At 39.5% G+C, this 57,671-nt stretch carries 54 protein-coding genes, 2 pseudogenes and 1 riboswitch (1 of these 57 running past the window's edge); of the genes and pseudogenes, 39 read left to right on the forward strand and 17 right to left on the reverse strand.

The genetic code is table 11. The annotated features are described in order from the left end of the window. The first annotated feature begins 57 nt into the window (after window positions 1-57). Together G6554_RS13130 and G6554_RS13135 are read left to right on the forward strand one after the other, a co-directional pair. The gene (locus G6554_RS13130; protein WP_166242558.1) at window positions 58-1,047 is read left to right on the forward strand and encodes a ribose-phosphate diphosphokinase; all 990 of its coding nucleotides are present in this window, start codon (window positions 58-60) and stop codon (window positions 1,045-1,047) included. A gap of 93 nt (window positions 1,048-1,140) precedes the next feature. Continuing rightward, the gene (locus G6554_RS13135; RefSeq protein ID WP_166242560.1) at window positions 1,141-1,587 is read left to right on the forward strand and encodes a Gmad2 immunoglobulin-like domain-containing protein; all 447 of its coding nucleotides are present in this window, start codon (window positions 1,141-1,143) and stop codon (window positions 1,585-1,587) included. A 75-nt stretch (window positions 1,588-1,662) separates the two neighbouring features. On the opposite strand, the gene G6554_RS13140 is transcribed toward G6554_RS13135, so the two are convergent. Together G6554_RS13140 and G6554_RS13145 are read right to left on the reverse strand one after the other, a co-directional pair. Continuing rightward, window positions 1,663-1,947 (reverse strand): YheC/YheD family protein, encoded by a 285-nt coding sequence (locus G6554_RS13140; RefSeq protein ID WP_166242561.1) that lies wholly within the window; start codon window positions 1,945-1,947, stop codon window positions 1,663-1,665. An 8-nt stretch (window positions 1,948-1,955) separates the two neighbouring features. Then, entirely contained in the window at window positions 1,956-2,420 is a 465-nt protein-coding gene (locus G6554_RS13145; RefSeq protein ID WP_166242562.1) for a YheC/YheD family protein, read from the reverse strand. 210 nt (window positions 2,421-2,630) lie between these two features. On the opposite strand from G6554_RS13145, the pseudogene G6554_RS25765 reads away from it, so the two are divergent. The 6 genes and pseudogenes from G6554_RS25765 to G6554_RS13175 all read left to right on the forward strand — a co-directional run. Beyond that, window positions 2,631-3,623 (forward strand): annotated as a pseudogene (locus G6554_RS25765) (glycosyltransferase family 4 protein); the annotation flags it as partial. 15 nt (window positions 3,624-3,638) lie between these two features. Next, a pseudogene (locus G6554_RS25770) lies at window positions 3,639-4,126 on the forward strand (NAD-dependent epimerase/dehydratase family protein); the annotation flags it as partial. A gap of 171 nt (window positions 4,127-4,297) precedes the next feature. Further along, window positions 4,298-4,942: a VC0807 family protein gene (locus G6554_RS13160; RefSeq protein ID WP_166242563.1), complete on the forward strand. Its 645-nt coding sequence runs from the start codon at window positions 4,298-4,300 to the stop codon at window positions 4,940-4,942. Window positions 4,943-4,976: 34 nt separating this feature from the next. Beyond that, the gene (locus G6554_RS13165) at window positions 4,977-5,576 is read left to right on the forward strand and encodes a TetR/AcrR family transcriptional regulator (RefSeq protein ID WP_166242564.1); all 600 of its coding nucleotides are present in this window, start codon (window positions 4,977-4,979) and stop codon (window positions 5,574-5,576) included. Between the two features lie 64 nt (window positions 5,577-5,640). Then, window positions 5,641-6,165, forward strand: a complete 525-nt coding sequence (locus tag G6554_RS13170; RefSeq protein ID WP_166242565.1) for a GNAT family N-acetyltransferase — start codon at window positions 5,641-5,643, stop codon at window positions 6,163-6,165. Beyond that, complete coding sequence (locus G6554_RS13175; RefSeq protein WP_166242566.1) at window positions 6,155-6,820, forward strand: DUF2306 domain-containing protein; 666 nt, start codon at window positions 6,155-6,157, stop codon at window positions 6,818-6,820. Before G6554_RS13170 ends, G6554_RS13175 begins: the two co-directional genes overlap by 11 nt. A 112-nt stretch (window positions 6,821-6,932) precedes the next feature. Here the strand turns inward: G6554_RS13175 and G6554_RS13180 are convergent, their stop codons facing one another. Beyond that, on the reverse strand, window positions 6,933-7,757 hold the full coding sequence (locus G6554_RS13180; protein WP_166242567.1) for a GNAT family N-acetyltransferase: 825 nt from the start codon (window positions 7,755-7,757) through the stop codon (window positions 6,933-6,935). Window positions 7,758-7,990: 233 nt separating this feature from the next. Here G6554_RS13180 and G6554_RS13185 point away from each other — a divergent pair, with 233 nt between their 5' ends. After that, complete coding sequence (locus tag G6554_RS13185; RefSeq protein ID WP_166242568.1) at window positions 7,991-9,466, forward strand: protein adenylyltransferase SelO; 1,476 nt, start codon at window positions 7,991-7,993, stop codon at window positions 9,464-9,466. 94 nt (window positions 9,467-9,560) lie between these two features. On the opposite strand, the gene kynA is transcribed toward G6554_RS13185, so the two are convergent. Beyond that, window positions 9,561-10,418, reverse strand: coding sequence for a tryptophan 2,3-dioxygenase (gene kynA / locus G6554_RS13190; protein WP_166242569.1), 858 nt, complete (start codon window positions 10,416-10,418; stop codon window positions 9,561-9,563). Between the two features lie 135 nt (window positions 10,419-10,553). On the opposite strand from kynA, the gene G6554_RS13195 reads away from it, so the two are divergent. The 8 genes from G6554_RS13195 (at window position 10,554) to G6554_RS13230 (ending at window position 16,705) form a co-directional block, all read left to right on the forward strand. Then, entirely contained in the window at window positions 10,554-11,114 is a 561-nt protein-coding gene (locus G6554_RS13195; RefSeq protein WP_166242570.1) for a class I SAM-dependent methyltransferase, read from the forward strand. Window positions 11,115-11,192: 78 nt separating this feature from the next. Next, complete coding sequence (locus G6554_RS13200; RefSeq protein ID WP_166242571.1) at window positions 11,193-11,816, forward strand: hypothetical protein; 624 nt, start codon at window positions 11,193-11,195, stop codon at window positions 11,814-11,816. A gap of 282 nt (window positions 11,817-12,098) precedes the next feature. Then, window positions 12,099-12,821, forward strand: a complete 723-nt coding sequence (locus G6554_RS13205; RefSeq protein ID WP_166242572.1) for an amino acid ABC transporter ATP-binding protein — start codon at window positions 12,099-12,101, stop codon at window positions 12,819-12,821. Between the two features lie 17 nt (window positions 12,822-12,838). Beyond that, the gene (locus tag G6554_RS13210) at window positions 12,839-13,618 is read left to right on the forward strand and encodes an ABC transporter substrate-binding protein (protein ID WP_166242573.1); all 780 of its coding nucleotides are present in this window, start codon (window positions 12,839-12,841) and stop codon (window positions 13,616-13,618) included. 46 nt (window positions 13,619-13,664) lie between these two features. Then, window positions 13,665-14,339, forward strand: coding sequence for an amino acid ABC transporter permease (locus tag G6554_RS13215; protein WP_207627617.1), 675 nt, complete (start codon window positions 13,665-13,667; stop codon window positions 14,337-14,339). A gap of 179 nt (window positions 14,340-14,518) precedes the next feature. Further along, entirely contained in the window at window positions 14,519-15,763 is a 1,245-nt protein-coding gene (locus tag G6554_RS13220) for an aminopeptidase P family protein (RefSeq protein ID WP_166242574.1), read from the forward strand. 179 nt (window positions 15,764-15,942) lie between these two features. Then, window positions 15,943-16,440, forward strand: a complete 498-nt coding sequence (locus G6554_RS13225) for a hypothetical protein (RefSeq protein WP_166242575.1) — start codon at window positions 15,943-15,945, stop codon at window positions 16,438-16,440. Window positions 16,441-16,531: 91 nt separating this feature from the next. Then, the gene (locus G6554_RS13230) at window positions 16,532-16,705 is read left to right on the forward strand and encodes a hypothetical protein (RefSeq protein ID WP_166242576.1); all 174 of its coding nucleotides are present in this window, start codon (window positions 16,532-16,534) and stop codon (window positions 16,703-16,705) included. A gap of 50 nt (window positions 16,706-16,755) precedes the next feature. On the opposite strand, the gene G6554_RS13235 is transcribed toward G6554_RS13230, so the two are convergent. Further along, window positions 16,756-16,950 (reverse strand): alpha/beta-type small acid-soluble spore protein, encoded by a 195-nt coding sequence (locus tag G6554_RS13235; protein ID WP_007085538.1) that lies wholly within the window; start codon window positions 16,948-16,950, stop codon window positions 16,756-16,758. 267 nt (window positions 16,951-17,217) lie between these two features. On the opposite strand from G6554_RS13235, the gene G6554_RS13240 reads away from it, so the two are divergent. After that, window positions 17,218-17,598 carry a hypothetical protein gene (locus G6554_RS13240; protein WP_166242577.1) on the forward strand — a complete coding sequence of 127 codons (381 nt, stop codon included), beginning with the start codon at window positions 17,218-17,220 and terminating at the stop codon, window positions 17,596-17,598. Then, the gene (locus G6554_RS13245) at window positions 17,588-18,076 is read left to right on the forward strand and encodes an aminodeoxychorismate lyase (protein WP_207343131.1); all 489 of its coding nucleotides are present in this window, start codon (window positions 17,588-17,590) and stop codon (window positions 18,074-18,076) included. The genes G6554_RS13240 and G6554_RS13245 overlap by 11 nt, the downstream gene beginning before the upstream one ends. Window positions 18,077-18,117: 41 nt before the next feature. Here the strand turns inward: G6554_RS13245 and pabB are convergent, their stop codons facing one another. Beyond that, window positions 18,118-19,863, reverse strand: a complete 1,746-nt coding sequence (gene pabB, locus G6554_RS13250; RefSeq protein ID WP_242637950.1) for an aminodeoxychorismate synthase component I — start codon at window positions 19,861-19,863, stop codon at window positions 18,118-18,120. 389 nt (window positions 19,864-20,252) lie between these two features. On the opposite strand from pabB, the gene G6554_RS13255 reads away from it, so the two are divergent. Then, window positions 20,253-20,480, forward strand: a complete 228-nt coding sequence (locus G6554_RS13255; protein ID WP_166242581.1) for a hypothetical protein — start codon at window positions 20,253-20,255, stop codon at window positions 20,478-20,480. A gap of 140 nt (window positions 20,481-20,620) precedes the next feature. Further along, on the forward strand, window positions 20,621-23,215 hold the full coding sequence (adhE, locus tag G6554_RS13260; protein WP_166242583.1) for a bifunctional acetaldehyde-CoA/alcohol dehydrogenase: 2,595 nt from the start codon (window positions 20,621-20,623) through the stop codon (window positions 23,213-23,215). A gap of 59 nt (window positions 23,216-23,274) precedes the next feature. Here the strand turns inward: adhE and dapA are convergent, their stop codons facing one another. From dapA to G6554_RS13275, 3 genes are all read right to left on the reverse strand, one after another. Next, window positions 23,275-24,156, reverse strand: a complete 882-nt coding sequence (gene dapA, locus G6554_RS13265) for a 4-hydroxy-tetrahydrodipicolinate synthase (RefSeq protein WP_166242670.1) — start codon at window positions 24,154-24,156, stop codon at window positions 23,275-23,277. A gap of 126 nt (window positions 24,157-24,282) precedes the next feature. Continuing rightward, a riboswitch (Lysine riboswitch) is annotated at window positions 24,283-24,463 on the reverse strand. 222 nt (window positions 24,464-24,685) lie between these two features. Next, window positions 24,686-26,029, reverse strand: a complete 1,344-nt coding sequence (locus G6554_RS13270) for a TldD/PmbA family protein (RefSeq protein WP_166242585.1) — start codon at window positions 26,027-26,029, stop codon at window positions 24,686-24,688. A 4-nt stretch (window positions 26,030-26,033) separates the two neighbouring features. Beyond that, complete coding sequence (locus tag G6554_RS13275) at window positions 26,034-27,422, reverse strand: TldD/PmbA family protein (protein ID WP_166242587.1); 1,389 nt, start codon at window positions 27,420-27,422, stop codon at window positions 26,034-26,036. Window positions 27,423-27,648: 226 nt separating this feature from the next. On the opposite strand from G6554_RS13275, the gene G6554_RS13280 reads away from it, so the two are divergent. Next, window positions 27,649-28,332: an NUDIX hydrolase gene (locus G6554_RS13280; RefSeq protein WP_166242589.1), complete on the forward strand. Its 684-nt coding sequence runs from the start codon at window positions 27,649-27,651 to the stop codon at window positions 28,330-28,332. Here G6554_RS13280 and G6554_RS13285 read toward each other — a convergent pair. The 3 genes from G6554_RS13285 to G6554_RS13295 form a co-directional block, all read right to left on the reverse strand. Further along, window positions 28,317-29,147 (reverse strand): MBL fold metallo-hydrolase, encoded by an 831-nt coding sequence (locus tag G6554_RS13285; RefSeq protein WP_166242590.1) that lies wholly within the window; start codon window positions 29,145-29,147, stop codon window positions 28,317-28,319. The genes G6554_RS13280 and G6554_RS13285 overlap by 16 nt on opposite strands. 118 nt (window positions 29,148-29,265) lie before the next feature. Beyond that, entirely contained in the window at window positions 29,266-30,102 is an 837-nt protein-coding gene (locus G6554_RS13290; protein WP_166242591.1) for an SDR family oxidoreductase, read from the reverse strand. A gap of 22 nt (window positions 30,103-30,124) precedes the next feature. Beyond that, complete coding sequence (locus G6554_RS13295; protein WP_166242592.1) at window positions 30,125-31,102, reverse strand: 2-hydroxyacid dehydrogenase; 978 nt, start codon at window positions 31,100-31,102, stop codon at window positions 30,125-30,127. A gap of 146 nt (window positions 31,103-31,248) precedes the next feature. Between G6554_RS13295 and G6554_RS13300 the strand changes: the two genes are divergently transcribed. Both G6554_RS13300 and ftsZ read left to right on the forward strand, forming a co-directional pair. Next, window positions 31,249-31,761, forward strand: coding sequence for a hypothetical protein (locus tag G6554_RS13300; RefSeq protein WP_347564305.1), 513 nt, complete (start codon window positions 31,249-31,251; stop codon window positions 31,759-31,761). Between the two features lie 253 nt (window positions 31,762-32,014). Then, complete coding sequence (gene ftsZ / locus G6554_RS13305; protein WP_166242593.1) at window positions 32,015-33,187, forward strand: cell division protein FtsZ; 1,173 nt, start codon at window positions 32,015-32,017, stop codon at window positions 33,185-33,187. Window positions 33,188-33,221: 34 nt separating this feature from the next. Here ftsZ and G6554_RS13310 read toward each other — a convergent pair whose 3' ends face one another. Then, complete coding sequence (locus tag G6554_RS13310) at window positions 33,222-34,124, reverse strand: TetR/AcrR family transcriptional regulator (protein WP_166242594.1); 903 nt, start codon at window positions 34,122-34,124, stop codon at window positions 33,222-33,224. A gap of 188 nt (window positions 34,125-34,312) precedes the next feature. Here G6554_RS13310 and G6554_RS13315 point away from each other — a divergent pair, with 188 nt between their 5' ends. Both G6554_RS13315 and G6554_RS13320 read left to right on the forward strand, forming a co-directional pair. Next, window positions 34,313-35,857 carry a DHA2 family efflux MFS transporter permease subunit gene (locus G6554_RS13315; RefSeq protein WP_166242595.1) on the forward strand — a complete coding sequence of 515 codons (1,545 nt, stop codon included), beginning with the start codon at window positions 34,313-34,315 and terminating at the stop codon, window positions 35,855-35,857. A gap of 242 nt (window positions 35,858-36,099) precedes the next feature. Then, window positions 36,100-37,089, forward strand: a complete 990-nt coding sequence (locus G6554_RS13320; protein ID WP_166242596.1) for a proline dehydrogenase family protein — start codon at window positions 36,100-36,102, stop codon at window positions 37,087-37,089. Between the two features lie 101 nt (window positions 37,090-37,190). On the opposite strand, the gene G6554_RS13325 is transcribed toward G6554_RS13320, so the two are convergent. Further along, the gene (locus G6554_RS13325) at window positions 37,191-37,616 is read right to left on the reverse strand and encodes a hypothetical protein (RefSeq protein WP_166242598.1); all 426 of its coding nucleotides are present in this window, start codon (window positions 37,614-37,616) and stop codon (window positions 37,191-37,193) included. 340 nt (window positions 37,617-37,956) lie between these two features. Between G6554_RS13325 and G6554_RS13330 the strand changes: the two genes are divergently transcribed. After that, on the forward strand, window positions 37,957-38,775 hold the full coding sequence (locus G6554_RS13330; protein WP_166242600.1) for a formate/nitrite transporter family protein: 819 nt from the start codon (window positions 37,957-37,959) through the stop codon (window positions 38,773-38,775). Between the two features lie 215 nt (window positions 38,776-38,990). Beyond that, window positions 38,991-39,992, forward strand: a complete 1,002-nt coding sequence (locus tag G6554_RS13335; protein ID WP_242637807.1) for a VanW family protein — start codon at window positions 38,991-38,993, stop codon at window positions 39,990-39,992. A 102-nt stretch (window positions 39,993-40,094) separates the two neighbouring features. Here the strand turns inward: G6554_RS13335 and G6554_RS13340 are convergent, their stop codons facing one another. Continuing rightward, window positions 40,095-41,777: a hypothetical protein gene (locus G6554_RS13340; RefSeq protein WP_166242602.1), complete on the reverse strand. Its 1,683-nt coding sequence runs from the start codon at window positions 41,775-41,777 to the stop codon at window positions 40,095-40,097. A gap of 149 nt (window positions 41,778-41,926) precedes the next feature. Continuing rightward, entirely contained in the window at window positions 41,927-43,750 is a 1,824-nt protein-coding gene (gene pepF, locus G6554_RS13345; protein WP_166242604.1) for an oligoendopeptidase F, read from the reverse strand. Between the two features lie 90 nt (window positions 43,751-43,840). Between pepF and G6554_RS13350 the strand changes: the two genes are divergently transcribed. Beyond that, a complete protein-coding gene (locus G6554_RS13350; protein ID WP_166242606.1) occupies window positions 43,841-44,326 on the forward strand; it encodes a PaaI family thioesterase in 486 nt (161 codons plus the stop codon). Between the two features lie 22 nt (window positions 44,327-44,348). Here the strand turns inward: G6554_RS13350 and G6554_RS13355 are convergent, their stop codons facing one another. Then, window positions 44,349-45,275, reverse strand: coding sequence for a TetR/AcrR family transcriptional regulator (locus G6554_RS13355; protein ID WP_166242608.1), 927 nt, complete (start codon window positions 45,273-45,275; stop codon window positions 44,349-44,351). Between the two features lie 185 nt (window positions 45,276-45,460). Here G6554_RS13355 and G6554_RS13360 point away from each other — a divergent pair, with 185 nt between their 5' ends. The 10 genes from G6554_RS13360 to G6554_RS13405 form a co-directional block, all read left to right on the forward strand. Continuing rightward, a complete protein-coding gene (locus tag G6554_RS13360) occupies window positions 45,461-46,990 on the forward strand; it encodes a DHA2 family efflux MFS transporter permease subunit (protein WP_166242610.1) in 1,530 nt (509 codons plus the stop codon). A 117-nt stretch (window positions 46,991-47,107) separates the two neighbouring features. Continuing rightward, window positions 47,108-47,602 (forward strand): branched-chain amino acid aminotransferase, encoded by a 495-nt coding sequence (locus G6554_RS13365; protein ID WP_166242612.1) that lies wholly within the window; start codon window positions 47,108-47,110, stop codon window positions 47,600-47,602. A gap of 422 nt (window positions 47,603-48,024) precedes the next feature. Next, the gene (locus tag G6554_RS13370; RefSeq protein ID WP_166242677.1) at window positions 48,025-49,380 is read left to right on the forward strand and encodes an NAD(P)-dependent oxidoreductase; all 1,356 of its coding nucleotides are present in this window, start codon (window positions 48,025-48,027) and stop codon (window positions 49,378-49,380) included. A 36-nt stretch (window positions 49,381-49,416) separates the two neighbouring features. Beyond that, window positions 49,417-50,703 carry an NAD-dependent dihydropyrimidine dehydrogenase subunit PreA gene (gene preA / locus G6554_RS13375; protein ID WP_166242614.1) on the forward strand — a complete coding sequence of 429 codons (1,287 nt, stop codon included), beginning with the start codon at window positions 49,417-49,419 and terminating at the stop codon, window positions 50,701-50,703. Window positions 50,704-50,730: 27 nt separating this feature from the next. Continuing rightward, window positions 50,731-52,149 carry a dihydropyrimidinase gene (gene hydA, locus G6554_RS13380; RefSeq protein ID WP_166242679.1) on the forward strand — a complete coding sequence of 473 codons (1,419 nt, stop codon included), beginning with the start codon at window positions 50,731-50,733 and terminating at the stop codon, window positions 52,147-52,149. A 157-nt stretch (window positions 52,150-52,306) separates the two neighbouring features. Continuing rightward, window positions 52,307-53,776, forward strand: coding sequence for an NCS1 family transporter (locus G6554_RS13385; protein ID WP_166242616.1), 1,470 nt, complete (start codon window positions 52,307-52,309; stop codon window positions 53,774-53,776). Between the two features lie 25 nt (window positions 53,777-53,801). Continuing rightward, complete coding sequence (locus G6554_RS13390; RefSeq protein WP_166242618.1) at window positions 53,802-54,020, forward strand: hypothetical protein; 219 nt, start codon at window positions 53,802-53,804, stop codon at window positions 54,018-54,020. Window positions 54,021-54,094: 74 nt separating this feature from the next. Continuing rightward, window positions 54,095-55,711 carry a PucR family transcriptional regulator gene (locus G6554_RS13395; protein ID WP_166242620.1) on the forward strand — a complete coding sequence of 539 codons (1,617 nt, stop codon included), beginning with the start codon at window positions 54,095-54,097 and terminating at the stop codon, window positions 55,709-55,711. A 174-nt stretch (window positions 55,712-55,885) separates the two neighbouring features. Continuing rightward, on the forward strand, window positions 55,886-57,352 hold the full coding sequence (locus G6554_RS13400) for a CoA-acylating methylmalonate-semialdehyde dehydrogenase (protein ID WP_166242622.1): 1,467 nt from the start codon (window positions 55,886-55,888) through the stop codon (window positions 57,350-57,352). A 74-nt stretch (window positions 57,353-57,426) separates the two neighbouring features. Further along, window positions 57,427-57,671, forward strand: the start of a protein-coding gene (locus G6554_RS13405; RefSeq protein WP_166242624.1) for an aspartate aminotransferase family protein. Its footprint extends 1,111 nt past the window's final position; 245 of the gene's 1,356 nt are visible here — the first part of the coding sequence; it begins with the start codon at window positions 57,427-57,429; the stop codon falls past the right edge of the window.

Consider the following 57,671-nt stretch of genomic DNA (forward strand, 5'->3'; position numbering starts at 1 on the left):
AGATGTTGTATAAGAGACAGGTTTAATATAGTAAAATAAAGTGAAATGATTAGAGTAATGGCATCATTCGAATTTATACAGTGTGGAGGATATAAGGTGACGTATCAATTAAATAACAGATTTAAAATGTTTACATTGAATTCAAATGAAACACTTGCGGCCGAGATGGCTGAGCTGTTAGGCTGCCGATTGGGAAAATGCTCAGTTACCAAGTTTAGTGACGGTGAAATTCAAATTTATATTGAAGAAAGTGTTCGGGGCAGTGAGGTATTTGTTGTTCAATCCACTTCTTCCCCTGTTAATGAAAATATGATGGAGCTTCTCATCATGATTGATTCCTTGAAAAGGGCTTCTGCGGGGGCGATAAATGTTGTTATCCCTTACTACGGGTATGGACGTCAGGACCGAAAGGCTCGTTCGCGGGAACCGATTACGGCGAAGCTAGTCGCGAACCTTTTAGAAGCGGCAGGAGCAACTAGGGTATTAACAATGGACCTTCATACACCACAGCTTCAAGGATTCTTTGACATTCCAGTGGAACATCTTTTTGGCGTACCAATCCTTACACAGTATTATGAAAATAAAGGATTAGATAATATTGTTGTTGTGGCACCGCATAATGGCAGTATCGGAAGAGCGAGAAAGATGGCCAAGCTATTACATGCTTCACTTGCTCTAATTGATAAAAGAACACTTGGAGAAAATGAAGAAGAAACCATTAATGTCATTGGTAATGTGGAAGGAAAAAATGCCATCATCATTGATGATTTAATTGATACAGCTGAAACGATTACGTCAGCCGCAAAAGCGGTTGCGGAAAACGGGGCAACTACAATCTATGCCGGCTGTACACATCCTGTCTTCACCGCACAAGCAATTGAAAAAATTGAAATGTCACCGATTAAGGAACTTGTCGTTATGAATACGATTGAGTTACCAGAAGAGAAAAAAATCCAAAAGATAAAAACGATATCTGTCGCTCCATTGCTAGTTGAGGCGATCGATCGGATTCATAATGAGAAAGCTGTTAGTCCGTTATTTGAATAAGTAAAAACACGGTATCCATTAATAGTGGATACCGTGTTTTTTAATGTCACTTTTTTCAAAATGTGAATAATAATAAAAAGGGGGCTAAAAATAATGAAAAAAGTGGTTAATTTTATCATGATAGTTGCGGTAACAGTTAGTTTAGTAGCTTGTAGTCAACAGCAAGAAGAAGTAAAAAAACCAAATACTTCAGAAAATACAACTAGTCCTGATAAGCCAAGTGTAAAAGAACCAAAGGATACGATGTACCATAACGAAGTGTTTAAAGATGTTGTCGCAACAGAATCAGGGGAAAAAATCATTGTATCAGGCAAAGCGCAAGTATTTGAGGGAGTGTTTCAATATGCACTCTATAATGGAGAAAAAGTACTTATCGAAAATAACTATCAAACAGATGGTGCGCCAGCATGGGGCGAATTTAAAATAACTTTTAATAAAGAGTTACTATCCACAAATGAAATCCATTTTGAACTATTTGTCTACTCTGCAAAAGATGGTTCGAAGGTTAATACGTTAGACATCCCTATTTTCGGTAAATAAGAAATGAGGTTAAAATAATTTTCTTGGAGTATTAATTTGAGGATTATGAATATCTAACTTTCTACACATTTTACATCACCTATTTTTCGGAAGCAAATGGTTATAAATATATCTGCCATAACCTATTGGATTACAATAGGTTTGTTTCCATTCATAGAGCATGCCTGCTAGCCGAAAGCTGTAACGTAAATCCTTGCAATTGCATTCAATAAAAACGGGCTGTCCATTTTCTTTAAGTCCAATATCAAAACCGACATCTGCAAGACCTTCTAGTTGATTTCCTAATGCAGTTGCCAGTTGTAAAGCGACCTCTTCCGTATTTTTTTTCACTTCTTCAGCATTTAAATTACTCTTTCCCAATTAATTCTTCAAAAAGAAAAACTGCCCCCCCGGCTGCCAAAGCTTGGCTTAACAATTACGGAATTATAGCGATCCAGCATGTCAAAAATGGTGGTGGGATTTGCTTTTAGCGTGTCTGGAAGAAAAGGCTTTAGCTCAGGATCTTGCATAAGCAGCGTTGAAATGCGCAGCTTATCATAACGTGTCCATAAATTAAAAATAAATATTCCTTCTTCCAATAGTCTAGTAAGTTTTTGCTTTTGCGGTCCATTTTCCTTGAAATAGGTTCGATTATGAATAACTCTGGGTGTTGGAACACTTGTAATTCTGTACACATGATCCACATCCCGTACATAGGCATTGATCTTGTTCTGACCAGGTTCAATATCCCGCATTCGAAAATAACAAGGAATCAGATCGTACTCTCTCCCTGCTTCTTCATAAAAAGACAATTCCTCATGTCCTGTTTGTCCAAAAGGAATACGTTGAAACATAAAATCATTAACCATAATGCCAATATACTGCTTAATTAGAATCTCCTCATTCCTATGATTAGTTTCTATTAAAGTATGTAACAACCATGGTCAAGGTTCTGAAGAACCGTCCCCTGCCTCACTTGTCCACACCTTATTACGTTGAACCGAGTAAGCTAGTATATAATTTGGTTTTTGGAAAGGAGTGGCAAGGTGAGACAGAAGGGAAAAGTGGCGATAATTACCCCGGGGGCGTTTCCTATTCCGGGTGTTAAATCCAGTTCGGTTGAGAGGGTTGTTTTGAAGGTGACAGAACTTCTTCAAGAAGAGATAGATTTTTATATATTAGGAAAAAAGACAATAAAACAACCTTTTTATGAAAAAAAAGGCTCCATCACCTTCCATCGGTATCACTTTCAGTACAAAACCTATATCCAACAAATAATTAAACAGCTGCAAGAGATTAAGCCAGATATCATTCAAATTGAAAATCGTCCCCGATTTGTAAAAATGGTTCGTTTAGCAATGCCAAAGGTGAAAATCATTTTGGTCATGCAGTCTACCCGATTTATGTCACGTCCGCATATTGGGACAATGGAATTGAAAGCCTGTTTCGAGGCGTCAGATGCGATTGTGGTCAACAGTCATTTTTTAAAGGAATATATTCTAAAGGAAACACTATGTTCAGCATCGAAGATCGAGGTAAACCATTTAGGGGTAGATGTTGAGCAATTTCAATCCAAATGGCAGGGAGAACAGAAAGCGACAGTGGTAAGGTTAAAAAGAGAATGGCAGGTAACGGACAAGAAGATTCTCCTTTATATGGGCCGATTGATTGAAATCAAGGGGGTTCATCATATTCTTGAGGCAATGCCAGAACTTATTAAAAATGACCCATCAATTGTCCTATTTATTGCAGGAATTACTCTAACGACTACACCCGAATACACGGCATACGAAAGACGTTTACAAAAACTGGCTGAGAAAATGAAAGAACACGTCATTTTCACCCCCTTTGTCCCCCACGAGCAGATCCAACACTGGTATCAACTCGCAGATTTATTAGTTGTCCCCTCGGAGGCAGAGCCATTTGGACTTGTGAATGTAGAGGCTATGGCAACTGGTACTCCTGTTATTGCTACAAACTCCGGTGGAATTCCGGAAATTATCGACCATGGAAAAACGGGAATCCTCATCAATCCTGATCAGGTTCGTGAAGAATTAATCTCACAGATTAGCATCACGAACATGTATTTTCATTCATATCAACTACCGGTTTGTATCATAAGATGCGGAAATTTATTTGGGGAGGGAGATTTGAATTTTTCTAGAATCATCCCATATACCATTCAATCGGTTTTACAAAATAAAGCACCGGAAATCCGCAGTGATGGCACCACTGTACGTGACTTTTTTTACATTGGGGATGCCGTGGAAGCGCATTTACTAGCGGCAGAAAAACTGGAAAGCGGGCAGCTAGCGGGGGAAGCATTTAATTTTGGTTACGAAAAACCGCAAACGATTATGAAAGTGGTTGAGCGGATATTAAATATAATGAACAGTATTTACAGCCGATCATTCAAAATCAGGCAAGGCATGAAAGCAAACAACAGTATCTTTCTGCTAAAAAAGCAAAGGAGTTACTAGGCTGGTACCCGGCCTATGATTTTGATTCCGGTTTAGAAAGAACGATTATTTGGTATCGAAAGTACTTTTCGATCCTCTAGGTAAGAATATACCATTCAAAGGACGGTGAGACTCTTACCGTCTTTTGAATGGTAGTACAGTGTAGGATAAAAACACCAAGGAAAAAAAAGTAAAAAAACCATTTACAAACCGACTGCCGGTTTGTAAAATAAAGATACGAATTAAAGAAAATAAAAAGAGGTGTAGCGAGCGTGAAAGTTTCTTCTAAAAGAAAAGTAATTCAAATGATTGTTTTTAGTTTGGTGATTAATGGTGCCCTTCCTGTTGTAGTGTATAACCTGTTGACAAATTACTATTCAAGCTTTGTTTCGTTGTTGGTCGCAACATTGATTCCATTAGCTGATAACCTATATCATGTTATAAAATATAAAAAAGCGGATGCATTTGGATTATTCATGCTTTCCGGCTTCCTATTAAGTTTATTGGCATTTGTGCTAGGTGGAAACGAACGACTCATTTTATTAAGGGAATCAATGGTTACTGGATTATTAGGCCTAATTTTCATTGCCTCACTGTTTTTTTCTAAACCGCTGATTTATCATTTTGCAATTAAATTTAGCGCGAAGGATGCTTCTGAACAAAAGAGTAAGTTCAAGAAAAATTGGGAAATTCCCTATTTCCGTACTGTCCTAAGAATTATGACTGCCATTTGGGGAATTGCTCTATTGGGAGAGGCAATCGTAAAAATCATCCTAGTTTATGAATTATCTATTTCCACCTTTTTAGCGGTCTCACAACTTATTTTTTACAGTGTAATAGGAGCAGCTATTCTTTTTACCATTGTTTATCGCCGGTACGCAAAAGTGCGCTTAGATCACCTAACACATATTCAATAATCCAACTACTAGATTAGGTAAGGGAGGAAATAAAATGAATCATTCAACAATCTACAATAATCAGAGCTTCCAACATATATTATCGATCACAGAAGAAATCATCCTCGAAAAGGGCTGTCGGAATACAACATTAAAAGACATTATTGAAAGGTCAGGTTTGTCAAAAGGGGCCATTTATCATTATGTCGAAAGTAAAGATGAATTATTTGGACTTATCCTTCAATCAAAAATTGAAGAAATGAATGAAAAATTTCATATGAATATTATTCGTTCCATTAAGGAAGGATCCTCTAACCAAGGAGGTTTCAGCACGGTCGGTCAATTCTTTTCTTCAAGGCAGAATGCAAATGATATCGGGAATTTAATTCTTATCTATTTGTTAAGTCAGGATAATGAGAAGGTCAAAAAAATCCTAAATAATATTTATAAGTATAGTAAAGACACGGGTGCGAAATGGATAAAAATGGGCCAGGATAATGGGGTGATTCCAGCGAATATTGACGCCGAAAAAATGTCAAGCTTATTGATGACGTTTTCATACGGTTTAAGGGTCACGCAAATTTTATCCACTAACGAGAAGGACCATGTGGAGCCGAGTGAAATATTTAAGGTCATCATTAAGACATTAACATAATTCCCTCGCTGGGAATTTAAAAAAATGAACATACCGGCAGTCGGTTTGTTTGAGAGGTGCTGTAATGGAAATTCATGCGATTGGACTTATTAAATTAAAAGCAGTAACTCAATTATATACTGATATAACTGCTGATTTAAGGAGAAAAGGGATAAAGCAGTGGGATCGACTATATCCCAATCGATTTATCATAAAGACAGATATTAAAAATGGCCATCTATTTGGTTTATCAGCAGACAAAAAAATATTAGGTGCGGTCGTAGTTGATACAAATGAAAGCAAAAAATATCAGGAACTTAAATGGGAGGATGAAGATGGGAGACCATTATTGATTCATCGATTAGCTGTACATCCAGATTATCAAGGAAAAGGTTATGGAAAGCAGCTGCTTCAATTTGCAGAAGATTATGCCCATAGAAATGGGTATTCAAGCATTCGTCTGGATGTATTTAGTTTAAATTCCGGTGCAGTGAAAATGTACGAACGGGCCGGTTATCAAGAAAGGGGAATGATTCGTTTTCCATTCCGGGCAGCCCCATATTTATGTTTTGAAAAAATAATTGCAGGGAGTTTAAAAAATGATAAATGACAAAAATAGAAAGTTTACTATAAGATTGATGTATTCAATTATTGGAGTATTTACCATTTATATTTTCATAATGTTTTTGCTAAATGGAGTAGAGCACGCCCCGATGGTGAAAGGGAAAATGGCGGATCACGATTTCTCTGTGACAAGGTGGAAGTGGTTTTTCTACCCGCATATTTTATTAGGTACGATCTCACTTGCAATTGGTCCGTTTCAGCTAACAAGGAAAAGTCAACAGAACCCAAGGCTTCATAAAATGCTGGGAAAAATTTATGCAGTAGCCATTTTTATAAATATTCTAATGGTTCCATATCTCTCTTTTTGGGCTACGGGCGGGAATGGAACGATGATTGCTTTTCTTGTCCTAAATGTCTTTTGGTTATGGACCACTTCAATGGGGGTGATAAGGGCGACCCAAAGAAAAATAAAGGCGCATATGGAATGGATTCTCCGAAGTTATGCAATTACCTGGGTTTTTGTTACGTTTCGGATCGTTGTCATCCCATTTTCATTATTTTTAGACAGCTCGTTTGCATTTCCTATTGCTGTCTATCTTGGAATGGCAATCAACCTGTTATTTGTTGAATGGCGGAATTGGAGAAACAAAAAATATACCAAAGTACATGTACGCACAGTTCCAAAATCAATCGTTGAGTGAATTTTTGCAGGATTATGGAAAATTCGTTCGGAAAGCAACAAAAGCAGCAGAAATTCAATTCCGCTGCTTTTGGTTGTATAGGTTGATTTATTCGTAAGATATACAATTTGAACTAATCTAAATATAAATAATAGTCCTGTGAATGATAGCTTCTAAAGCCGCATGATTCATAGAGCTTTAAGGCATGAGCATTTTTTGCCTCAACCTCCAGAAATATGGGGAGTCCTTTTTGATGCTCCATCATTATCACTTTTGATAAGGCCCTTCTCCCAATCCCTTTTCCCTGCAGTTCGGGAAAAACGGCGAATCCATAAATCCACGCTTCACCATTTAATTCAGAAACGCGCATTTTTCCAGCTGATTTTCCAGCCACTTCAATTATTAGCCTTTGGTCACTGCTGTTTTCAATTACCTGTTCAAATCCATGTGCTTCATTTTCATAAAATCCAAAGCACATGACATCTAGTTTTATTTCTGTTTCCCTATCCTCTTTTGAAAAAGACGATCTTAGGAAAACGGATGAATCCTCAGGTAATTGAGTTTCCTGCCACTTCATTTGATATTCTGCAATGGAAAATGTACACGGAATGGTATTTAGTAACTCTTTTGCAGTGTGAGAGCTTGTTGGGGCATTTAACAAGATTGTTTTATACTTTTGTTTCTTCGCTTCATCGATGCCCATTCTCAGTAAACTCGAAAATATTCCTCTCCGCCGGTAACTTGGGTGGACCATACCGCATAGTTCCACCTTATTTCCAAAACCATAGCTCCCCAGAAAGCCTACAAGCTTGCCGTCTTCATAATGAAAGAAGTCTTCCTTTCTATTATTACCGCGGTTTTCAAGCATTTCGAAATTCAGCTTTAACTGAAATCCACCTTCTTGCTCACAATCTTTCTGTAATGCCTTGATATCAACTAATTGTTTCTCGGTTAACATTCTTTTCCTCCTATTCAATGCCTTTTATAGTATTCTTTTTTATACATCGTCATTCCTTCCTTGGTCTCAAGGATTTTCTACTTTCTTACAAGAAATTTAGGAATATAACATATAATAGGGGGGATTTAAAAAGGAGATCTGCTTGAAAAGTCTGAAAAAAAGTGTTAAGTTCAAAGCTAAAAACCAGCAAATAGTCCACCCCTTTAAAAAGATGAAGAAAATAAGGTGATACAATGATTGAGAAAAAAGGTATAAATGAAGCAAGATGGAACTTTGACAACAGTTATGCCCGTTTGCCGAATACATTATTTTCAAGTTGCAACCCGACTCCTGTAAGCTCACCGAGGTTGATCATTCTTAATCAGCCCTTGGCAAAATCCCTGGGATTAAATATCCAGGAGCTGGAAAGCGAACAGGGTGTTGCGGTTTTTGCCGGTAATCAAATTCCAGAAGGTGCTTTTCCGCTTGCGCAAGCATATGCGGGGCATCAATTTGGGCATTTTACCATGTTGGGGGACGGCAGGGCGATCTTACTTGGCGAACAAATTACCCCTTTGAGTAAACGTGTCGATATTCAGCTAAAGGGTCCAGGTAGAACCCCGTTCTCCCGTGGTGGTGATGGCAGAGCGGCACTTGGGCCGATGCTGCGTGAATACATCATCAGCGAAGCCATGCATGCCCTTGGAATTCCTACTACCCGTAGTTTAGCAGTGGTTGAAACTGGTGAGGCAGTAATCCGTGAAACGGACCTGCCGGGGGCTATTCTGACCCGTGTGGCTGCTAGCCACATACGTGTCGGCACCTTTCAATATGCAGCGAAATGGGGGGCGGTTGAAGACCTTCGAACCCTGGCTGATTATACAATTAGGCGTCATTATTCGGATGTTGAAGAGGCTGAGAACCCGTATCTTTCGCTGCTTCAAGAAGTAATTAAGCGTCAAGCTGCATTGATTGCCAAGTGGCAACTGTTTGGCTTTATACATGGAGTGATGAATACCGACAATATGACTATTAGCGGAGAGACCATTGATTATGGCCCATGTGCCTTCATGGATTATTATGATCCAGAAACGGTATTCAGTTCTATTGACAGACAAGGCCGTTATGCTTATGGCAATCAGCCGTATATTGCCGGGTGGAATCTTGCACGATTTGCTGAAACCCTATTGCCGCTTCTGCATGTCAATCAGGATGACGCCGTCAAACTGGCTCAGGATGCAATATCTAATTATATGGGGTTGTATCAAAGAAATTGGCTATCGGGAATGAGAGCAAAACTGGGGATCATGAACGAAGAGGAACAGGATGAAACCTTAATTAATAACCTACTTAGTATGATGCAGAAGTATCAAGTAGATTTTACCAATACCTTCCGTGCCTTAACATTTGATACGCAAGAGGATACTGCCTTGTTTGGAACACCCGAATTTGCTCAATGGTATGAGCAGTGGCAGGCAAGATTGGGAAGGCAGCAGGAATCAAAGACCTCATCCCAGCAATTAATGCGCGACAGCAATCCTGCGGTAATTCCTCGGAATCATAGGGTTGAAGAGGCACTTGAAGCGGCAGTGGAACAAAAAGATTTCAGCATAATGCTACGGCTGCTAGACGTTCTGTCAAAACCTTTTGCACACACAGAAGAACAAGTTGATTATTGTACATTGCCTGCCCCATCAACCAGTCCTTACAAAACCTTTTGCGGTACCTGATAACAGAGTATAACCTTCCGGTGACGGCAAATACCGGTAGTGGCAACGAGAGAATTGCCGTCACGTTTCCTGTTGTGACGGCAAATAAATAAAATTATAATTTCGTGCGAAGGCTTATGAGCTCTGGAAAAAATGATTGGTCGAGCACTTTTTTGAGATAGGTAACGCCGGAAGAGCCGCCTGTGCCTTTTTTATGCCCAATAATTCTTTCTACTGTGGACATATGGTTAAAGCGCCAGAGTTGTTGTTGATTACCGATGTCTAGCAATTTTTCTGCCAGCTCATATAGATCCCAATATTTGTCAGTGTTGCGATAAACGGTCAACCATGCTTCCTCCACACTAAGATTGGGCTCATAGCTATTCGACCAATCCCGGTTTAGCACTTTTTCATCAATAGGTAGTCCATTAGCTGCAAGAGCTGAGATGGAGACATCATAGATACTTGGTTCATGTAGTGATTTCATCATGGATGCATATCGATCAATTTGATGTTTATAAACTGATAGGGTGTAAGCGTTTTTTTGACCTAAAGCAAACTCAATTAGGCGGTTTTGATAGGATTGGAAACCGGAAGAATGGCCCAGCTTATGACGAAACTGCATATAGTCTGCTGGCGTCAATGTAGTAAGAACGTTCCATGACTGAATTAATTGTTGTTGAATTCTTGCCACGCGCGACAGCATTTTAAATGATGGTTCCAGCTCGTTACGAGAAATACTTTCGATCGCTGCATTCAATTCATGGAGAATAAGCTTCATCCATAATTCACTCGTTTGATGTATGATGATAAACAGCAATTCATCATGGTGATTCGACAGCTGATGCTGGCTGGATAAAAGGCCATCAAGATGTAGATAATCGCTGTAGGACATGTCTTTTTGAAAATCTGTTTGAATCTCATTTTCAAGTCCAGTTGACTTTTTTTGCTCCCCGTTTTCTGGATGTCCCATTTATTCATCCCCCCCTATATAAGTCTATTTTATTTTTCTCATAAGATTACTGGAAGCCATTATTGGGATGTACTTAGATAACAGTCATGTAAAAAAGCTTTTAGAAAATAGTTAATAATTGCTAGGAGGGTTCTTATGAACAGTAAGACGAAATGGAATAGAAAATATCATGAACGTATAAATGTGTTGAAGGAACCCGTTCCGAATCCTAGATTAAGGAACTTGTCTTCCTATCTTATGGGTGGCCAAGCGCTTGATCTTGCTTGTGGCCTTGGTGGAAATAGCTTGTTCCTGGCAGAGATGAAATACGAAGTCAAGGCAATTGATATATCAGAGGTCGCGATTACCTATATTAAGACGCTAGCAACAAACAATAAGCTCAACATTCATCCCAGTGTATCAGACCTTACGAGCGGGGATAAATACCATTGGGGAGACACTATTTTTGATTTGGTTATTATTACCTATTACCTCGATCGCTCACTTTTCCCGATTGTTAAAACGATCATCAAAGAGCTGGGGTATTTTTTCATGGAGACCTTCTACCAGTCACCACAGAACGACAATCAAGGAGTATCAAATCAATATAAACTCCACTCTCAGGAACTGTTAACTGAATTCGGCGATTGGACCATCCTCTTTTTTGAAGAAAACAAACAAGAGGGACGGCAAACCATTTTTTGTCAGAAACGATAAAGGGTCAAGGGAATATCCGTTTGACAGGACGTTGTTTTTTGTGGAAAATATAACCATCGGTAATCTCTATGGGAAGGAATGATGATGATTCTAACCACTTTCATTTTTACAATTCTATTTATTGGTGGCATCTACTATTTAATTCGAAATCTAGTAAATTTAAAGATAGCAGCTGATCTCTCGGCAGAAGCACTTTATCCTACTAACGAAAATGAAATTGCAGGTATTATCATACCGAATGAATGGAAACAGATGGAGCTTCTAACAAAAAATACGAAGTCCTATCAATATGTAAAATGGGGGACGTTGGCTGTCCTTCTTGTGTTAACAATCCTTTTGGTGATAGTTCTTACTACTGATTGGATAGGCCCTCCCTATTTCAGTTTGGCGACTTTATTGTTCCTTCTACTTAATTCAATTCGGCACCAAGGCAATTTCTTTATTTTACAAAAAGGAATTATTTTAAATGGAAAATTTGTCTCGTTCAATCAAATTAAACATTGCGAGACAGAACAAATCGTCCGATGGCATGCCTTATATGGTCTGGATTCAAAGGTAAATAATGCTTTTAAGCTGACAATTAGACTTAAAAGGACCTTAGTTCAGCCCCAATTCCTCGTGGTCGAGAATGCCGCACAGCTCAAGAAAATTAGCTGTATACTTCATCAAAAAGGTGTTCGTTGTGAATCTAAAGCCGCTTAAATTGAGATGAGACCCTAGTTTCTGTGGTATTTTTTCGATGATGGGTAAAAGGAGATTTTTAATTTAATGTAATGGAGAGAGGACCTCTGGAGAATGAATCGAGGTTCTTTTTGCTATATTGATAACCCCCTTAATTATGCGATTTTTCGCCCGCACTTCCTCTAAAAGAACTATTGGTTTGTCAAACTAACGAATATATTCATCTCTCATTTAATAGCATAATAATATACAAATGATTGATATCTCTTGAATTAGAATAACAAAATGAAAAAGGAGAATGCCATGATTAAAGTAAGCAGACTTGTAAAATCTTTTGGCCAACAAATGGTTTTAAACGGGATTGATTTATCCGTAGCCCAAAAAGAAGTTGTTGTAATCATTGGTGCAAGTGGCTCCGGGAAAAGCACACTGCTTCGATGTCTTAACTTCCTTGAAATGCCGGATCATGGAGAAATTATGCTCATGGGTGAAATAATCTCCCCAGCCAAAACAAATCTCAATAAAGTCCGTGAAGAGGTCGGGATGGTGTTTCAACATTTTAATCTTTTCCCCCATATGAATGTGTTGGAAAATGTCATGGAGGCACCAGTATACGTTAGGAAAATGGACAAGGGACAAGCTAGAGAAAAGTCGATGATTTTACTTGAAAAGGTAGGCTTAGGTGATAAAGCGTCGGCCTATCCAAGGAATTTATCGGGCGGGCAAAAACAACGGGTTGCGATTGCTCGAGCACTTGCAATGGAACCCCGGATTATGCTTTTTGATGAACCTACATCTGCTCTTGATCCGGAATTAGTCGGTGAAGTCCTTCAAGTAATGAAGCAGCTGGCGAAAGAAGGAATGACGATGATTGTGGTTACACATGAAATGGGCTTCGCTCGGGAGGTTGCCGATCGGGTAGTTTTTATGGGGGATGGAAGAATCTTAGAAGAAGCACCGCCAAATGAATTCTTTGTCCATCCACAAAATGAGAAAGCTAAGCAGTTTTTAAACAAGATTCTCTAATAAATGAGGAGGTTATCATGAAAAAGAAATGGATGGTAGGGCTGTTTGTCTCTCTGTTTATGGTATCAATACTGCTGACGGCATGTGGGAGTTCAGAAAAAAGCAGTGGAAAGGGTCAAAATGAATTTCATTACGCCATGAGTGGGTTGTACAAGCCATTTAATTATAAAGAAAATGGTAAACTAGCTGGATTTGATGTTGAAATTGGAAAGGAGCTGGCGAAAAAAATGGGCATGAAACCCGTTCCGGTAACGAACCCATGGGAAACACTGATACAAGGATTGCAGGCGAAAAAATATGATGCCATTCTCGCTAGTATGACGGTTACAGATGAGCGTAAAAAGTCTGTGAATTTTACCAATACCTATTATGTTTCAGGAGCGCAAATTTTTGTGGCTGAAGACAACCAAAATATTGAATCTGTCGCTGATTTAAAGGGTAAGAAAATCGGAGTGGTAAAGGCTAGCACGTACAAGGAAATAGCGTTGCAACAGACAGATCAGAGTAATGTGGTGGAGTATGACAGTGATATTACTGCACTTATGGATCTGCCAACTGGCAGGCTGGATGCCGTCATTACGGATCAAATGGTCGGATTACCCATCATTAAAGAGGGAACAATCAAGATAAAGGATGTGGGTGAACCACTTTCACACGATGATCAGGCCATTGCTGTCAGAAAGGAAGATAAGGAACTGCTTGAAAAAATAAATAAGGCATTGGATGAAATCATCAAGGATGGAACCTATGAGAAAATAAGTAATAAGTGGTTCGGACGCAGTATTTTAGGAGATTAGGAGTGTAAACGAGGGTGCCAATCCGTGGACACTCTTTGATTAAATCATGGAGAGGGTGTTTATCATTATTCAAATCTTCTTTGACACCTACGAAGTTTTTATTTTCGCTGCCCTTCTTACCTTAAGGTTAACGATCACATCGCTTTTAATAGGCTGTCTGATTGGACTCATCATGGCATTTTTCAAAATCTCCACAAATAAATGGCTCAATAAACTAGCGACCGGTTATATTGGCTTAATTCGAGGGACACCATTAATAGTTCAAATAGCAATTCTTTATTTTGGTATTGCCTCAGTTGTTACATTTTCGCAGTTTTGGGCGGGAGCGTTGGCATTAGCCATCCATAATGGTGCCTATATTGCAGAAATTTTCCGGGGGTCAATTCAATCAATTGATCGTGGGCAAATGGAGGCAGCGCGCTCACTTGGCATGAGCTACCCACTGGCGATGAGGAGAATTATTTTGCCACAGGCGTTCAAATTTTCCATTCCACCATTGGGGAATCAGTTTATTATTGGCTTAAAGGATTCTTCCTTAGTTGCCTATGTAGGGATGTCGGAGTTGTGGGGTTCAGGTCTAAGTGAGGCCGCGTCAAATTATCGACAATTGGATACGTATATCGTAGTCGGACTCTATTACTTAATACTGGTCATGCTTTTCACCTATCTTCTTAGAAAATTAGAAATGCGGATGGACATTGATTCGAAACCAATAACATGAAAAATGCTAAAAGGACCTTTCTCGGCAAAAGAGGTCTTTTTAGTATTTTTCAAAAAGAATATTATTTTATCGGAAAAATTGAATATTTCGAAGTGAAAAACACAAAAATTTAGTACGAATTTTCATTTTATTGTATAGTTATCTATGTATCTAAAATGTTTTGATAAGGGGAAATGGTAATGAAAAAGGATTTTTTTGTTAAAAATCGAAATCGATTATATGAAAAGCTAGAAACTGATTCGCTTCTGGTTTTGTTTGCCGGTAAGGCCCCGCAAAAATCTGCAGACGAGGCATATCAATTTGTACCAAATCGTAACTTTTATTACCTAACAGGCATTGACGAATCGAATATCATTTTTTTAGTACATAAGACAAATCAAACAGTAGAAGAGTACTTATTTATTGAAAAATCAGATCCTATTTTAGAAAAATGGGTGAGTAAAACGATTTCAATGGATCAGGCATTGGAAGTTTCCGGAATCAGTAAAATTCATTATATTGACCAATTTGAATCCATGCTTTCTCGAATTTTCCTCAATAACTCACTAACAAATCTATATTTAGATCTCGAAAGAAGAGAATTGGATAGTGTTACCACAAAAGCGCAGCAATTTGCAGGTAAAATGCAAGTGAATTATCCATTCTTACTCATTAAAAATGTCTATCGTGATATTTGTGGGTTACGCGTTTTTAAAACATTTGAAGAAATTGAAGAAATAAAAAAGGCTATTGCCATTACGTATGACGGAATTAAAAACCTATTAAGCCATGCCAAAGCTGGCATGAAGGAATATCAGCTTGAGGCCCATTTTGATTTTGCCCTTAAGTCCGCAGGGGTAAGACACCATGCGTTTCCTACGATTGTGGCTAGCGGAAAAAATGGCACCGTTCTGCATTATGACAAAAATGATGCTACCGTTGAAGAAGGCAGTCTCGTTCTACTTGATTTAGGTGCACAATATAACTATTACAATGCGGATATTAGTTATACGTTCCCGGTGAATGGTACGTTTTCGGAAAAACAAAAAACATTCTATAACATTGTTTTAAAAGCATTAAGAGAAACAACAGAACTGATTAAACCCGGTGTCCCTTATGCCATACTGAATGAGCATACAAAGAAAATCTTAGCAGATGAGTGTATCAAAATTGGCTTGATCAAGGAAGAGAGTGAAATTGGAAATTACTATTATCATGGTGTTAGTCATTTCCTAGGTCTAGACACCCATGATGTTGGCGATTATAAGAATTTAATCCTGCAGCCTGGAATGGTGTTAACTGTTGAGCCAGGGCTATATATCGAAGAAGAAGGAATCGGAATCCGAATAGAGGATGATGTGTTAGTTACCGAGGAAGGACATGAGGTACTTTCAAAGGAAATCTTCCGGTCGGTTGAAGAAATGGAAGCATTTATGAACAAATAGTTTTGAAACGATCAAATAGCGAGCAACTATTGAGTTGCTCGTTTATTTTTTTACAATATTCAAGTTACTAAAATATAGTCCTAACCAGAAAAATGTAGCAATAAACGAATAAAGCGATATAATTATATCCAATATGTCATAGTTTTTATGGATCACAAAGCTGTATGGGGGAACGGTTAATGGTTGCAATAAAAAAAATTAAAATTGATGGTGAAGAGATTCATATTTTTAAAAGTGCCATCTATATTTTTGAATCAAGCTCGGGATGTACCTTGGAATTGGATATGATTGTAAGTGAGATCGCAGTGAAAAAATATAATAAGGTTGAAAATGTAATTATTGAAATCGAATTAGAAGATGGTAGAATCATAAATTCAATTATGCATGTAAAAATTCTGTCTGGTGGTCTGCCCCAGCTTAATTTATTTTGTGAACTAGATGACCTACATGAGTATGAAGATTTCGCTAGGGTAAACGAAAATGATTCCTGGTTTCCAAGTATCGAAGACAGCATTACGTTAGAAGAAATAAGAAAAGTGGAAATGCCTATGGAAGACTGTAGTATAAAATTAAAACTTCCAATTGACCAAGTTGAATGGTTAAAAAGCCAAAAAAAGAGTTCATTAAGTGAATTGTTCCAAGAATTTGTTCGTGATTATTGGAATAAAGGATCCTAGCATTCAAGCAACATTCTATTATAAAATGAAGCAAATTTGACAAGACTGTAAAGAAACAGTGAATCATTATTATATGGATGGAGTTGCATGTATGACTACCCCGTTTGACTACCCGGAAATTTTTTATAATGAGGCTATTTTGTATTTAGAAACCAAGTGGGAACGCAGACTCAGTGATCATGAACGACATGTGCTTATTGAGGGATATCGTTTTGGAAGAATGGTCGAGGCAGATGCTGAAATCAACATTCTATTTGCAAATTAATTGGTAGAAGAAAGGGTGTCCAACTGGACACCCTTTTCTGAAATCACAAGTTACTGACCTTGTTGATTTCGCAATGATTGTTCAGCATAAGCAATAAGTCGTTTTGTCATCTCGCCGCCGACTGAACCGTTTGCTCGTGCGGTCGTATCAGCACCAAGTTGTACTCCAAACTCGTTAGCAATTTCTTCTTTCATTTGATCCAAAACATTGCCCGCTCCAGGAACCAACAGTTTGTTTCTAGCCATGATACATCACTCCCGACGATTTTTTTGAGCAAAAAAATAAATTGCTCGAATCTATTTTATCCAAATTATGAGTATAAATTCAGAAAAATAAGTGATCAGTCCAAATCCACCATGGAATACCCTTTATCTACAAAAAATAGTTTCCTCCAACTACAAATTTTGTAAGGTCCCTCAGACTTTTGATGTATTTTTGAGTTTAAAAGCGCAAAAATGCAAGTTTGGATGTATAATAAGGACTTGCATAAAGTAGAGGAGGAATTTAATTTGATGGAATGGACTTTAGCCGGATTGTTTTTGCTATCCGCAATCTTACTAACTATTTCTTTATTAAAATCTAATCGGACCGCGAAAGAAGAACATAAACAAATTGATTTGATTCATATATCCACAATGAAGGAAATCAATGCATTGCAAGAGTCAATTCGGAATATGGAGCTTGACATGGAAGTGCTCACGAAGGATGCAGGAATTAAACATTCTGCTCAGGAAAAGCTTTTAAAACGGGAAGTACTAGATTTATATAGACGTAATTACTCGATTGAGAGCATTGCAGAGATGAAACAAGTAACTGAAAATGAAATCGAACAGCTCCTTGCCCCTTTTCAGGAAGTAAAGGATGAAGGGAGAGCGGCTGCAAATGAGAATTAACTTACTAGGCAGCTTTGCAGCAGGAATTCTTATCAGCACAACTATTTTTGGTGCCGTCTACTTGGCTAATCCAAGTGAACAGTCAACAACAACTGTCAAAACGGCTGAAAACCGTTCAACTGTCAAGCCTTCAGAAAAAGAGATGAAACAAAAGCTAGAGACGAAAGGCTATGTTGTTCAAACGAAAGCTGAATTCGAAAAAAACGTCAATGACGCAAAGGCGTCTGGCCAAAAAACAGCCACTCCTGCCGATAACCAGTCTACCAAAACTGTTACGAAAGTCGTTGTGAATGTTGCAGAGGGTATGACAAGTATCGATGTAGGGAAGGCACTTACGCAAGCAAGTTTAGTAAAGGATGCATTTGCTTTTTCACAGGATATTGAGCATAAAGGTCTAGAAAACCGTTTGCGTCCAGGAGTATATGTAGTGGATAGCGAAATGACCTACGATCAAATGGTCTCAACTATATTTAAATAAATTGAAAAATAGCGAACAGTGCCGATCCTGTTCGCTTTCTTTTAGTGGTTGATAAGTTGTACTTCCAGCCATTTACGCACACTATTGATGAACCAGATTTTTGTACTTTTATGTAAATCGGCAACGGTTACGATTTTTTCGCGGATTTCTCCATTCCTTAGTAATACCTCACGAAACGTGCCTGCTAACAATCCGCTCTCAATAGGCGGTGTCCATAATGAGCCCCCTATTTCCAAGACGACATTTCCATTTGTAAACTCTGTTAGTTCACTGTCATAATTCCAAAGGAGAACGTCGAAAACTTCGGTGGGCTTCTCATGTTGAAATGAAGAATATACTTCTCGATTTGTTGTTTTATGGTACAAATAAAGATTATTTTTATCTACAGGTTCATTGGCAAGTATTACCTTCAATGCTGACCCTGGTTGAGCAATCGGAGTACCTTCAATGTTGATCACTCCGTTTTCCGCTAAAAGCAGCCGGACCTTCATAAGATCATCTCCATTTTCTTTCGAAAAAGTTTCTAGATCCCTTTGGATATCCTTCGTATCACATGGATATCCAAAGTATTGAGCCGAATTTTTCAGGCGATGGAGATGTTCTTCGAATAGGAAATATTCTCCTTTTTCCAATAACAAGCTTTCCAGCAATTGAAACTCAGCATTGCTTTCTTTGAGAAAACTTGCTTTAGCCAGAATTTCTTGATATTCACTCTCAGCTGTGGAATCCCAGGTGATTCCCCCGCCAACACCATAGGTTGCGTGCCCCGATTGATGTTCAATGAATACGGTTCGAATCGGGACGTTAAAAATGGCTTCCTTTTCAGGTGTTATAAAGCCAATCGCTCCACAATAAACCTCACGCGGTGTCGATTCCAAGTCAGTGATGATTCCCATCGTGCTGACCTTTGGCGCACCAGTAATAGAACCGCAGGGAAAAAGTGCCTTAAAAATATCAATAATGGTTGTTTGGCTAGAAACCTTTGCCGTTATTGATGAGGTCATTTGATGGACGGTTGGGTATTGTTCGATTTCAAAGAGCTTTGGCACGGAAACAGTACCAAGTTCAGCGATCATGCTTAAATCGTTGCGAAGCAAGTCGACGATCATCACATTTTCAGCGCGGTTTTTTTCTGAATAGTAAAGCCACTTGGCGTTCACTTCATCTTCAGCAATGGTTTTGCCTCTTTTTATTGTTCCTTTCATTGGCCTAGTTGTGATGAAGTCACCTTTCAAGTGAAAAAACAATTCGGGAGAGGCAGACAAAATGCTATGCTCACCGGTATTGAGATAGGCACAGTAATTGGATGCTTGTGCCGCTTTTAGTTTTTCAAAAAATGCAATATCGTCACCGTAAAAATGGGAATTTAGACGAATGGTATAATTTGTCTGATAAGTATCCCCACTTTCAATCTTGTTTTTTATGGTTAATATAGATTGATCGTATTCATCCCTGTCAACGGATGATTCCCATTGGGAAAGTGAATAAGGACTAGTACTGGTAAGTGATTGGTGCAGTGGTTCTCGAAAAATTCCAAACCATAAGAGGGGCATTTTATTTCCCCTATTGACAATATAGGAGGAATCGAATGCTGGTGCACTTTCGTAGGATAAAAAGCCGGCAGCATAGAACCCATTTTTAATTGCCTCCTCAACAAGTTGTAAGCAAGGGATTACCTCTGTGATGGTGTGGGCTGTAATCAGCCGGATCGGATCTTGAAATGTTAGCGGTTTTATTTCCCCGTTTGAATCAAGAAATTCAAATGAAAGTATAGGAGATTGATTCATGTTTTTGGTTCTCATCCTTTTTCAAAGAAATAGTGTTTGCTGTGTTTCTTTGGGTAACTTCCAACAGATTTATGACAAGTCGCCAATAAAATATATACCACATTACACTACGTGTATACTAGTGTAAAAACTAACGTACTTAATATGTGAAGTTTGTTAATAGAAGAAAAGAAAATCATTTTATTATATTAAAATAACAAAATGATTGTAAACGGTTTCGTATTCCTAATAGTTTTTCATACAAAAATAATCCGAAAACAGGTTCAATACGGTTTTATGACTATTATTAGTAATATTCGCCAAAATTCATAGTTTGTTCAATATTTCACAATCTGTTATATAAAATTCATGCTATGATAAATTCATAAAGGAATAAGGAGTGATTAGACATGATGATTTGTGAATGGAAAACCTTCGCGACCGATTCTGAAACCTATACCCAGGAGATATTTGAGGAAACAGTGGGAGATGAATTTGAGGCGATGCTGTTTAAAGAAAATGAAGAAATTCCTGCCTATATTTGGACTGTCAATTACGTAATTATTGTCAAAAAGTATTCAAAGATTTTAACAGAAATTTCATTTGAAAAAATCCCACGAAATCCAGTTTGTGAATAAGGTATGTGAAAATTATAACTGTTGAAATATGTTCATTATTTTTGTGAAATACATCACATTAATTTAGAAATACACTTTGTTATTATAATTTAGAATATTAAAACATTTGAATGAGTATGTATCCAATTGGAGGGACAATCATGACAATGGTAGAAAAAGAAAAACAAACTGTAACGAAAATGATCGATGTCTTGGTGGAAAATGGTTTAAAGGCATTAGAGGAATTCCGCGGCTTTGATCAAGAAATGGTAGATGAGATCGTTAAGCAAATGGCGTTAGCAGGCCTTGATCAGCATATGCCACTTGCAAAACTTGCTGTAGAGGAAACTGGCAGAGGCGTCTATGAAGATAAAATCATCAAAAATATGTTTGCGACAGAGTATGTCTATCATAATATCAAATATGATAAAACTGTTGGTATCATTAATGAGAACGAACATGAAGGAATGATAGAAATCGCTGAGCCAGTAGGGGTTGTCGCTGGGGTTACACCTGTAACAAACCCAACTTCTACTACCATGTTTAAAGCACTAATATCGATAAAGACAAGAAATCCAATCATATTCGCCTTTCATCCATCGGCACAGAAATGCAGCAGTGAAGCAGCAAGGGTCCTAAGAGATGCAGCGATTAAAGCCGGAGCACCAGAAAATTGTATCCAATGGATTGATACTCCATCCCTTGAGGCGACGCAAGCATTGATGAACCACACGAAAATATCAATGATTCTCGCAACTGGTGGGGCTGGCATGGTCAAATCTGCATACAGCTCTGGTAAACCTGCCCTTGGCGTTGGACCTGGGAATGTACCTTGTTATATTGAAAAAACAGCCAATCTAAATCAGGCGGTCAACGATTTAATTTTATCAAAAACATTCGATAACGGCATGATTTGTGCCTCTGAACAAGCCGTTATAATTGATAAAGAAATTTATGCTGATGTAAAACGGGAAATGATTGCGAACAATTGCTATTTCTTAAATGAGGAAGAAAGAGAAAAGGTTGAAACATTAGTAATCAATGAACATTCATGTGCCGTTAATCCAAACATCGTTGGTATGGCTGCTTCAAAAATTGCTGCCTTGGCAGGTGTGATTGTTCCAGAAAACACAAAAATCCTTGTGGCAGAGGTAAAAGGCGTAGGTCCTAAGTATCCATTATCAAGAGAAAAGTTAAGTCCAGTCTTAGCCTGCTTTAAGGTTAGTGGTCATGAGGAAGGCTATAAAAGAGCGGAAGAAATGCTTGAATTTGGTGGTTTAGGACATTCCGCAGTCATTCATACTACTGATCAAACTGTCATCAAGGAATTTGGCTTACGAATGAAAGCTGGGCGAATCATCGTAAATGCTCCTTCTTCACAGGGTGCGATTGGTGATATTTATAACGCTTACCTTCCTTCATTGACACTTGGCTGCGGTTCGTATGGTGGAAACTCTGTATCTACTAACGTTGGTGCGGTTCATTTAATTAATATCAAAAAAGTAGCGAAAAGGAATGTCAATATGCAATGGTTTAAAGTACCATCCAAAATTTACTTTGAGAAAAATTCTACTCAGTATTTAGCGAAAATGCCCAAGATCTCGAAAGCATTTATTGTCACTGACCCTGGAATGGTAAAATTAGGATATGTCGATAAGGTGCTTTACTATTTAAGGAAACGTCCAGATTATGTACATTGTGAAATTTTTTCAGAGGTAGAACCGGATCCTTCCATAGAAACAGTGATGAAGGGGGCCGAATTGATGGCTAAATTCCAGCCGGATGTGATTATTGCTCTTGGTGGCGGTTCAGCAATGGATGCTGCTAAAGGAATGTGGTTGTTCTATGAATATCCAGATGCAGAGTTCTTTGGCTTAAAACAAAAATTCTTAGATATTCGCAAACGGATTGTTAAGTATCCGCATCTTGGTGAAAGGGCCCAATTCGTGGCGATTCCGACAACATCTGGAACTGGATCCGAAGTAACATCATTTTCAGTTATTACCGATAAAGAGGCCAATATTAAATATCCTCTTGCAGACTATGAATTGACACCCGATGTAGCGATTATTGATCCACAATTCGTCATGACCGTTCCAAAACATATTACCGCCGATACAGGTTTGGACGTATTGACACATGCGATTGAAGCCTATGTCTCTTGTATGGCGAATGACTTTACGGACGGTCTGGCGATGAAGGCAATTCAATTGGTATTTGAATACCTGCCAAGAGCTTACAGAAATGGCAGTGATGAAGAGGCCCGTGAAAAAGTTCATAATGCGTCAACGATTGCCGGTATGGCCTTTGCAAATGCCTTTTTAGGTATTAACCATAGCCTTGCGCATAAATTAGGGGCTGAATTCCATATCGCCCATGGTCGTGCGAATGCCGTGCTCATGCCACATGTTATTCGCTATAATGCCTTAAAACCGAGGAAGTTTACTGCGTTTCCGAAGTATGACCATTTCAAGGCTGACAAACGGTATGCAGAAATAGCCAGAATGCTTGGCTTACCTGCGAAGACGACTGAGGAAGGGGTGGAAAGTCTCGTTCAGGCCATCATTCAATTGGCGAAAGAACTAGAAGTCCCAATGAGCCTTTCCGCAAACCATATCGATCAAGTTGAATTTGAAAGCAAGGTTGATCTGCTGGCAGACCGTGCCTTTGAAGATCAATGCACAACTGCCAATCCAAAACTACCGTTAGTAACAGAATTGGCTGAGATTTATCGATTAGCTTATAAAGGTATATAACTACTTTTCGTTAAAAAAAGCTGCTTATCTATTTGTAGATAGGCAGCTTTTATGTCTAATTATTCTTCCATGATTCCAATTGGTAAAACTTCTTTTAGTGCCAGTTCTTCGTTACTGGTTAATGGTACTAATGGTAAACGAACGCCTCCGACTTGAATCCCATTCATGTTTAATGCAGCTTTTACCGGTGTAGGATTTGGTGCGGAAAATAATCCTTTCATAATTGGTAGCAATTTCCGATGCGCCGCAGCTGCCTCCTTAAGTCGGCCATTTTTAAAGCTATTGACCATTTCCTGCATTTCATTACCAATGATATGGGAAGCAACAGAGATAATTCCCGTACCACCAATGGCTAAAACAGGCAATGTTAAGCCGTCATCACCACTGTACAGCGTAAAATCCTCGGCTGTTTGACTAATAATTTCTGCCATAGCATCAAGATTCCCGCTCGCTTCTTTGATTGAAACAATATTTGAAACTTTTGAAAGGCGAACAATGGTGTCAACATTCATATTAATACCGGTTCGGCCAGGGATATTATAGAGCATTACCGGCAATGAAGTAGATCCAGCTATCGCTTTAAAATGTTGGTATAAACCTTCTTGAGATGGCTTATTGTAGTATGGAGCAACAAGCATAATTCCATCTACGCCTGCTTCTTCGGCTTGCTTGGTTAAACTAATCGAAGCTCTAGTGTTATTCGAGCCCGTTCCGGCAATAACAGGGATTCTGCCATCCACTACCTTGACAACATATCTAAATAAAGCGACCTTTTCCACAGTTGTTAATGTAGGGGACTCGCCTGTTGTTCCCGCGACAACTAATCCATCGGTCCCATTCGAAATTAAATAATTCACTAAATTTTTTGTTGCATTAAAATCAATCTCACCCTGTTGATCAAATGGCGTCACCATTGCCGTTAAAACTTGGCCAAAATTCATCATTCTCACCCTTTTTATCAAATTTTTTAAATTAGAGGGGCCGATGCCATTTATAAAACGACATGAAAAAGCAGCAACGAGGAAACCCCACTGCTGCTGTAGAAACATAATGAAAATAAGTTCCTATGCGTGGATAGCCCTCCATATAGTTTCCTATATGACAGTCCTGTGCTTGTTCAACAGCAGAACCAGCTTCGGGGACAATGAGTATCACTGAAGCTTCGGCAAATTCCCCTTTCCACAATCGTCTAAGGATCTCATTATCCTCAAATTGTCTACTAATGGTCTTTGCGCCTCTATCCTCACTTCAAAAGGTATTGAAGTAAGAAAGTATATAATTGATTGCTACTATATCAGATAATTCATTTTCATTCAAGAGAATTATTCCATTCTATCGTAAAGTATTTAAATCCATAGTTCAAAATTATACGATAGTAATAATTGTCAAAAAATAGGGTGAGAGAATGATCAACGACTGGTTTTGCTGATTATTCGCTTGTTTTTTACACCCACCAAAAAGTGTCTCCTATTACTCTACCGTAACCGATAATGATTTAACTAAAACCGATGGTGATCCAATCGGTGAAAGCGGGAAGGTTAAATCAGAGCCAATTTCCTCGACATTCTGCAATAATTGATAGAAATTACCTGCGATAGTCATTAAGTTTACCGGATATTGCACCGACCCATGGGACACATAGAAACCATTAGCAGCAACCGAAAAGTCTCCGGAAACCGTGTTTGCCCCGGAATGAAGGCCTGATAGACCCGTAATTAAAATACCCTCGTTCATACGATTTAATAGATCCTCATAGGGGACAGTCGATGGTTCGATATAAAGATTAGATGGTCCAACCTTGACGGCACTTTTATAGGAATCTTTATGTGCATGCCCAGTTGTTTCCGTTTGCTCCTTTTTCGCTGTTTTTTGATTGTGAAGGAAGGATTGCAAGATACCAGACTCTACTATTGTCAGTTTCGTAGTCGCAACCCCTTCGCTATCAAACGTTCTACTTGCAAGACCTTCTTTTAGGAATGGGTCATCAAAAATCGTTATTTTTTTTCCGGCAATTTGTTTTCCCAGCTTATCCTTTAAAGATGAAATACCTGCTTGAGTATTTTCGGCTGAAAAATTTGAAGCATATGTTGCCAAAAGACTTGCTGCGGCATCATTTCTTAATAAAACTGGATATTCTTTGCTCTCAATATTTCTGGCACCCAGTTGTGAAAGTGCTTCTTCTGCAGCCTTTTTAGCAATTTCCTTGGCATTTAAGCGATGAAAATCTTTGGTCACATTATATTCATAGGATGTTTTTGTTTCCCCGCCGTCTTTGACGATGGCTTCCACGATGACATACAGATAATTCATTTTGTCCTTTAGAGATAAACCTTTTGTATTTGAAAGACTTCTTGAGACTGATTCTGTCCGAATCATGCAATAATCAGTTGCGATAATTCTCGGATCAATGGTCAGTAATTCCCGTTCAACATCCTTAATAAATTGTATTTTTTCCGGTATGCCCACCTCATTTAATGCAGAAGAGAAAAAGTCTTCTTGCTCGTACTCACTGCTTCCGGCAAAGATTTCTTCCAAATCTTCATCATTTATTATCACCGTGTTTTCTTTCGCATTTTTTAATAAGAAAGAAATGGAGGCATCATCGATTTTCTCGGAATAGGCGTAGCCCATTTTTTCATTAAAAATCCCGCGGAAGGAAACACCGCCGTCTTCGGCAATTTCATATTGATCAATTTCACCCTTATAAACTTGGCACCCAAATACTTCCTTCTTTTCATAATAGATTTCGACATCAGTAAAACCGCTGCTTTTAGCGGCAGTGAATAGTTTCACCTGAAATTCTTGTATATTCATTCACTTATTCCCCCTTTGTCCCACCGACGGTAATTTCGCTGACCCGGATCATCGGCTGACCGACGTTAACCGGAATACTTCCACTAAGTGAACCGCACATGCCGGCACCGTGTCCTAAATTATTCCCAACCATATCGACAAGCTGTAAGGTCTTAGGGCCATTTCCGATTAATGTAGCCCCTTTTAACGGTTTTCCGAGCTTCCCGTTTTTCACTTCATACGCTTCCATGACCGCAAAGTTATAATCGCCTGTTGCTGGGTTAACCTGGCCGCCACCCATATATTTTGTATAAATTCCATGTTCCGTATTAGCGATGATTTCTTCAGGTGTTGATTTTCCAGGGGCAATAAATGTATTCGTCATTCTGGAGGTGGGAGCAAAGCGGAAGGATTGTCTCCTGCCTGAACCGGTTGGTTCCATGCCCATTCTGCGCGAGTTAAATTTATCAATTAAATAGCCTTTTAGAATGCCATTTTCGATGAGGACATTTTTCCGTGCGATTTCCCCTTCATCGTCTATATTGATCGAACCCCATTCATTTTGAAGCGTGCCATCATCGATATATGTAACAATGGAAGGGGCGACCCTTTCACCAATACGATTTGCAAAAACGGAATTGTTTTTCGCAACTGCGGTGGCCTCTAAACCATGTCCACAGGCTTCATGAAAAATAACACCGCCGAATTCATTATCAATAATAACAGGGAATTTCCCACTAGGACATGGGCTGGCATCCAACATCGTCACGGCGATACGGGCTGCCTCATTTGCATAATAGTCCAAATTTAAATCCTCAAAAAACTCGAATCCTTGGTACGCACCAGGTCCATAAAAACCAGTTTCCATTTGGTTTCCACAAACCGCCACTGCCTGAATCGCCAGCCTGGAACGAACCCGTTTGTCTTCGATCCATTTCCCGTCGGAATTAGCAATCTGCACATTTTGTTCTTCCTCCATTAAGCGGACAGTTACTTGTGAAATACTAGAATGGTAGTTACTAGCGGTATTATACGCATTTTTCATGATGGCGGCTTTGCGGGATTTAATCACTTCTTGCGGCAAGAGCTGAATGGGATGAATGGTGTCAAATGATTCTCGCACTAGTGGGGAGGGGTGAAAAATGGTATGTCCGCTAATGGCTTGTGCCGCATTTTTAGCTGCTTTTAAAAGTCCTTCCTTACTATGGTCTGTGGAATAGGCATAAACACTTTGTAATCCTTTAAAGACACGAATGCCGATCCCAAAATCACGCCCAGTGAGACAGGTCTCAATTTTACCGCTTTGCAGGGTGATATTATTGATAAAACGATCCTCGACGAAAATCTCCGAAAAATCTCCGCCCGATGATAAAGCCTCTGTCAGTACGTCTTCAATGATTGATTGACTTAGCATTTTAGACCTCCCAAATTCTTTTTTATACCAGAAAGATTTCATTATTTAATGGAATCATCCGAATATTTGTTCACTTTTATCATACAACAATATGATAATTAATGGTTAATTTTCCCTCTCATGAGATTGTTATTTTTTAAAAATGGTAAAAAAGCTTTTGGAAGGGAAGGGAATTCCCAATAACAAGTTGAATATAAAGGAAAATAGGATAAAAAAGGGTGAATAAATGATGAGTGCCATACCAAGACCAGCATCAACGGTTGTGTTAATGGATCAATCCTCCAGGGTCTATATGACAAAAAGACCTAAAACGATGAAGTTTTTTGCTGGCTATTATGTTTTTCCCGGAGGTTCCGTAGATCGAAGTGACCACATAAAGGAATGTAACAGTTTTATTAAGGGAACACACAATGATTCATTTGAACTTGCATATTATGTGGCAGCTGCAAGAGAATTATTTGAAGAAGTGGGTGTTTTAGTTTGTAAAAATGAGGACGGTTCGCCGGTTCTGCTTAATGAAAAAAAAGCAGTGGAATACCGCCGTCTCCTTATAAATGGAGACATTTCATTTTTGGAGCTGTTAAAAAAGGAAGGACTTCAATTTCAGCTTGATGACTTAACCTACATCGGTCAAATTGTTACGCCAAATAGAAGCCGAATAAGATTTGATACTCGTTTTTTTCTAACTCACCTGCCTGAAGGACAGACCCCAACACCAGATGCGAATGAAATTAGTAAGACCAAATGGATTTCTCCGCGCGATGCACTAACCGCCTGCGATAATGGAGAAATTTTATTGGGGCCGCCAACTGTACATACATTGAAGACTATTTTTAATCATGTAAACGGCCTACCGTTAGAGATGCCTGAATTTAATCTAAACGATTACTTGGCCTATTTGAGAGAATAATAGGAATCATCCATGATCACGGAATCATCTTTCATTAATTTGATTAGATGTGCTTCAGTGGTTCGTTTTGCAACCTCAAAGACATTTGGGTGTGGGAGCTTGTCATAAATCAGATTTGTCAAATGGACTACCGTTAAGCTTCCATGTTCTTCGAGCAGATATTTGATTTGGTTTTCGCGGTAAAATCTCCGGCCTAAAACAAAATCAATATGTTCGTGGGGATTTTCCACCCATTCACCATGTCCGGGGCCAATTTTGTTTAATTTCAATTGTTTTAACCTTTTTAGTGTTTGCAAATAGTCAGACATATTTCCATCAGGGGGCCCGATCCATGATGTTCCTTCCGCCACGATGTTGTCACCGGTAAGGAGAATTTGTTTAGATGAAATATAAAGATTTAATTGACCTGCCGTATGACCAGGGGCATGGAAAATAATGATTTCTTCACCAGCAATGCTAATTCTGTCACCATCCTCCAAAAAGGATAGTTGATCCCAAGGAGCAACAGCTGCAATGGTGGCTTGTTCTTCCTGACGGTGGCAATAAACTACCGGCTTCCAATCTACTAATTGTAATACTCCCGGGGCATGGTCAGGGTGTGAATGGGTTAATATAATAGACTTAGGCAGTGCAAGTCCATTTTCCTTCATCACCCTCTGTAAAACTATTTTCGTATCCGGTTGATCATAACCGGCATCGACTAATATACTTTCATGCTTGTTCCCAATAAGGTAGCAATTTGTAGTGGTATGTGGCAATAAAGTGGGTGTTGGAATTGGAACACGAATTACTTTACATTCATTTCCTGTTTTCATCGTCCATCTCATCCTTTCACAATCTCAAACCTCATGGAATAATCAATTATTATCGTATTCATCATGAATATAAGAAATTCCTGCTAAAAAAAGGATGTCTACGTTTTTTATCACCATTTTAAGACCTTAACTTTTTCAAAATCAGTGATTCTATAAATCTCCATGGGAGGAGATTTTTGATAAACAGAGTTTGCTTTACACCCTTCCCAATTGGATATCTTAGGTTTGGTGATTTTTGTTGCGAGGCAAGTTGCGCTACAAGTTTCGCAACTTCGATGGGATTACCATGAGTAGCTTTCCCACCCTCAATTTCTTTCATCATCCTCTCCATATAGGATAAATAGGGGGAGTCACGATTGATATCCATTTGGTCGACACTTGCCCAAATATTTGTTTGATAAGAACCAGGCTCAATTAATGTTACATCAATCCCAAATGGTTTAAGCTCAAGCCTTAAGCTTTCGCTATACCCTTCAAGGGCGTGCTTAGATGCAACATAGGCAGATAATCCAGGGAATCCCACTCTGCCACTAATACTGCTGAGGTTAATAATCCTGCCTTGCTTTTTTGCCCTCATAAACGGAAGAACGGCTTGTGTTACTGCAATCACCCCGAAAAAATTGGTTTCAAATTGCCGCCGATATTCTTCAATCGTTAACTCTTCACTAAAACCGCCGATGGCAAACCCTGCATTGTTTACTAACACATCTATAGATGGAAAATCTACTAGCTTGGATTTAAATTCATAAATGGAGTCGGTTGAAGTAACATCTAACTGGTTGATTTGAATCGTATTTTCTATCCCTTTTACTTTTGCGAGTTCAAGGAGTTGTTTTGATTTTTTTATATCTCTCATTGTCGCCATGACAGTGAAGCCTTTTGTAGCCAGCTCAATCACGCACAATAAACCAAAACCGCTAGAGGCCCCGGTTACAATTGCAGTTTTATTGGTCATAGTTTCTCCTTTATTCATCCGTTTATCTATTTAGGACGTCAGGGTTAATCAAATTTTTAGGCCGTTTACCGGTTAGTCCTGCAATTAAATTTTCCACAGCTAAATTGGCCATTTTGAGTTCTGTTTCAAAGGTGGATGACCCGATATGTGGTGTAGTTACGACATTTGAAAACTGAAGCAACGGGTGATCTGGTGATAATGGTTCTGATCTATATACATCCAACGCGGCAGCGTGAATCATTTTTTTATGTAATGCTGTCATCAGTGCCATTTCATCAACTGTTTTACCTCGTGAACCATTTACAAAAATCGCGGATTTTTTCATCAGTTTAAATTCTCGTTCCCCCATTATATTCTCCGTGTCAGATGTAAGTGGCGTCATTAAGCAAACAAAATCAGATTGCTTTAGTAATGTTTCTAAGTCACAGAATGTAGCGTTATATTTACCTTCAGCTTCAATGTTACGTTTACGATTGTGGTAAAGAATATTCATGTCAAAACCGAGATGAGCTCTTTTGGCAATGGCTGAACCAATTTTGCCCATCCCGATAATCCCCAATGTTTTATGATGAACATCGATAGCATATTGTTCGGTTGTTAAATGCTGCTTCCAATTTCCTGATTTAACAAAGTGATCTAACTCTGGGATGCGTCGTGCAGCCGCAAGGAGAATACCGAAAATAGCGTCGGCCGTTGTATCCTCGAGAACACCGGGTGTATGGGTTCCCATGATACCGCGTAATGTCATTTCATCAATAGAGAGATTATTATAGCCAGTGGAGTTATTAGAAACAATTTTTAATTTTGGCGCTTTGTCGAGCAATTCCTTATCAACCGGAAGGGCTAGCCCTACAATCCCTTCAGCCTCCTTAAGGGCATGTAAAAAAGCAATGTCTGTTTTAGGATTAATCCCATCAAATATTTCTACTTCAAAGGAATCATCTAGCTGTTTAAGGGCATCTGTTAATACCAAGTTATAGGCAATGATTTTTCTTTTCATCGTATGTTTCTCCTCTCTAGTTAAAGTTCTTTATTTGATAAGTGCAATCCCTATTAAAAGTGACATAAACATTTAAAAGAGTCAATAATTCTGAAAATTAGCAGGTGAACATCCCCCTATTTTTGGTAAATGGGTGTATAATAAAGGTGGAAAGAAGGGACTCCATTGGTTTTACGATCGATTTTTCCAAAACAAATCGAAAGAAGATGGGGAAGATGAGTAAAAAGAATGGTTTGTCAATTGGTGTTGCTGATTTCTTATTAGTATTGGGCGCTGGTGCGATTGTTTGTGGAATTTTGTTCATTTTAAAACCGGATGGCTCGTTGTTGAAAATGTCAGTGGATCTTTTAGAGAATAGCCCCTTTAAAAACTTTTTCATTCCAGGTATCATGTTATTGGTTTTCAATGGGGTATTTAGCCTAATTGCCGCCTTTTTGTTACTTATCCATTACCGTTATGCAGGAATTGGCGTCATGTTCCTTGGCGGCGTAATGATGATTTGGATTGTCGCCCAAGTGTTCTGGCTAGGCTGGATTAGCTGGCTGCAGCCGACGTTTCTGGCATTGGGAGTATTCGAACTAATTGTAGGACTATACTTGGATTCGCAAAATAACATTGGATTGTTTAGTGGCCGCCATCATGGTTCACATGCCCATTAAATAAAAATGTAAATTTTCATATAGTGTAAAGTCCTCTTAATGGAGGGCTTTATTTTTTGCGAAAAAATTATGGGGACAGAAAAATGATGAAAAGTACGTTCAAATGAATACGAGGCACTATAGTAACTCCTCTATTATTTTGCTAAAATAGTAAGTGCTATTAGTTTTTTTAGGCTAAATATCATATAATAAATCTAAAGTGAATTTTCTGAATAATGAAGTAATGTTGGGATTAGGCTAGGAGGAATTGTCGATGTGGGATTTTGATATGAATATAGATCAAATAGCGAGAATTAAAGTAATCGGCGTTGGCGGTGGGGGAAATAACGCTGTTAACCGAATGATTGAGGATGGCATACAAGGCGTTGAATTTATTGCTGTGAATACAGATGCCCAAGCTCTTAATCTATCGAAAGCAGAGATTAAGATGCAAATTGGGGCAAACTTAACAAGAGGATTAGGAGCAGGTGCCAATCCAGAAGTTGGGAGTAAGGCAGTAGAGGAAAGCCGCAAGCAGCTGCAAGAAGTATTAAAGGGAGCAGACATGGTTTTCGTTACAGCCGGAATGGGCGGCGGTACGGGGACCGGGGCTGCACCAGCGATTGCACAAATTTCCAGGGAGCTTGGTGCTTTAACAATTGGTGTGGTCACTCGTCCATTTGGATTTGAGGGTCGTAAGCGTGCTGTCAACGCGGCAAGTGGAATTGAAGCAATGAGGGAAGCAGTGGATACATTAATTATTGTTCCCAATGATCGCTTATTGCAAATTGTTGATAAGAAGACCCCGATGTTGGAAGCATTCCGTGAAGCGGATAATGTCCTTCGGCAAGGTGTACAAGGGATTTCCGATTTGATTGCCGTGCCAGGCTTAATCAACCTTGATTTTGCTGATGTGAAAACAATCATGTCCAATCAAGGAACGGCCTTAATGGGGATAGGGGTGGCAAAAGGCCCGCATCGTGCTGTTGAAGCCGCAAAAAAAGCCATTTCAAGTCCGCTCCTGGAAACTTCCATTAATGGTGCTCAAGGGGTACTCATGAATATAACGGGCGGTAGCAATCTAAGTCTCTACGAAGTACAAGAGGCAGCTGATATTGTTGCGTCTGCAGCGGATAAGGAATTGAACATGATTTTTGGTTCCATCATTAACGAGAGCCTAAAGGAAGAAATAATGATTACGGTTATTGCTACAGGCTTTGTGGAGTATGATCGCACATCTAAAACTCAATCTCCGACTATCACAAAAGAAGGAAGGACCCCTTCCAGTCGTTCAAAAGTCATACAGGAAGAACCAATTCAAGGAAATGAACGGCAATGGTATCAGCCTGAAGAAGAACAGGGGAACGATCACCATTCTCAATCGCAGGACCAAGACGATTCTCTTGATATACCGGCATTTTTGCGTAATCGAAGAAGATCCAGATAAAAGATAATCCCCCAAATCGCAAAAGGTTTGGGGGTTAGTTGTCTTCTTCTATATCCTTAAAAAATGACTCAATCAGATGAATAAGCTTTTGGAAACTTTTCTCTTCCATGATATCTTTTTTCGAATTCAATGTTGATATGGCACTTTCAACAAGATATTTTCGCGGTTTCTTGTTGTTCAATAGTTCATCATGAATAAAGTCTAATAATTCATCGTTTTTGAACTGATCATCTTTTTGGCAAAGGGATTTTTTTACTAATAGGATTGTATGATAGAGTTCCTGCTGGAAAAACTTGCTGCTTTTCTGACAGTTCGGCAGCCATTGATCCAGAAGTTCAGGATTTAGTAATTGTTCGTCCGCTTCTGCTACCTCATTTACCACTTGCGTTATCCGCCCCACACTGTATCGGACAATTTTATCGATACTCTTCGTATTTGACTTTTTCGCCATCCCGTTAAATTTTAGGTTGTGGAGTAGAATTCCGTTAAACATAACCGCACAATCTAACAAAAAGGGCTTTTTGCTCTCACCAAAGAGATCGATGAAGCGATGGTAAACCCAGCGAAGATTCCTTAATTGTCCATCTCTAATAAGTTGCTTAAGCTCTTCATCATTTGAAACAAATACCTCTTCGAAAAGAAATAATAACTTATTCGTCCGGGTCATTTTCAATTGCAATTCCACTTGCTTGATAAAGATTTCGATGTTTGAAGGGTCTTCCCCGATGAGTAGTTCACTGCGATCATAGTCAAGCTTTTTATAAATCATTTTAAAAAGTGCGATTAATAATTCATTTTTGGAAGAAAAATAGTTATAAAATGTGCCTTTAGAGATACCACTATAGTTTAAAATATCTTGAATAGACGTGGCTTGATACCCTTTGTCTATAAATAATTGGCGGGCAGCATCAATTACATGCTGTTTCCTGTCATTCATTTCATCACCCTTACTTTGCATGGTAGACTGCGTGTATAAAAATTATAGTACCTTATTTAATAGAAGGTTACAAACCCATTAAATAACAGGATATTTTTTGATTGCAAAATTTGAACCAAAGGTATAAGATAGTGGTTATCTGATTTTTAATGATATGTTTGGACTATTCGTCTAAGGGGGAAACAATAATGGATCATACCGAAAAAAAGCATGACCGTCCACCATACGGAATTTTAGCCGTATTGATGATCGGTGCCTTTATTTCATTTTTAAACAACACGTTATTAAACATTGCACTGCCTTCTATTATGAGGGACTTGAATGTAGAAGCATCCACGGTTCAGTGGCTTACTACAGGGTTTATGCTGGTAAATGGGATCTTGATCCCAGCAAGTGCGTTCCTCATTCAAAAATTTTCAGTACGGCATATCTTCTTAGGTGCCATGATCTTATTTACAGCTGGAACGATTCTCGCTGGTTTTGCCCATGTATTTCCGCTCCTTTTAGCAGGACGGATGCTGCAGGCTTCGGGGTCTGCCATTTTGATGCCGCTTTTAATGAATGTTATGTTAGTATCCTTCCCAATTGAAAAAAGGGGAGCGGCGATGGGTGTTTTCGGTCTGATATTGATGTTTGCACCAGCCATTGGGCCGACATTATCTGGCTGGATTATTGAGCATTATGATTGGAGAATGCTATTCCACTTTGTTACACCTATTGCTATTATTGTTGTATTACTTGGTATTTTCTTACTTAAAGACAAAAAAGAGAAAGTGGATATCCGCCTTGACTTCTTGTCGCTTCTCCTTTCAAGTATTGGTTTTGGCGGTATTTTATATGGGTTTAGTTCTGCCGGCAGTAAAGGCTGGGATAGCCCATTAGTGTATGGAACGATTGCCATTGGAATTATTTCTTTGACCGTATTTATTCTGCGTCAGTTAAGTCAAGATGAGCCATTATTAAATTTTAGGATCTATAAATACCCAATGTTTGCCTTGTCTTCTGTTATTACCATGTCCGTTAATATGGCTTTGTTTTCCGGAATGCTCTTGCTGCCTATTTATGTTCAAAACCTTCGCGGCATCTCGCCAATGGACGCAGGACTTATGCTAATGCCAGGGGCTATTTTGATGGCGTTGATGTCTCCGATCACAGGTAAATTATTTGATAAAATCGGTGGACGGATTCTTGCTGTCACTGGATTAGCAATTATCGTCGTGACAACTTATGGATTTAGTCAATTAACCCTTCATACAACATATACACACCTGATTATTTTATATTCAATACGAGCATTTGGGATGTCAATGGTCATGATGCCTGTTTCTACAAACGGCTTAAATCAATTACCAAGACGTTTCTATCCACATGGTACGGCCATGAATAATACATTAAACCAAGTAGCAGGTGCTATTGGGACTGCCTTAATGGTGACCATTATGTCAAATCGTGCTGAGTCGCAGGGGAAAGTGCTTGGTGAGGAAGCAATGAAACACTTGACAGGAAAACCAACTCCAGCTGCACTTGCCGAAATGAAACAACAGATCATGATGCAGGCAACATTGAACGGAATTAATTACTCGTTCCTAATCGCTAGCTTTATTGCTGCTTTAGCCCTCGTATTGGCATTCTTTATCAAACGTGTTAAACATGCAGAAGACGAACTAAAAGGTGGGAGCACCACAACAAAAACTGCCGATAAAAAAGTCGCTGCAAAACTAGTAGAGAACTAAGGTGCCTGACACCCTTTATACTATTGTCACTATGATTTTAAGCCCATTTCTTTTTTTGAGATGGGCTTATTTTTATAATTCCGGAAATAATATAATAGGTGTAATACCAGCGAAAAGACCCAGAAAAACAACTGATAATTAAGGTATGGTAAATGATTTATTTCCGAAAATTCTCAAAATAAATTTTAATGAAAGCGTATGCTATAATGATAATAAAAAACAACAGCAAGGAGCAAATCGCAATGTTGAAAGATATTTTTATGGGTTTATCCCAAAACCAATTTCTTAACAGCACAGCAAAGAAATATGGGTTAAAAATGGGGGCGCAAAGCGTTGTTGCTGGAACGAATATACCGGAAGTCATTAAAAGTATAAAAGAACTAAACGCGCATGGAATCTCTTGTACTGTCGATAACCTTGGAGAATTCGTGTTTAAAGAAGAAGAGGCAACAGCTGCGAAGGAACAAATTTTACAGGTCGTTGAGGCAATCCATGAGAACCAAGTGGATGCACATATTTCTTTAAAGCCGACCCAAGTTGGCTTGGATATCGATTATACTTTTTGTTTGAACAATGTACGAGAGATCGTGGATAAAGCGAGCCAATATCATATGTTTATCAATATTGATATGGAGGACTTTAAACATCTAGAACTAACCTTTAATTTATTGGACGACCTCTCGCTAGAGTATGAAAATGTCGGTACCGTAATACAAGCATATTTCCATAATGCACTGGAATATGTTGAACGATATAAAAATTATCGGATTCGTCTTGTAAAAGGTGCATATAAAGAGTCAGAAGAAATCGCATACCAGGACAAGAAGGACATCGATAACAATTATATTAAGTTAATTGAATGGCATTTATTGAACGGGAAATTTACTTCGATTGCGACACATGACCACAGAATCATAAATCATGTGAAAGAATTTGTTAAACGCAACGATATTTCCAAAGATAAATACGAGTTCCAAATGCTCTATGGCTTTAGGAAAGAGTTGCAGCTTAAATTGGCAAGCGAAGGTTATAACTTCTGTACGTATGTTCCCTTTGGAAATGATTGGTATGGGTATTTCATGAGACGCCTGGCGGAAAGACCCCAAAACTTAAATCTTGTTGCGAAACAAGTATTTAATAAAAAGACAAACACCATACTCGGGGTAGCAGCAGGGGCCTATTTATTAGGAAGAATAACAACTTCTAAAGATAAGAAGAAAAAACGTAATTAAGTGCAATAGGACATACAAAAAGACTACCAACACAAATGTAAATGTGTTGGTAGTCTTTTTATGCGGAAAAGGTTATCACTATCATAATAGGAATAAGGGTGTCAGGCACCATTAGTAACTGCGCTGTAGGAGAAATTGGCGTCGTCCCATTGATAGAGTCCTTCTTGGAGTTTGATGATGGAATCAAATGGCCGTTGAAGGGGGGTGTCCGTTTCCAGCTCCATAATGTCCGGACTATTTTTTTGCTTCTCGATCAATTGGGTCCTTAATCGAAGCATATCTGTTTTGGAAGCGACGCGAATGATTTTATCTAGGGTAATTTTCTTTTCGCTGATTCCGTAGGTATTACAAATACTTGTCTGAAAACTTTTGTTATACTGTAGCATCATGTGTAAATCATTGATACATGCCACGCCGAAAACCTCTTTTATAATATCCTCATAACGCAGCTGTGTACCAGTTGCAAATTTAATAATATTTTTTTCAGGGTTCTCTAGGCAGTATACTGTTTCAATTGTATTTTCCATTTATAACACCTTTTCTTCAATATATTTCTATCGCAAATACTTCAATGGGCATTGTCAATGTGAGTGGGAAACTAGAAGGAATTAAAAAAAACTACGCATATTAGTGATCGTATGACTCTTACTATTTCTGTGTAATATTTATATTATAACATACTTTGTCTCATCACCCGCTAAGCTTCTTCAAATATGTAGAAAATTGTCGAAATTATATCGAAGGAAACACAGTAAAGGACTATTAATAGTTATAAAACGTTCACAGGAATGTGGAAGAAGTTGTTATAAAATAGAAGTATGTTAAAAACTTCACAAAGTAAAAAGTTGTTGTTGAAAGGAGCACATCATGGGGTACAGTAAACCGGAAAAAATTTTGGAAATAACCGTGGAAAATGGAGTGAAGAAAACGAAATATTCGCTGATGCAGACGATGATCTTAGGTTTTGAAGCGGGAGCCTTTATTGCTTTAGGATACTTAGTATTTATCCGCGTAACCGCAACCCTCTCACCCAATTTAGAAGGGTTAAGTAGCTTGATTGGCGCGTCTGTGTTTCCGATCGGCCTTATTCTTACCTTAATTGCCGGAGGTGAACTTCTTACAGGGAATATGATGGCTGTGCCGCTTGCAAGGATGGCTAACCGGATTACAACCGGTCAGGTCTTTTTTAATTGGTTTCTTGTTACTGTCAGTAATTTTCTTGGGGCTATCTTTGTCGCCTACTTTTTTGGCCACCTTGTTGGACTTACCGAAGTGGGGCCATACCTCTTAAAAACCATAAGCATTGCAGATCACAAGCTTGAAGCTTCCTTTTTGCAAGCCTTTATTTCAGGAATCGGCTGTAATTGGCTGGTTGCCGCAGCTGTTTGGCTTTGTTACGGGGCGGAAGATATGTTTGGAAAAATTGCTGGTATTTGGTTTCCAACCATGACGTTTGTAGCAATTGGATTTCAACACGTGGTGGCGAATATGTTTGTGATCCCAGCAGCCATTTTTGCCGGCCATTTTACTTGGATTGAGTATCTACATAATTTTATCCCAGTCTTTTTAGGAAATGCCATTGGCGGAACGATCTTTATTGCTATGGCATATTGGTACGCATTTGGGGAGAAGAAATCACCATATACAAAGACTAGCATGGAGAAGACAATGGAAAAAGCGGGATAATGTTGTAATATGCAGCAGTGGAGGAGCCTAGGCTTCACCGCTGTTTTTTTATTTAAATGCCTTCAAATCCCTCCGTTTCAGAAAATGTTTTGATCATCATCCGGACATATAGACAGGTTAAAAGGAATAAAATGTGTGAATGGAAGATCCAACTTACTATTCAGACTGTGTTGAATAGGCAACAATGATTAGGAAAAGAGGAGAAGTTGCAGGAAATGGCTATGCGGAAATGGGTAATGACAATATTAGTAATTGGTAGTTTAATAGGGCTTTCGGGGTGTGCAGAAAAAACAACCAAAGAAAAAACACAGGAGGAAAAAATAACAGACCCACAAAAAGAGTCGATTCAAAAGCCACCGAAAGAACCGCAAAAAGTAGAGGAACAAAAGCCGATTGTAGTAAATGTTGTTGATCCCGATACGAAGCTGATTTTAAAGACTTTTTTACCAATTGATTTAGGATTTGAAACAGATCCAGAGAACTATAAAAAGGAATTGGAGAAGTGGGCCAAGGAGTTAGCGAGAGGAACGGAAACTACAACTGGATATGACCAACGAATGGTGCTTGATAAATTGGATGAAGATGGTCAAATTATTAAAGGAAAACCACGGATCATTTTAGATGAAGTCGTATTAGTGGAAAGATTAATGACGGCATCTAGTAAGGGTGGTGATGTCGAGCTTCCACTTGAAGTAACTGACAGCGGCTATAACCCTGAAGATGCTGCACATTTAAGCGAAGTGGTGCTTGCCTCTTTCACGACCTATTTTAGTAGCGGGGTTGTGGGGCGATCGAAAAATATTGAACTATCTGCAGAGGCAATTGATCAAATCATTGTTGGAACAAAGGATATTTTTTCGTTTAATACAACGGTAGGTCCAAGTGACACTGAACATGGGTATCAACCGGCAAAAGAGATTGTAAATAAGCAATTGGTCGATGGAATCGGCGGCGGGATTTGCCAAACTTCCTCCACGCTGTTTAATGCGGTTGATCAAGTAGGAGTAAGTTATGTTGAAAAACATCACCATTCCTTATCTGTTGGCTATGTTCCGGCAGGGCGGGATGCCACTGTGTCATATGGCGGTCCGGACTTTCGTTTTCAAAATACAATCGGTGTGCCTTTTATCATTAAAACGATTTACGGCAAAGGGAAAATAACTGTCGAGGTGAGAACCTCTGCTGCGTATCAAAGTCTGATTGCAAAAGGAAATTAACTATAAGCAACGCAAAATAGAATAAAAAAATAGGCGGAACTGTCTCATTTCTGATTAGCTCCGCCTTATGTTACTAATAACTGAATGACATTCGGACAAACTTTATTGTAATCCTTCTATTTTAAGTGTTTTGACAGGAAGGAAATCTTCTCCTGTTTCTAGGTAGCTCATCGAAACGTGATCACTCTCTTTTAGGTAGATGGCTAATGGTGCTTTTTCCGATGATATCAGATAGTTTTTATGGTTATCTAATAGGAAAGAAACAACTGTAAAATCTCCGGATTTTTCTTTATAGACCCTAAGAACTGTACCAGAGAGTTGTTTTTCTTCGGCTTTGGAGCTGCCGTTCACAGTACCTTTTCCACGCTGCAACGCGGTCTTATATTGTTTTAAGGCTTCATTTGGGGTGAGGCCATATACGGAAATTTCCGGATTTGCTGCCGAAACGATAAAGTAATTTTGCAAGAAGCCGTTAGAATCAAGGACAGGTGTTAGCCAGCTCGCCTCTCCGTAAAAATTATAGAGGATTGGCATTTGGCCATGCCATTTCTTTTCAATAAATTTCTTTTCAATAATTTGTAAAGCCCCTTGTGAATCCATATAGGATTGATCCGGGTTTCCTGTATAGTAGGTCGCTTTCCCGGTTCTTGAGTTGGTTAGAGAGTAGCCAAGCATCGAGTCTACTCCCTCTTTTGGACTGGTGAAATCGGTGAAGTAATACATCACACCCTTTTCATCAAAAATTGGACTGACATTTGCCTCGGTACCTTCATCTGAAGGAAGCTTTACATCTGATTTTCCAAATTTACTATTCCAAAATCCATGGATAAAGTTCCCAAAATAGCTATTTTGCAGACTTACTACCTCAGGTGATACTGCGCCGTCAATAAAATCGGGAACCTCTGATAAAGGATATTCTTTCGTTTCGCCACTCTTTGAATCAACGACTACAATTCCTTCTACATCAAAGCCATTACGTGCCGAAATAAATTTCCCGTAGGAACGAATATAAAACGGTTTTCCTTTGTCATCTATTTCTAACTGCACATCCCCATAAAAAATTTTCTTCGAATAGTTCATCCGAATATGGCGCTCAACATTTTTATTAAAGAAGGAGGATGGGGTGTACACCATTTCCGACTTGATGAATTTAGGATTTGCAGATGAATCTGTGGCGCTTAAGGAAAAATAACCTGGTGTTTGATCACCTTTCCACCATTTGAAAAATCCTGAGAATTCAACGGGGGCGATATAGACATAATCACCATCCACCTTTTGAATTTGTAAATTTCCAAGTTCATAATAACTTGTGTTCGGCACTTGGCCGAATGCTTTTTTCATTTTGTTCCGGGCAAATTGCGGCGGGACGCTGGCGGGTGTTTCTTTTTCATCGAAGGTCTTGATTTCTACCTTTTGATTCATTTCGGCAATTTCATATTTATCATCAGCATTAAACATAAAGGCCGAAAGGAAATACACACCGATGATGAGACTAATAATGAATAATAGAGCCTTAGCCTTTCTTTCTGCCCCTTTTGATAGGATTGCTCCAGTAGCGGTAAGAAGGATGGCTAACGGCCAAAGGGTGGAGAAATTTCTATCAAAATTACTAAAATAATAGAAGGCAAAGACACAAGCCATCAGTATGATAACCACCGCTAGGATGACGCCAGTCTTTAGCGGTGTACTATCCTTTGTACTTTGCTTTCCATTTTTATAAATGGGTAATAGAATGACGGCAGAAGCCATTCCAACTATCAGCGTAAATATGAATATGTTCCCCATAAAAATCTCCTTTTTTTCTTGACGTTCTGTGCATAATGATAAATATACGAAATATCAAAAGAAAAGTTTCAAAATAAAAAAAACGAGCCATAGAGAGTTTCCTAAAGCTCGTTTTTATCATTTCCAATACAGCAATAAGAAAAAGGGTGTCAGGCACCAACTTCAAATGATCGCTCTAATTCATCAATTAGTGAACCGACGTAGGCGACGGCTTTCTTGATTGGATCTGGTTTGGACATGTCGATACCTGCATGTTTTAGTAGTTCAAGTGGCTTCATGGTGCCTCCGGCCCGGAGCACTTCCAGCCATCTGTCTACGGCAGGCTGGCCCTCTTCTTGAATCATTTGGGCAACAGCGGTTGATGCTGTTAATCCAGCAGAGTAAGTGTATGGATATAGGCCCATGTAATAGTGGGGCTGACGCATCCACGTCAAGCATGCACCCTCATCGATTTCAACGGTGTCTCCCCAGAATTCAGAAAGTACAGCACCAGTCATTTCTGATAATGTTTTGGCAGTAAGGGCTTTGCCTTCCTCAGCAAGGGCATAGACTCTGCGTTGGTATTCGGCTTCAAGTAAATGGGTCACGAAATTATGATAATAGGTACCGAGCAGCTGAAGGATAACCCATCGGCGCATTTGCGTATCTTCATTTTTAGCAAGCAAGTGCTGGCCTAACAACATTTCATTCATCGTTGACGGTGCTTCAACAAAATACATGGAGGGACGGACATTCATAATCCGTTGGTTTTTATTCGCTAAAAAGAAATGCCCCGCATGCCCAAATTCATGGGCCAGAGTGAAGCAGCCGCGCATGTTATCCTGCCAGCTAATAAGGATGTACGGATGAGCACCATAAGGGCTGGAACAGAAAGCGCCTGTTGATTTGCCCACGTTATCTGCCCGATCAACCCAGCGCTCATGAAAGCCGCGTTCGATAATTTCACAGTATTCAGGGCCCATTACTTTTAAGGATTCCAAGATGATCTGGCTTGCTTCTTCATAGGTTGTTTCCGGATTGAAATCCGGATCCATTGGTGCCTTCAAATCACAGAAAAGCATTTGATCTAGTCCTAAAACCTGTTGCTTTAATTGGGCAAAGCGCCGCATATGTGGTGCTAATTCTGTAAAAATGATATCGATTTGATTGTTATACATATCTAATGTAACCTGTTGTGGTTCGAGCAGCATATGGGTGACCGACTCATACTTACGTAAGCGTGCAAGGGTAACTTGTTTATTTACCTCAGCAGCATATGTTGCGGCCATTGTATTTTTATACTGTTTAAGCGATGAAACAAAGGAGTTGTAAGCCTTTCGGCGGACCGCTGTATCTGCTGAAAATTCATACCGATTTTCAAATAAAGCAAACGAAACAGGTAATTCGTTTCCGTTGGCATCTTGAATAGGTGCAAACTCCATATCGGCCAACTTGCTCATCTGATAAATCTGATAGGGGGCGCCTTGTAAATCGCCGAGCGCTGCCAGTGCTTCTTCCGTTTCTGGTAATAATTTATGTTTTTTCGATTCTAGTAGCTCTTCTAAACTTTTCTTGAAAGCCCCAAGCATAGGTTCTTCTTTTAGATATTTTTCAATGGTAAATTCTTCAAGCGCTAAGATTTCCGAGTTAATAAAAGATAAGGCAGCAAAACTTTTTGTCCGTAGGGCGGAGAATTTCGCTGAATTCGCCTGATTTATCGGATCTGTGCTATCGGCAGATTGTTTTAAATTGGCAAATGTCGATGCCTTAACCATTCGCATTAAATGCTGCTCCTGAGCAGACAAACATTCTAGTAATGCCTTTGCACTGGTATGTAATGTCCCTTTAAATTTGTTAAACTCCAAGATTTGATTCTCGATCACTTCACATTCTGTTTCCCATGCTTCCTCAGAAGAGAATAAATCTTTCAAATTCCAGGTTTGCTCTTCAGGAACCTCTGAACGAGTAAGACGTTGTTCAACCGTTTTTTTCATCACATTTTCCCCCTTGAAAATTTTCGTGTTACTAAATTTTATCATATGTTATTAAATATGTTATACTTTTCTGAAAAAGGGGGAGAGAGTATGGAAGAAACAGTAGTAAAAGCGATTCAAGATGAATATCCTGATGATTTTGCTTGGTGTTACGGCTGTGGCCGATTAAATGAAGCAGGACATCATTTTCGAACAGGATGGTATGGTGAACAAACGGTGTCGATTTATTCACCAAATCCTGAACATTTAGCATTGCCGGGCTACGTCTATGGCGGGCTTGTTGCCTCGTTCATTGATTGCCACGGGACAGGCTCAGCATCGCTATTTCTTCATCAGAAAAATGGTCATGAACCAGGTGATGGGGCAGAGCCGCCCCGCTTTGTAACGGCATCCTTAAATGTGAACTTTTTGAAGCCGACCCCACATGGAGTACCCTTAAAAGCAGTTGGAACGGTCCAGGAAATCCATCCAAAAAAATTTAATGTAGTAACAGAGGTTTTTGCGAATGAAGTGTTGTGTGCACGCGGTGAAGTGGTTGCGGTCGTCATGCCAAGCACATTTTTGAAAAAGGAATAACCACAACCAGCACCAAAAACCCTTAATCTATGTGATTAGGGTTTTTTTCTGCCTCATCTACTTGTCTGAAATATTCATCGACCAGCGTTTCTAACTGTTGAAGTTCCTTTTTACAGTAAGAATGATCTTTCATCGAAGTTATAACGCTTCCAATTATGAATTTACGGGGGGTATTGGAGTGTAGTAATTCATCCTGGATAAATTCTAACAGCTCCAGATATTTCTCCTGTTCATCATGTGTAGGGATATTCTTTGAAATCAATTTTCTTAGCGTTCCAGATAGATGAAGAAGTTTCTCTTTAAATCCATGATTGTTGTTTGAATTAGTTGGCAGCCACTTTTCCAAAAGTGCTGGTTCAAGCAACTGATCACCGGATTCGGACACTTCTTCTACCATTTTTACTAATCGAGCGACACAATACCGAACCACGGGGCCAATTTTTTCACCTGTTTTATGTGCTTGGCGGTTATATTGAACATTATACTGCAAGAATCCCTGGAACATAACAGCACAGTCCAACAGAAATGGCTTTTTGTCTTCACCAAAAATATCTATGAACCTCAGATATAGCCATCTAAGTGAATTCAACCGGCTACGTTGAATAAATTGCCTAAGTTCCGTATCATTTGAAGCCATGACTTCTTCGTAAATGGCAATAAGCTTGTTTTTTCTATTTGTCACCATTTGCATTTCAAGTTGCTTAATAAAAATTTCAAGATTGGCCGGGTCTTGACCAATCAATAAATCATTTCGTTCTTGATTCAGCTTCTTATAAACTGATTTATAAATGCCAATTAATAACTCGGTTTTCGATGAAAAATAATTATAAAATGTTCCTTTAGAAATACCGCTGTAGTCTAAAATGTCCTGAATGGATGTAGCTTGATAGCCTTTTTCGATAAATAGTTGATGTGCCATTTTAATAACGTTCTGTTTTCGATTATACATAGAGTCACCTTACCATTATTTTGTACCCCTTGTATAAAATATACTACCTTATATAAGCCTGCATGACAAACCCATAAATTTGTAGATTTTTTGATTGCCAAAACTAAACTGACAGTATATTATTATGTAATGGTGAAATAGAGGTATAAAAAAATGGACTATCAGTTTATGAGGGGGGAAATGTAATGGATCAAACGATAAAACAGACTAATCGTCCGCCATATGGAATTCTTGCGGTTCTAATGATTGGCGCCTTTATTGCTATGTTAAACAACACATTATTAAACATTGCCTTACCGTCGATTATGAAGGACTTGGAAGTTGAAGCATCGACCGTTCAATGGCTTGCGACTGGGTTTATGTTAGTGAACGGAATCCTCATTCCAGCTTCGGCTTATTTAATTCAAAAATACACAGTGAGAAGATTATTTTTAGTTTCAATGGGGTTATTTACAATTGGAACGATTCTTGCTGGGTTTGCTCATGTGTTTCCAATTCTGTTAACCGGGCGGATGATACAAGGAGCGGGATCAGCCATCTTAATGCCGCTATTGATGAACGTGATGTTAGTCAGTTTCCCGGTGGAGAAAAGGGGAGCCGCAATGGGCGTATTCGGCTTGGTTCTCATGTTTGCTCCGGCAATTGGTCCGACGTTATCAGGCTGGTTAATTGAACATTATGATTGGAGAATGCTATTCCATTTTGTTACACCTATTGCGATTGTTGTGCTGTTGATTGGCTTTTTCTTATTGAAGGATAAAAAGGAAAAAGTCATTATTCATCTTGATTTTTTATCACTAGTGCTTTCAAGCATCGGATTTGGTGGAATCCTTTATGGGTTTAGTTCCGCAGGTAAAAAGGGCTGGGATAGTCCTGAAGTATATGGAACACTTGCAATTGGCGTTATTTCACTAGTTGTGTTTATTATGCGTCAATTAAAGCAAGAAAGACCGTTGTTAAATTTCAAGATCTATAAATATCCGATGTATGCCTTATCCTCCGTTATTTCGATGGTGGTGACGATGGCGATGTTCTCCGGAATGCTGTTAACACCGATCTATGTTCAAACGATTCGCGGAATTTCACCGCTGGATGCGGGCTTAATGATGCTGCCTGGAGCCATTTTAATGGCAATCTTGATGCCGATTACGGGAAAATTATTTGATAAGTTTGGCGGTCGTATATTAGCAATCATTGGTTTAACGATTACGGCGGTAACGAGCTACTATTTTAGTAAACTAACATTAGAAACAACCTATACACACTTAATTATTTTATACACCGTACGGATGGCGGGTATGTCAATGGTCAACATGCCGGTTTCAACTAATGGTCTAAACCAGTTACCAGCACGTTTTTATCCTCACGGTACTGCGATGAATAGCACCATGTCGCAGGTTTCCGGCGCTATTGGTACTGCACTTTTAGTTACAGTAATGTCAAACCGTACTGAAACACATGCAAAGGAAATTGGTGCAGCTGCCATGGCACATTTGACGAAGCAGCCAACACCTGCGGTACTTGCAGAATTAAAGCAGCAAGTGATGATGAAGGCGATGTTGGAAGGGATTAACGATGCATTCTTAGTAACCGTTGGTATTGCGGCATTAGCGTTGATTCTTTCCTTCTTTATTAAACGGGCGAAACAAGCAGAAGATCCGAGTGAATTAAAGCCAGCTGAAAAAAATGTAGCGGCAAAATTTGCGGAAAGTTAATGTAAGGGATAGAGGTGACATTATAGTCATCTCTATTTTTTTTGGTATGGGTATCATTTGCTTTTTTACGAAAAAAAACTCATTATAATGAAGGAAGGAACATTAGGAGGATTTAAGATGTTAAAAGACCAACAATATGCAGAAAAAGATGACTCAACTCGATTTGCTGACGCTTATATTGAACGTTGTGACAAAGAAACAGAAAATATGATCAAGAATGAATCATCAGCATTTTTGACAGAATCACTTAACTACCTGAAGAAGCATAAAAATGAATTTATCTATTTAGAATCAAAATGGTTTGACTTGGTGAATGTGGACTCCCTTTCAATGGAGGCGGATGATGTATTTGGTACATACGATGTGATGTTAGGGTTAAAGCTGCAGAAGAAATTCGAAATGGGTATAAAAGAACAGCTAAATGCCAATCTCCATGGTGATGAAGCGAAATTCGATTTAATCTTCAGTCATGAGGATGGTCTATGGAATTTGAATTTTGCTTTAAATTATGTTGAAGGATTTAATGAAGACATGACAATGAATGAGGCTTTTCAGTTAATTTACCATTTCCTGTTTAAACTGGTCGATGCAGTTAAAGGGATAAATAGTTGAAAAGAGTAAAAACCTACCAGCGGATGTGGCTGAGTAGGTTTTTATTTTTCCCAAGGAAAAGGAATCATGTAAAAAAATTATTTAATCGAGTTTTTTTTACAAGTTTTTCATTTTGGTTGTGATAAATTGAGGGAGAATTCAGAAAGGTGTACAAGAGAAAGGGAATAACTCCAAGAAAATGTTTTTTACATAGTGGATAATGAAAAGCGTGTATCATTTTACAGGTTGTTAGGTGTATTGCCCATATACTGTCTGTAAAATGGAAGTTAAGTGCACGAATTTTCTGCAAAAATGCAAATTAGGAAGCAGGTGGTAATGTAAAGATCAATCTATAAATCTATTTTGTTAAGCGCTTTCATTCTGTTTTAAGAATTATAAACCATTCATAATTGAAGGAGGGCTTCTCTTTGGCGAATGAAAAAATGCAGCGTGTTTCCATAACCGAACTTGAAAAGAATTTTTTAGAAGTGGAGCGGGGGCTAACGAACCAAGAAGCTGTTGAAGAATCGAACCGATGCCTCTATTGCTATGATGCCCCTTGTATTAAGGCTTGTCCCACTGGAATCGATATTCCAACCTTTATTAAAAAAATTGCCTCAGGAAATCTATTAGGCTCTGCTAAAACGATTATGTCCTCCAATCCTGTTGGCGCCAGCTGTGCGCGGGTTTGTCCAACAGAGGAGCTCTGTGAAGGAGCTTGTGTCCTCAACCATTCTACTAAACCGATTATGATTGGCAATTTGCAGCGTTACGCCACTGATTGGGCGATAAAAAATGAACAAACCCTTTTTCAACCAGGAGAATCAAATGGAAAAACTGTTGCCGTGATTGGCGGTGGCCCTGCGGGATTATCTGCCGCAAGGGAACTGGCAAGATTGGGCTACGATGTGACCGTTTTTGAGGCTTCTGAGAAAGCTGGGGGCTTAAATACGTATGGGATTGTATCTTTTAGGCTTCCTCAGTCAATATCCTTCTGGGAAGTCGAACAGGTTGAAAAAATGAATGTAAATATTAGAACGAATACCGTCGTTGGAAGAGATATCTCTGTTGAAGAAATAATGGGCGATTTCGATAATGTTGTCTTAGCGGTCGGTATGGCGCATGTTCCGAACCTCGGCATTGAAGGTGAAAACTTAGAAGGAGTCTATGATGCGATTGAATTCGTGAAGGCAACAAAGAGTGGTCAGCTATCAAAGGACTTCGTCGGCAAACGGGTAGTTGTCATTGGTGCCGGAAATACCGCTATTGACGGGGCGACCTGTTCCGTGCGCTTAGGAGCAGATAACGTCAAGATTTTATATCGGAGAACGGAAGAAGAAATGACCGCCTATGATTTTGAATATGAATTCGCGAAACAGAATGGGGTTGAATTCCGCTGGTTAACGGCCCCGAAAAGGATTGTCGGTGATGAAACCGGACAAGTAACGGGCATAGAGTGTATCAAAATGCAACTCGGTGAGCCTGAAAAGGATGGCAGACGGAGACCTGTTGCAGTTGAAGGTTCTGAATATGTGCTTCCTGTTGATGCGGTAGTTAAAGCAATTGGCCAAACAAGGCACCTTGCGCTAATTGAGGCGCTTGGTATTCAGCATGAAGGCGGTGTCGTTAAAGTCGAACAAGGAACGCTTCAAACCTCCAATCCCAAAATATTTGCTTGTGGTGATGTGGTTTTTGGAAAGGGAAAAGGAGACGCAATGGTTGTAACTGCTGCCCAGCAAGGTAAAGATGTGGCCTATGCGATTCATAAGCACTATTCGGCAGTCGGGGCAGCAAATTAGCTCTATTAATCTGTGAATGACAAAGGGGGAAAAAAGATGGCTGATTTACGTATTAATCTTGCGGGAATTAAATCTCCTAATCCATTCTGGCTGGCATCTGCACCACCTACAAATTCGGGCTATCAAGTTCAACGGGCCTTTGAAGCTGGCTGGGGCGGAGCAGTTTGGAAGACATTGGGCGATCCAATCTTGAACGTATCTTCCCGATTTGCTGCGGTTAGTTTTAACGGACAAAGGGTTGCTGGTTTTAATAATATTGAGCTCATTACCGACCGTCCGTTGGAAGTAAATTTAAAGGAAATCTATGGAACAAAAAAGCGATTTCCGAACCATGCAATTATTGCCTCGTTAATGGTCGAGCCTAAGCAGGAAAAGTGGCATGAAATTGTCAAACGAGTGGAGGATGTCGGGGTTGACGGACTTGAGTTGAACTTTGGCTGTCCCCACGGAATGGCAGAGAGGGGTATGGGGGCTGCTTCTGGGCAGGTGCCAGCCCTCGTTGAGCGTCAAACATACTGGGTAAAAGAAGTCGCCACGACACCTGTGATTGTTAAACTAACGCCGAATATAACAGATATTACTGCAACTGCCGAAGCAGCTTGTAATGGCGGGGCGGATGCAATTAGTATGATTAATACCATTAATAGCTTAATGGGAGTGGATCTTGATTCGTGGAATACCATTCCGCATGTGGCCGGAAAAGGGGCACATGGTGGTTATTGTGGCCCAGCGGTTAAACCGATTGCCCTAAATATGGTAGCAGAGTGTGCAAGACAGCCGCATATTAATGTGCCGATTTCTGGTATTGGCGGTATTTCTAATTGGCAGGATGCCGTCGAATTTATGTTGATGGGCGCGACGGGTGTTCAGATCTGTACTGCCGCCATGCACCATGGTTTCCGGATTGTCGAGGATATGATTGAGGGGCTAAGTAATTATCTGGATCAAAAAGGAATTGCCTCTGTTTCAGAAATTATCGGAAAATCTGTTCCGAGGTACTCGGATTGGGGTAACTTGGATTTGAATTACAATATCGTCGCCAAAATCAATCCCGATGTATGTATCAACTGCAATAAATGTCATATTGCCTGTGAGGACACATCCCATCAATGTATTGATATGCTGACAGATGCTAATGGAAAAAGCTATCTAAAGGTGCGGGAAGAAGATTGCGTCGGCTGTAATTTATGTTCGATTGTTTGCCCGGTTGACGGGGCGATTGACATGGTAGAAGCAGCCAGGGAGCTTGCGCCAATGACATGGAATGAGCGGCAAGCCGTTTTAAGTGGCTCAGTAGAATGCAAAGCAGATGTTACCAAATAAATGTAGTAGATTAGGAGGAACACAATGATGAAAAAGATTATTAAAAACGGTACAATCGTCACCGCTTCTGACACGTATCAGGCAGAAATATTAATTGAAGACGGAAAAATAACGCAAATTGGTGCGAATCTATCAGCTCTTGGAGCAGAGGTCATTGATGCGAAAGGCTGTCTTGTTTTTCCAGGTGGAATTGACCCTCATACCCACTTAGACATGCCATTTGGCGGAACGGTAACAAAGGATGATTTTGAATCGGGGACTATTGCCGCTGCCTTTGGCGGCACAACTACGGTCATTGACTTTTGTTTAACCAATAAGGGGGAGCCGCTTAAAAATGCGATTCAAATCTGGCATGACAAATCGAAGGAGAAGGCGGTCATTGATTACGGCTTCCACTTAATGATTTCGGAAATCAATGAGGATGTTCTGAATGAACTTCCACAGGTAATTAATGAAGAAGGCATTACCTCATTCAAAGTATTTATGGCCTATAAAAATGTCTTCCAAGCAGATGATGAAACGTTATTCCGCACTCTCATTTCTGCCAAAGAACATGGCGCATTAGTCATGGTTCACGCGGAAAACGGGGATGTCATTGATTATTTAACGAAAAAGGCCCTTGAAGAAGGGAAAACTGAACCAATTTACCATGCGCTAACTAGACCGCCTGAATTAGAGGGCGAAGCGACAGGCCGTGCGGCAAAGCTTACCGGGCTGGCAAATTCCCAGTTATATGTTGTCCACGTTTCCTGTGCCGATGCGGTGGAAAAAATCACCGAGGCACGCAGTAAAGGCTTTGATGTATGGGGTGAAACATGTCCGCAATATTTAGTCCTTGACCAAAGTTATTTAGAAAAAGAAAATTTTGAAGGTGCCAAATACGTCTGGTCACCACCATTACGTGAAAAGTGGAATCAGGAAGTTCTTTGGAACGCGTTAAAGAGCGGGCAGCTACAGACCCTCGGCTCCGATCAATGTTCATTTGATTTTAAAGGGCAAAAGGATTTGGGCCGGGATGATTTTACAAAAATTCCGAATGGTGGTCCGATTATTGAGGATCGATTCTCGATATTGTTCTCTGAAGGGGTGAAAAAAGGACGGATTAGTCTTAATCAATTTGTTGACCTAACTTCTACACGTGCCGCTAAGTTGTTTGGCTTATTTCCAAATAAAGGAACAATTGTCATTGGGGCTGATGCTGATCTCGTCATTTTCGACCCAAATATGGAACGAGTGATTTCTGCAGAGACCCATCATATGGCCGTTGATTACAACGCCTTTGAAGGGATGAAAGTGACAGGAGAACCTGTATCTGTTTTCGTGCGCGGGGAATATGTTGTTCGCGATAAACAGTTTGTAGGGAAACCAGGTTCCGGTCACTATTTGAAACGGGCAAAATATAGCAGCAACACGCCATTAGTACAAGGCGAAACACTTTCCATTTAACAAATTTTCTTAGCTTTGATCTAGCATCATTTGAACTACTCCTGCAATTGTTCTGACCAATTTAGGCAATTGCCGCTTTTTAAATTGAAATGTTGATGTCGGTTTTGAATTTTGGAATGTAAAATTCTCGTTAATTTAACCGAAATGGAGTGTTCATATGAAAAATAGCCATTTAAAATCACCTGATCTATTGCCAATTCATCAAAAGGATCGAAAAATTACTAAATTAGGTTTTTCCTTTATGTGGGTAGGAATGTGCGTGGTTCTAGCTGCATTTGCCATCGGGGGTTCAGGGGTTATGTCATTATCCCTGCCCTGGGTTATTCTGGCTACAATCATTGGAAGCCTTGCAATTGGGTTTTTCATCTCCTTAATTGCTGACATTGGGATTGAGCATGGATTGTCCTTTCCGGTTTACATGAGAGCTCCCTTTGGAACAATTGGTACCCATATTCCCTCGATTACCCGCGGTGTGACCGCATCGATGTGGTTCGGTATTAATACTTATTTCGGGGCAACAGCAATGAACGGCATCTTAAATATTTTATTTGGCTTTGATAATTGGTTTGTCTGCTTTCTCATTTTTGCGGTGGTTCAGTTGATTAACACCGCTTTAGGGATTAAATCAATTGAACGTTTTGCTGATCTGGCTGCACCTGTTATTATCTTAATCTCGTTATGGATGTATACGTCATTATCAGATCAAGCTGCAGAGGCCGGAAGAGACATCTGGAGCTGGGCGGAATCCCCTGTTACCGGCGGTGCTGCCTTTACTGCATTTTTAGTAGTCATTTTCAGTAATATGGGCTTTTGGGCAACATTGAGTGCTGATATTCCAACGATCTCCCGGTTTATTAAGGCACCGGCAAATGAAAAGAACTGGTTTAAACGGAATAAGGGCTCATTGATTGGGAACATGATTGCGATGCCATTAACCCAAACCTTTATGATCATTATTGGTGCTGTGGCCTATATTGCCGTATTAAATTACGATCCTGTTGTTGCCCTTCAAGAGTCCGCTGGTGGTTTAATCCTAGCCATTCTATTGCTCATGATTGTTTTGGCCCAATGGTCAACCAATACGGCGGCCAATGTTGTCCCTGCTGCAACCATTTTCTCTAACGTAGGAGGTCCTAAGTTCCCGTTTTGGGCCGGTGTTATTACAGCCGGTATTGTTGGAACGATCGTTCAGCCATGGACATTGTTTGATGTTATTATTCCCATTTTGCTTTTTGTTGGTGGGATTTTATCAGCAATCGTCGGTATTCTGTTTGCCGATTATTATTTGCTTCGTAAGCGGCGCGTGAATGTTCCCGAATTATACGAGGATCATGGACAGTATAAATACCTTGGCGGCGTGAATGTGGCCGGGTTTATTGCCTGGATCATCGGGGGAGTTGCTTCCTATTTTGTTCCGGAATATGGATTTTTAGTAGGTTTCGTCGTTGGTGCAGGAATCTATTATGTCCTAGCAAAATACTGGTGGTTCAATAAGTATCTTCAAGCAGAGATTGAGGACCCAAGTGATGAAAAATATTTAGGCATTTCGGTTGGCCGTGATTGGGTTATTGAAGATCATGCATATGAGCCTATTGCCGGAGAAATCCCAACAAATGTGGATTTATAATTAATTAGAATAGGTGTGTGATAGAATGTCAGATTACCAACAATATCTCGATGAACGAGACAAAATTGATTTTCTCCTTCAAAAAGGCTGCCGTATTAGCGGGGTAAGAGAACATTTGAATGGGGCTTCCGTTGATTTTTTACATCCAAATGGAAATGTAACCGAAACACTTCTGATTGGAACAGCTAATGGCCGGAAGTATTTTTCGCATCTATTAATTAACCAGAAACAGGCAAACAGTTAAGTGATATCTTGGTTAAAGGATTGGTTCATGGGCCAATCCTTTTCTAACCTAAAATTCAGGGGAGAACCAAACATATGAAGGAACATTTTCAATTAACGGTGGCAGATATTGTTAAACGGAAACACTTTGAACAAGCAATGGTAATTGCGGGAAATGGGGGCATTCAGCGTAACGTCAAATGGGTTCATGTGGTCGAGGTTACGAGTATACGAAATCTATTAAATGGAAATGAGCTTATATTATCAACCGGGGTTGCCTGGAAGGATAATATGAAGTTATTTGTTTCAATGGTAAAGGAATTTATCGAAAACAACGCAGCTGGATTATGTCTTGAATTGGGAACATACCTAGCTGATGTTCCCGATGAGGTAACTGAAATCGCCAACGCGCATCAATTCCCGATCATTATTTTTCAAAAAGAAGTGCCGTTTGTTGAAATCACTCAAGACATCCATTCGGTCATCATTAATCAGCAATATCAGAAGATTTCTGATTTGGAAAATTATTCACAGAGCTTAAATAAGCGGCTGTTAACGATTGAAACGTATGAAGATATCCTCCAGTTTATCTTTTCGGCATTGGACGTCCAAATCATTTTCCGACAGAAAAATCAGGAGTATGAATTTGTCCCGGAAATTAGCTTTCCTGAACAAGACTCCATTATCCTCCAACTTGAAGAGGCAAAGACCCAGGCCTATGATCATATTGCTTCAGCGCCCATCTTTTTGTTCGGACAGGAGTATGCCGAATTGTTCATCTATTCAAAGGAAATTCCAATAAGCGAATTTGAATTATTGATTTTAGACCGGACAGCGACTGCCCTAGCTCAGCATTTATTAAGAGATTTGTATGTCGAGGAAAAAAAGCGTGTGGAAGAATTTGAATGGCTTCATGGCTGGCTGGATGGTGAACATTCAGTTGAGGACATTCATGAATACTTGACAGAGAATGGATTGAAGGCAAAAACGAATGAAGCTGTTGTTTTGATCACCAAACAAATCCCAATGAGCGATAAAGGTAGTCAAGATGGGACCTACATGAAATTATTATTTCGATCTGTTTTCGAACAGAATGGTTTTGCTGTTTTTTTCGTTGAAAAAAGTAGGGAGATGACCTTTATTCTTCTGAATAATCGTGCCAAAAAGAATGTAAAAGAACGGATAAAAAAAGCCATTGAATCCATTCAAGGCTCAGAATTTATCCGGAAACAAACTGCAGGGAAATTTATGATTGCAGCTGGGAAATTGATTCATTCCATAAGTGACGTACATAAGAGCTATCAGACTGCGAAAGAGACCATGAGAATCCAACAAAAAATGACGAACAAACAAATTTATTATTTTTATGAGGATTTGCATTTATATCGACTTATTTCACAAATGAGTAAACATACTGATCTGCAGGAGCTCGCATCAGAATATCTCCATCCTGTCATTCAATATGATAAAAAATACAATGGAAAACTCCTAGAGACCTTAAAGGCTTATTTGGAATGTAATGGTTCAAAACAGGAAACGTCCAATAAGCTATTTATTGTTAGGCAGACTCTGTACCATCGCCTGCAAAAGCTTGAAAATCTATTGGGTGAAGACTTTATGGGGCATGAGAAACGGGTAGCCATTGAATTTATGTTACTTGTTCATGATTATTTAGCGGCTGCCAAGCCGAATAATGTCTTCGAGGCCAAGTAAGATTTTGATTCTAGTAAAATGACTATATGTAAAATGAATGTTCAGAATGTCGCAGAATTGCTACTAGTTATTTAACATTTCGTCTAATGAAAGCGTTTTAGAGATAAGAGATAATGAGGTTATAAGGATTTTTATTAGTGCTAATCCAAACTTAAAAAACTAGGGGGTTTTTGCATGAGTGTGACCAAAAAGGAAACGGCTGTGTTGAAAAATTTTATTAATGGGGAATGGGTTAATTCAGGTAGTGGGCAAACACTGGATGTCCCCAATCCGGCCACTAATGAAGTGATTTCAAAGGTTCCAGTTTCATCCAAAGAAGATGTCGATCTAGCTGTATCAGCGGCAAAGGAAGCATTTAAAAAGTGGAAAAACGTCCCGGTTCCCAAACGTGCAAGGATTCTCTTTAAATATCATTACCTGTTAACCGAAAACCATGAAGAATTGGCCAAGCTCATTGTTCAGGAAAATGGCAAAGCCTACAAGGAAGCATATGGGGAAGTGCAGCGTGGAATTGAGTGTGTCGAATTTGCCTCCGGTGCACCAACCTTAATGATGGGTGAAACGTTATCGGGAATTGCCGAAAATATCGACTCTGAAATGTTTCGCTATCCATTGGGCGTTGTCGGTGGGATTACTCCATTCAATTTTCCGATGATGGTGCCGTTATGGATGTTCCCGCTCGCTGTTGCCTGTGGAAACACGTTTGTATTAAAGCCTTCTGAACGGACGCCAATATTGGCTAACAGATTAGCTGAATTATTCTTAGAAGCAGGTGCACCAAAAGGGGTATTAAATGTCGTCCACGGTGCCCACGATGTCGTAAATGGATTATTGGAGCACAATGACATCGCGGCAATTTCGTTTGTAGGTTCTCAGCCAGTTGCTAAATATGTTTATGAGCGGGCTGCAGCGGGAGGAAAACGGGTTCAAGCCCTTTCAGGTGCAAAAAACCATCATATTGTCATGCCTGACGCCGATTTGGATAAAGCGGTTCAGCATGTTCTTAGTTCCACGTTTGGAAGTGCGGGGCAGCGCTGTATGGCTTGCAGTGCCGTAGTAGTTGTCGGTGATAATGAACCATTTGTTGCAGCGCTTAAGAAAGCATCAGATAACCTTATTATCGGGAATGGAATGGATGATGAGGTGTTATTGACACCCGTTATTCGCAAAGAACACCGTGATAGAGCACTTGGCTACATTGAAAAGGGGATTGCAGAAGGGGCTGATCTAATCCGGGATGGACGCCGGGAGATGGCTGAACTTACAGAAGGGAATTTCTTAGGCCCAACAATTTTTGATCATGTTACTGCTGATATGACCATTGCCAAGGAGGAGATCTTTGCTCCGGTATTAAGTCTGCTTCGTGCCAAGGACTTAGATGAAGGGCTGGACTATATCCGTAAATCAAGGTTTGGCAACGGAGCGACCATTTATACGAACGATGCGAAAGCCGCCCGCCAATTCCGTGAAGAAGCAGATGCAGGCATGCTTGGGATTAACGTCGGCGTACCGGCAACCATGGCCTTCTTCCCGTTCTCAGGCTGGAAAGACTCCTTCTACGGAGACCTCCACGTCAACGGCAAAGACGGACTAAACTTCTACACCAGAAAAAAAATGATCACCTCAAGATTTGACGCCTAAGCATTAGCTGCATAAACATTGGAGAAAAGTGATTAATGGTGTCAGGCACCAATTATAATATTGGAGGGATGAATATGGTGCAAACTAGTGGGCAGCAGGAGACGTTGTGGGCGCAGGATGATCAGTATGTTTGGCATTCGATGAAGCCTTATAATCCGAAGGCGACGATTGTTGCCACGAAGGCGGAGGGGTCGTGGGTAACAGATGCTGATGGGAAGCGCTATTTGGATGCAATGGCAGGTCTGTGGTGTGTGAATGTTGGCTACGGAAGGACTGAGCTGGCAGAGGCGGCCTATGAGCAATTAAAAGAGATGGCCTA

This window comes from Bacillus sp. MM2020_4, assembly GCF_011250555.1.
Lineage (GTDB): Bacteria > Bacillota > Bacilli > Bacillales > Cytobacillaceae > Neobacillus.

What these genes read in the sequence shown, in the direction of transcription:
- G6554_RS13130 (WP_166242558.1), top strand. Translation starts at nt 58, where the DNA reads ATGGCATCATTCGAATTTATACAGTGTGGAGGATATAAGGTGACGTAT.
- G6554_RS13135 (WP_166242560.1), top strand. Translation starts at nt 1,141, where the DNA reads ATGAAAAAAGTGGTTAATTTTATCATGATAGTTGCGGTAACAGTTAGT.
- G6554_RS13145 (WP_166242562.1), bottom strand. Translation starts at nt 2,420, where the DNA reads ATGTTTCAACGTATTCCTTTTGGACAAACAGGACATGAGGAATTGTCT.
- G6554_RS13165 (WP_166242564.1), top strand. Translation starts at nt 4,977, where the DNA reads ATGAATCATTCAACAATCTACAATAATCAGAGCTTCCAACATATATTA.
- G6554_RS13170 (WP_166242565.1), top strand. Translation starts at nt 5,641, where the DNA reads ATGGAAATTCATGCGATTGGACTTATTAAATTAAAAGCAGTAACTCAA.
- G6554_RS13175 (WP_166242566.1), top strand. Translation starts at nt 6,155, where the DNA reads ATGATAAATGACAAAAATAGAAAGTTTACTATAAGATTGATGTATTCA.
- G6554_RS13180 (WP_166242567.1), bottom strand. Translation starts at nt 7,757, where the DNA reads ATGTTAACCGAGAAACAATTAGTTGATATCAAGGCATTACAGAAAGAT.
- G6554_RS13185 (WP_166242568.1), top strand. Translation starts at nt 7,991, where the DNA reads ATGATTGAGAAAAAAGGTATAAATGAAGCAAGATGGAACTTTGACAAC.
- kynA (WP_166242569.1), bottom strand. Translation starts at nt 10,418, where the DNA reads ATGGGACATCCAGAAAACGGGGAGCAAAAAAAGTCAACTGGACTTGAA.
- G6554_RS13195 (WP_166242570.1), top strand. Translation starts at nt 10,554, where the DNA reads ATGAACAGTAAGACGAAATGGAATAGAAAATATCATGAACGTATAAAT.
- G6554_RS13200 (WP_166242571.1), top strand. Translation starts at nt 11,193, where the DNA reads ATGATGATGATTCTAACCACTTTCATTTTTACAATTCTATTTATTGGT.
- G6554_RS13205 (WP_166242572.1), top strand. Translation starts at nt 12,099, where the DNA reads ATGATTAAAGTAAGCAGACTTGTAAAATCTTTTGGCCAACAAATGGTT.
- G6554_RS13210 (WP_166242573.1), top strand. Translation starts at nt 12,839, where the DNA reads ATGAAAAAGAAATGGATGGTAGGGCTGTTTGTCTCTCTGTTTATGGTA.
- G6554_RS13215 (WP_207627617.1), top strand. Translation starts at nt 13,665, where the DNA reads ATGGAGAGGGTGTTTATCATTATTCAAATCTTCTTTGACACCTACGAA.
- G6554_RS13220 (WP_166242574.1), top strand. Translation starts at nt 14,519, where the DNA reads ATGAAAAAGGATTTTTTTGTTAAAAATCGAAATCGATTATATGAAAAG.
- G6554_RS13225 (WP_166242575.1), top strand. Translation starts at nt 15,943, where the DNA reads ATGGTTGCAATAAAAAAAATTAAAATTGATGGTGAAGAGATTCATATT.
- G6554_RS13230 (WP_166242576.1), top strand. Translation starts at nt 16,532, where the DNA reads ATGACTACCCCGTTTGACTACCCGGAAATTTTTTATAATGAGGCTATT.
- G6554_RS13235 (WP_007085538.1), bottom strand. Translation starts at nt 16,950, where the DNA reads ATGGCTAGAAACAAACTGTTGGTTCCTGGAGCGGGCAATGTTTTGGAT.
- G6554_RS13240 (WP_166242577.1), top strand. Translation starts at nt 17,218, where the DNA reads ATGGAATGGACTTTAGCCGGATTGTTTTTGCTATCCGCAATCTTACTA.
- G6554_RS13245 (WP_207343131.1), top strand. Translation starts at nt 17,588, where the DNA reads ATGAGAATTAACTTACTAGGCAGCTTTGCAGCAGGAATTCTTATCAGC.
- pabB (WP_242637950.1), bottom strand. Translation starts at nt 19,863, where the DNA reads ATGAATCAATCTCCTATACTTTCATTTGAATTTCTTGATTCAAACGGG.
- G6554_RS13255 (WP_166242581.1), top strand. Translation starts at nt 20,253, where the DNA reads ATGATGATTTGTGAATGGAAAACCTTCGCGACCGATTCTGAAACCTAT.
- adhE (WP_166242583.1), top strand. Translation starts at nt 20,621, where the DNA reads ATGACAATGGTAGAAAAAGAAAAACAAACTGTAACGAAAATGATCGAT.
- dapA (WP_166242670.1), bottom strand. Translation starts at nt 24,156, where the DNA reads ATGAATTTTGGCCAAGTTTTAACGGCAATGGTGACGCCATTTGATCAA.
- G6554_RS13270 (WP_166242585.1), bottom strand. Translation starts at nt 26,029, where the DNA reads ATGAATATACAAGAATTTCAGGTGAAACTATTCACTGCCGCTAAAAGC.
- G6554_RS13275 (WP_166242587.1), bottom strand. Translation starts at nt 27,422, where the DNA reads ATGCTAAGTCAATCAATCATTGAAGACGTACTGACAGAGGCTTTATCA.
- G6554_RS13280 (WP_166242589.1), top strand. Translation starts at nt 27,649, where the DNA reads ATGATGAGTGCCATACCAAGACCAGCATCAACGGTTGTGTTAATGGAT.
- G6554_RS13285 (WP_166242590.1), bottom strand. Translation starts at nt 29,147, where the DNA reads ATGAAAACAGGAAATGAATGTAAAGTAATTCGTGTTCCAATTCCAACA.
- G6554_RS13290 (WP_166242591.1), bottom strand. Translation starts at nt 30,102, where the DNA reads ATGACCAATAAAACTGCAATTGTAACCGGGGCCTCTAGCGGTTTTGGT.
- G6554_RS13295 (WP_166242592.1), bottom strand. Translation starts at nt 31,102, where the DNA reads ATGAAAAGAAAAATCATTGCCTATAACTTGGTATTAACAGATGCCCTT.
- ftsZ (WP_166242593.1), top strand. Translation starts at nt 32,015, where the DNA reads ATGTGGGATTTTGATATGAATATAGATCAAATAGCGAGAATTAAAGTA.
- G6554_RS13310 (WP_166242594.1), bottom strand. Translation starts at nt 34,124, where the DNA reads ATGAATGACAGGAAACAGCATGTAATTGATGCTGCCCGCCAATTATTT.
- G6554_RS13315 (WP_166242595.1), top strand. Translation starts at nt 34,313, where the DNA reads ATGGATCATACCGAAAAAAAGCATGACCGTCCACCATACGGAATTTTA.
- G6554_RS13320 (WP_166242596.1), top strand. Translation starts at nt 36,100, where the DNA reads ATGTTGAAAGATATTTTTATGGGTTTATCCCAAAACCAATTTCTTAAC.
- G6554_RS13325 (WP_166242598.1), bottom strand. Translation starts at nt 37,616, where the DNA reads ATGGAAAATACAATTGAAACAGTATACTGCCTAGAGAACCCTGAAAAA.
- G6554_RS13330 (WP_166242600.1), top strand. Translation starts at nt 37,957, where the DNA reads ATGGGGTACAGTAAACCGGAAAAAATTTTGGAAATAACCGTGGAAAAT.
- G6554_RS13335 (WP_242637807.1), top strand. Translation starts at nt 38,991, where the DNA reads ATGGCTATGCGGAAATGGGTAATGACAATATTAGTAATTGGTAGTTTA.
- G6554_RS13340 (WP_166242602.1), bottom strand. Translation starts at nt 41,777, where the DNA reads ATGGGGAACATATTCATATTTACGCTGATAGTTGGAATGGCTTCTGCC.
- pepF (WP_166242604.1), bottom strand. Translation starts at nt 43,750, where the DNA reads ATGAAAAAAACGGTTGAACAACGTCTTACTCGTTCAGAGGTTCCTGAA.
- G6554_RS13350 (WP_166242606.1), top strand. Translation starts at nt 43,841, where the DNA reads ATGGAAGAAACAGTAGTAAAAGCGATTCAAGATGAATATCCTGATGAT.
- G6554_RS13355 (WP_166242608.1), bottom strand. Translation starts at nt 45,275, where the DNA reads ATGTATAATCGAAAACAGAACGTTATTAAAATGGCACATCAACTATTT.
- G6554_RS13360 (WP_166242610.1), top strand. Translation starts at nt 45,461, where the DNA reads ATGGATCAAACGATAAAACAGACTAATCGTCCGCCATATGGAATTCTT.
- G6554_RS13365 (WP_166242612.1), top strand. Translation starts at nt 47,108, where the DNA reads ATGTTAAAAGACCAACAATATGCAGAAAAAGATGACTCAACTCGATTT.
- G6554_RS13370 (WP_166242677.1), top strand. Translation starts at nt 48,025, where the DNA reads ATGCAGCGTGTTTCCATAACCGAACTTGAAAAGAATTTTTTAGAAGTG.
- preA (WP_166242614.1), top strand. Translation starts at nt 49,417, where the DNA reads ATGGCTGATTTACGTATTAATCTTGCGGGAATTAAATCTCCTAATCCA.
- hydA (WP_166242679.1), top strand. Translation starts at nt 50,731, where the DNA reads ATGAAAAAGATTATTAAAAACGGTACAATCGTCACCGCTTCTGACACG.
- G6554_RS13385 (WP_166242616.1), top strand. Translation starts at nt 52,307, where the DNA reads ATGAAAAATAGCCATTTAAAATCACCTGATCTATTGCCAATTCATCAA.
- G6554_RS13390 (WP_166242618.1), top strand. Translation starts at nt 53,802, where the DNA reads ATGTCAGATTACCAACAATATCTCGATGAACGAGACAAAATTGATTTT.
- G6554_RS13395 (WP_166242620.1), top strand. Translation starts at nt 54,095, where the DNA reads ATGAAGGAACATTTTCAATTAACGGTGGCAGATATTGTTAAACGGAAA.
- G6554_RS13400 (WP_166242622.1), top strand. Translation starts at nt 55,886, where the DNA reads ATGAGTGTGACCAAAAAGGAAACGGCTGTGTTGAAAAATTTTATTAAT.